The 57,671-nt window shown below is 42.9% G+C and carries 57 protein-coding genes, 1 pseudogene and 1 riboswitch (1 of these 59 only partly in view); of the genes and pseudogenes, 38 read left to right on the top strand and 20 right to left on the bottom strand.

Going from position 1 to position 57,671, the window contains the following annotated elements; genetic code table 11:
* Positions 1 to 293: 293 nt before the first annotated feature.
* The 3 genes from BLV00_RS05570 to BLV00_RS05560 all read left to right on the top strand — a co-directional run bounded on the left by BLV00_RS05570 (position 294) and on the right by BLV00_RS05560 (position 4,461).
* A complete protein-coding gene (locus BLV00_RS05570) occupies positions 294 to 1,547 on the top strand; it encodes an L-lactate MFS transporter (protein ID WP_093043256.1) in 1,254 nt (417 codons plus the stop codon).
* Positions 1,548 to 1,609: 62 nt separating this feature from the next.
* Positions 1,610 to 1,966, top strand: a complete 357-nt coding sequence (locus BLV00_RS05565; RefSeq protein WP_028784759.1) for a Na-translocating system protein MpsC family protein — start codon at positions 1,610 to 1,612, stop codon at positions 1,964 to 1,966.
* A 134-nt stretch (positions 1,967 to 2,100) separates the two neighbouring features.
* Positions 2,101 to 4,461 (top strand): FdhF/YdeP family oxidoreductase, encoded by a 2,361-nt coding sequence (locus BLV00_RS05560; RefSeq protein WP_093043254.1) that lies wholly within the window; start codon positions 2,101 to 2,103, stop codon positions 4,459 to 4,461.
* A gap of 276 nt (positions 4,462 to 4,737) precedes the next feature.
* Here the strand turns inward: BLV00_RS05560 and BLV00_RS05555 are convergent, their stop codons facing one another.
* A complete protein-coding gene (locus BLV00_RS05555; RefSeq protein ID WP_093043252.1) occupies positions 4,738 to 5,037 on the bottom strand; it encodes a DUF3243 domain-containing protein in 300 nt (99 codons plus the stop codon).
* A gap of 128 nt (positions 5,038 to 5,165) precedes the next feature.
* Between BLV00_RS05555 and BLV00_RS05550 the strand changes: the two genes are divergently transcribed.
* Complete coding sequence (locus BLV00_RS05550; protein ID WP_342722076.1) at positions 5,166 to 5,654, top strand: GyrI-like domain-containing protein; 489 nt, start codon at positions 5,166 to 5,168, stop codon at positions 5,652 to 5,654.
* A 2-nt stretch (positions 5,655 to 5,656) separates the two neighbouring features.
* Here BLV00_RS05550 and BLV00_RS05545 read toward each other — a convergent pair whose 3' ends face one another.
* Together BLV00_RS05545 and BLV00_RS05540 are read right to left on the bottom strand one after the other, a co-directional pair.
* Positions 5,657 to 6,151: a L,D-transpeptidase family protein gene (locus BLV00_RS05545; RefSeq protein ID WP_093043250.1), complete on the bottom strand. Its 495-nt coding sequence runs from the start codon at positions 6,149 to 6,151 to the stop codon at positions 5,657 to 5,659.
* Between the two features lie 211 nt (positions 6,152 to 6,362).
* Positions 6,363 to 7,556, bottom strand: coding sequence for a cytochrome P450 family protein (locus tag BLV00_RS05540; RefSeq protein ID WP_093043247.1), 1,194 nt, complete (start codon positions 7,554 to 7,556; stop codon positions 6,363 to 6,365).
* A 306-nt stretch (positions 7,557 to 7,862) separates the two neighbouring features.
* Here BLV00_RS05540 and BLV00_RS05535 point away from each other — a divergent pair, with 306 nt between their 5' ends.
* The 8 genes from BLV00_RS05535 to BLV00_RS05500 all read left to right on the top strand — a co-directional run bounded on the left by BLV00_RS05535 (position 7,863) and on the right by BLV00_RS05500 (position 16,001).
* Positions 7,863 to 9,323: a multicopper oxidase family protein gene (locus BLV00_RS05535; protein WP_245728837.1), complete on the top strand. Its 1,461-nt coding sequence runs from the start codon at positions 7,863 to 7,865 to the stop codon at positions 9,321 to 9,323.
* 114 nt (positions 9,324 to 9,437) lie between these two features.
* Entirely contained in the window at positions 9,438 to 9,626 is a 189-nt protein-coding gene (locus BLV00_RS05530) for a hypothetical protein (RefSeq protein WP_093043245.1), read from the top strand.
* Between the two features lie 57 nt (positions 9,627 to 9,683).
* Complete coding sequence (locus BLV00_RS05525; RefSeq protein ID WP_093043243.1) at positions 9,684 to 11,048, top strand: sigma-54 interaction domain-containing protein; 1,365 nt, start codon at positions 9,684 to 9,686, stop codon at positions 11,046 to 11,048.
* Between the two features lie 229 nt (positions 11,049 to 11,277).
* Positions 11,278 to 11,973: a CoA transferase subunit A gene (locus tag BLV00_RS05520; protein WP_093043241.1), complete on the top strand. Its 696-nt coding sequence runs from the start codon at positions 11,278 to 11,280 to the stop codon at positions 11,971 to 11,973.
* A gap of 14 nt (positions 11,974 to 11,987) precedes the next feature.
* A complete protein-coding gene (locus BLV00_RS05515) occupies positions 11,988 to 12,662 on the top strand; it encodes a 3-oxoacid CoA-transferase subunit B (RefSeq protein ID WP_093043239.1) in 675 nt (224 codons plus the stop codon).
* A 26-nt stretch (positions 12,663 to 12,688) separates the two neighbouring features.
* On the top strand, positions 12,689 to 13,465 hold the full coding sequence (locus tag BLV00_RS05510) for a 3-hydroxybutyrate dehydrogenase (protein ID WP_093043237.1): 777 nt from the start codon (positions 12,689 to 12,691) through the stop codon (positions 13,463 to 13,465).
* 16 nt (positions 13,466 to 13,481) lie between these two features.
* Positions 13,482 to 14,660, top strand: a complete 1,179-nt coding sequence (locus BLV00_RS05505) for a thiolase family protein (protein WP_093043235.1) — start codon at positions 13,482 to 13,484, stop codon at positions 14,658 to 14,660.
* 54 nt (positions 14,661 to 14,714) lie between these two features.
* The gene (locus tag BLV00_RS05500) at positions 14,715 to 16,001 is read left to right on the top strand and encodes a GntP family permease (RefSeq protein WP_093043233.1); all 1,287 of its coding nucleotides are present in this window, start codon (positions 14,715 to 14,717) and stop codon (positions 15,999 to 16,001) included.
* 157 nt (positions 16,002 to 16,158) lie between these two features.
* On the opposite strand, the gene BLV00_RS21895 is transcribed toward BLV00_RS05500, so the two are convergent.
* Positions 16,159 to 16,326: a hypothetical protein gene (locus BLV00_RS21895; protein ID WP_176791336.1), complete on the bottom strand. Its 168-nt coding sequence runs from the start codon at positions 16,324 to 16,326 to the stop codon at positions 16,159 to 16,161.
* A complete protein-coding gene (locus BLV00_RS21890; protein WP_176791334.1) occupies positions 16,304 to 16,477 on the bottom strand; it encodes a hypothetical protein in 174 nt (57 codons plus the stop codon). Before BLV00_RS21890 ends, BLV00_RS21895 begins: the two co-directional genes overlap by 23 nt.
* Before the next feature lie 49 nt (positions 16,478 to 16,526).
* On the opposite strand from BLV00_RS21890, the pseudogene BLV00_RS05495 reads away from it, so the two are divergent.
* The 19 genes and pseudogenes from BLV00_RS05495 to BLV00_RS05405 form a co-directional block, all read left to right on the top strand.
* Positions 16,527 to 17,030: pseudogene (locus tag BLV00_RS05495) on the top strand (thiolase family protein); the annotation flags it as partial.
* A 29-nt stretch (positions 17,031 to 17,059) separates the two neighbouring features.
* On the top strand, positions 17,060 to 18,322 hold the full coding sequence (locus BLV00_RS05490) for a peptidase (protein ID WP_093043424.1): 1,263 nt from the start codon (positions 17,060 to 17,062) through the stop codon (positions 18,320 to 18,322).
* Between the two features lie 210 nt (positions 18,323 to 18,532).
* Positions 18,533 to 19,204, top strand: a complete 672-nt coding sequence (locus tag BLV00_RS05485) for a GntR family transcriptional regulator (RefSeq protein WP_093043231.1) — start codon at positions 18,533 to 18,535, stop codon at positions 19,202 to 19,204.
* Positions 19,205 to 19,221: 17 nt separating this feature from the next.
* The gene (gene gabT, locus BLV00_RS05480; RefSeq protein ID WP_093043229.1) at positions 19,222 to 20,580 is read left to right on the top strand and encodes a 4-aminobutyrate--2-oxoglutarate transaminase; all 1,359 of its coding nucleotides are present in this window, start codon (positions 19,222 to 19,224) and stop codon (positions 20,578 to 20,580) included.
* Between the two features lie 18 nt (positions 20,581 to 20,598).
* Positions 20,599 to 21,990 (top strand): APC family permease, encoded by a 1,392-nt coding sequence (locus tag BLV00_RS05475; protein ID WP_093043227.1) that lies wholly within the window; start codon positions 20,599 to 20,601, stop codon positions 21,988 to 21,990.
* Positions 21,991 to 22,004: 14 nt separating this feature from the next.
* Complete coding sequence (locus BLV00_RS05470) at positions 22,005 to 23,420, top strand: NAD-dependent succinate-semialdehyde dehydrogenase (protein ID WP_093043225.1); 1,416 nt, start codon at positions 22,005 to 22,007, stop codon at positions 23,418 to 23,420.
* 120 nt (positions 23,421 to 23,540) lie between these two features.
* A complete protein-coding gene (locus tag BLV00_RS05465) occupies positions 23,541 to 24,014 on the top strand; it encodes an Hsp20/alpha crystallin family protein (RefSeq protein ID WP_143030682.1) in 474 nt (157 codons plus the stop codon).
* 346 nt (positions 24,015 to 24,360) lie between these two features.
* Entirely contained in the window at positions 24,361 to 25,809 is a 1,449-nt protein-coding gene (gene nhaC, locus BLV00_RS05460; RefSeq protein WP_245728834.1) for a Na+/H+ antiporter NhaC, read from the top strand.
* A gap of 41 nt (positions 25,810 to 25,850) precedes the next feature.
* Positions 25,851 to 26,102 carry a biotin/lipoyl attachment domain-containing protein gene (locus BLV00_RS05455; protein WP_093043221.1) on the top strand — a complete coding sequence of 84 codons (252 nt, stop codon included), beginning with the start codon at positions 25,851 to 25,853 and terminating at the stop codon, positions 26,100 to 26,102.
* A gap of 142 nt (positions 26,103 to 26,244) precedes the next feature.
* Positions 26,245 to 28,374, top strand: a complete 2,130-nt coding sequence (locus BLV00_RS05450) for a sigma 54-interacting transcriptional regulator (RefSeq protein WP_093043219.1) — start codon at positions 26,245 to 26,247, stop codon at positions 28,372 to 28,374.
* A gap of 192 nt (positions 28,375 to 28,566) precedes the next feature.
* Positions 28,567 to 29,952, top strand: coding sequence for an aminotransferase family protein (locus BLV00_RS05445; protein ID WP_093043217.1), 1,386 nt, complete (start codon positions 28,567 to 28,569; stop codon positions 29,950 to 29,952).
* 42 nt (positions 29,953 to 29,994) lie between these two features.
* The gene (locus BLV00_RS05440) at positions 29,995 to 31,086 is read left to right on the top strand and encodes a C45 family autoproteolytic acyltransferase/hydrolase (RefSeq protein WP_093043215.1); all 1,092 of its coding nucleotides are present in this window, start codon (positions 29,995 to 29,997) and stop codon (positions 31,084 to 31,086) included.
* A 3-nt stretch (positions 31,087 to 31,089) separates the two neighbouring features.
* Positions 31,090 to 32,517: an NAD-dependent succinate-semialdehyde dehydrogenase gene (locus BLV00_RS05435; RefSeq protein ID WP_093043213.1), complete on the top strand. Its 1,428-nt coding sequence runs from the start codon at positions 31,090 to 31,092 to the stop codon at positions 32,515 to 32,517.
* 31 nt (positions 32,518 to 32,548) lie between these two features.
* Positions 32,549 to 33,199 carry a GNAT family N-acetyltransferase gene (locus BLV00_RS05430; RefSeq protein WP_093043211.1) on the top strand — a complete coding sequence of 217 codons (651 nt, stop codon included), beginning with the start codon at positions 32,549 to 32,551 and terminating at the stop codon, positions 33,197 to 33,199.
* A gap of 27 nt (positions 33,200 to 33,226) precedes the next feature.
* Entirely contained in the window at positions 33,227 to 34,369 is a 1,143-nt protein-coding gene (ald, locus tag BLV00_RS05425) for an alanine dehydrogenase (RefSeq protein ID WP_093043209.1), read from the top strand.
* A 167-nt stretch (positions 34,370 to 34,536) separates the two neighbouring features.
* Positions 34,537 to 34,965: an NUDIX hydrolase gene (locus BLV00_RS05420; RefSeq protein ID WP_093043207.1), complete on the top strand. Its 429-nt coding sequence runs from the start codon at positions 34,537 to 34,539 to the stop codon at positions 34,963 to 34,965.
* A 94-nt stretch (positions 34,966 to 35,059) separates the two neighbouring features.
* Positions 35,060 to 35,461, top strand: coding sequence for a hypothetical protein (locus tag BLV00_RS05415; protein WP_093043204.1), 402 nt, complete (start codon positions 35,060 to 35,062; stop codon positions 35,459 to 35,461).
* A 24-nt stretch (positions 35,462 to 35,485) separates the two neighbouring features.
* A complete protein-coding gene (locus tag BLV00_RS05410) occupies positions 35,486 to 35,809 on the top strand; it encodes a nucleoside triphosphate pyrophosphohydrolase (RefSeq protein ID WP_093043202.1) in 324 nt (107 codons plus the stop codon).
* A 54-nt stretch (positions 35,810 to 35,863) separates the two neighbouring features.
* The gene (locus BLV00_RS05405; RefSeq protein ID WP_093043200.1) at positions 35,864 to 36,796 is read left to right on the top strand and encodes an Nmad3 family putative nucleotide modification protein; all 933 of its coding nucleotides are present in this window, start codon (positions 35,864 to 35,866) and stop codon (positions 36,794 to 36,796) included.
* 42 nt (positions 36,797 to 36,838) lie between these two features.
* Here the strand turns inward: BLV00_RS05405 and BLV00_RS05400 are convergent, their stop codons facing one another.
* The 9 genes from BLV00_RS05400 to BLV00_RS05360 form a co-directional block, all read right to left on the bottom strand.
* The gene (locus BLV00_RS05400; RefSeq protein WP_093043198.1) at positions 36,839 to 37,624 is read right to left on the bottom strand and encodes a TerC family protein; all 786 of its coding nucleotides are present in this window, start codon (positions 37,622 to 37,624) and stop codon (positions 36,839 to 36,841) included.
* Between the two features lie 29 nt (positions 37,625 to 37,653).
* A complete protein-coding gene (locus tag BLV00_RS05395) occupies positions 37,654 to 38,040 on the bottom strand; it encodes a sporulation protein (RefSeq protein ID WP_093043196.1) in 387 nt (128 codons plus the stop codon).
* A gap of 367 nt (positions 38,041 to 38,407) precedes the next feature.
* Positions 38,408 to 39,316, bottom strand: coding sequence for a homoserine O-acetyltransferase MetA (metA, locus tag BLV00_RS05390; protein WP_093043194.1), 909 nt, complete (start codon positions 39,314 to 39,316; stop codon positions 38,408 to 38,410).
* Positions 39,317 to 39,530: 214 nt separating this feature from the next.
* Complete coding sequence (gene betB, locus BLV00_RS05385) at positions 39,531 to 41,000, bottom strand: betaine-aldehyde dehydrogenase (protein WP_093043192.1); 1,470 nt, start codon at positions 40,998 to 41,000, stop codon at positions 39,531 to 39,533.
* Positions 41,001 to 41,017: 17 nt separating this feature from the next.
* Entirely contained in the window at positions 41,018 to 41,551 is a 534-nt protein-coding gene (locus BLV00_RS05380; protein ID WP_093043190.1) for a chromate transporter, read from the bottom strand.
* 6 nt (positions 41,552 to 41,557) lie between these two features.
* Positions 41,558 to 42,142, bottom strand: a complete 585-nt coding sequence (locus BLV00_RS05375) for a chromate transporter (protein WP_093043188.1) — start codon at positions 42,140 to 42,142, stop codon at positions 41,558 to 41,560.
* Positions 42,139 to 43,140 (bottom strand): NAD(P)/FAD-dependent oxidoreductase, encoded by a 1,002-nt coding sequence (locus tag BLV00_RS05370; protein WP_093043186.1) that lies wholly within the window; start codon positions 43,138 to 43,140, stop codon positions 42,139 to 42,141. Before BLV00_RS05370 ends, BLV00_RS05375 begins: the two co-directional genes overlap by 4 nt.
* Before the next feature lie 21 nt (positions 43,141 to 43,161).
* The gene (locus BLV00_RS05365; RefSeq protein WP_093043184.1) at positions 43,162 to 43,521 is read right to left on the bottom strand and encodes a Rieske (2Fe-2S) protein; all 360 of its coding nucleotides are present in this window, start codon (positions 43,519 to 43,521) and stop codon (positions 43,162 to 43,164) included.
* 2 nt (positions 43,522 to 43,523) lie between these two features.
* Positions 43,524 to 44,594: an amidohydrolase family protein gene (locus tag BLV00_RS05360; protein ID WP_093043182.1), complete on the bottom strand. Its 1,071-nt coding sequence runs from the start codon at positions 44,592 to 44,594 to the stop codon at positions 43,524 to 43,526.
* 257 nt (positions 44,595 to 44,851) lie between these two features.
* Between BLV00_RS05360 and BLV00_RS05355 the strand changes: the two genes are divergently transcribed.
* Positions 44,852 to 46,396 (top strand): BCCT family transporter, encoded by a 1,545-nt coding sequence (locus BLV00_RS05355; RefSeq protein WP_093043180.1) that lies wholly within the window; start codon positions 44,852 to 44,854, stop codon positions 46,394 to 46,396.
* 47 nt (positions 46,397 to 46,443) lie between these two features.
* Here BLV00_RS05355 and BLV00_RS05350 read toward each other — a convergent pair whose 3' ends face one another.
* Together BLV00_RS05350 and BLV00_RS05345 are read right to left on the bottom strand one after the other, a co-directional pair.
* Positions 46,444 to 47,844: a sodium:solute symporter family protein gene (locus BLV00_RS05350; protein WP_093043178.1), complete on the bottom strand. Its 1,401-nt coding sequence runs from the start codon at positions 47,842 to 47,844 to the stop codon at positions 46,444 to 46,446.
* A gap of 129 nt (positions 47,845 to 47,973) precedes the next feature.
* The gene (locus BLV00_RS05345; protein ID WP_093043176.1) at positions 47,974 to 48,831 is read right to left on the bottom strand and encodes an STAS domain-containing protein; all 858 of its coding nucleotides are present in this window, start codon (positions 48,829 to 48,831) and stop codon (positions 47,974 to 47,976) included.
* Positions 48,832 to 49,118: 287 nt separating this feature from the next.
* Here BLV00_RS05345 and BLV00_RS05340 point away from each other — a divergent pair, with 287 nt between their 5' ends.
* Entirely contained in the window at positions 49,119 to 50,795 is a 1,677-nt protein-coding gene (locus tag BLV00_RS05340) for a glycoside hydrolase family 13 protein (protein ID WP_093043174.1), read from the top strand.
* Positions 50,796 to 50,832: 37 nt separating this feature from the next.
* Here BLV00_RS05340 and BLV00_RS05335 read toward each other — a convergent pair whose 3' ends face one another.
* From BLV00_RS05335 to BLV00_RS05325, 3 genes are all read right to left on the bottom strand, one after another.
* Entirely contained in the window at positions 50,833 to 51,120 is a 288-nt protein-coding gene (locus BLV00_RS05335; protein WP_093043172.1) for a hypothetical protein, read from the bottom strand.
* Positions 51,113 to 51,517 carry a hypothetical protein gene (locus tag BLV00_RS05330; protein WP_143030681.1) on the bottom strand — a complete coding sequence of 135 codons (405 nt, stop codon included), beginning with the start codon at positions 51,515 to 51,517 and terminating at the stop codon, positions 51,113 to 51,115. Before BLV00_RS05330 ends, BLV00_RS05335 begins: the two co-directional genes overlap by 8 nt.
* A 72-nt stretch (positions 51,518 to 51,589) precedes the next feature.
* On the bottom strand, positions 51,590 to 51,874 hold the full coding sequence (locus BLV00_RS05325; RefSeq protein ID WP_093043168.1) for a hypothetical protein: 285 nt from the start codon (positions 51,872 to 51,874) through the stop codon (positions 51,590 to 51,592).
* 145 nt (positions 51,875 to 52,019) lie between these two features.
* On the opposite strand from BLV00_RS05325, the gene BLV00_RS05320 reads away from it, so the two are divergent.
* Positions 52,020 to 52,229: a hypothetical protein gene (locus BLV00_RS05320; protein WP_093043166.1), complete on the top strand. Its 210-nt coding sequence runs from the start codon at positions 52,020 to 52,022 to the stop codon at positions 52,227 to 52,229.
* Between the two features lie 63 nt (positions 52,230 to 52,292).
* On the opposite strand, the gene BLV00_RS05315 is transcribed toward BLV00_RS05320, so the two are convergent.
* Positions 52,293 to 52,895: a MerR family transcriptional regulator gene (locus BLV00_RS05315; RefSeq protein ID WP_093043164.1), complete on the bottom strand. Its 603-nt coding sequence runs from the start codon at positions 52,893 to 52,895 to the stop codon at positions 52,293 to 52,295.
* 260 nt (positions 52,896 to 53,155) lie between these two features.
* Here BLV00_RS05315 and BLV00_RS05310 point away from each other — a divergent pair, with 260 nt between their 5' ends.
* The 4 genes from BLV00_RS05310 to BLV00_RS05295 form a co-directional block, all read left to right on the top strand.
* On the top strand, positions 53,156 to 54,637 hold the full coding sequence (locus tag BLV00_RS05310; RefSeq protein WP_176791332.1) for a BCCT family transporter: 1,482 nt from the start codon (positions 53,156 to 53,158) through the stop codon (positions 54,635 to 54,637).
* Between the two features lie 93 nt (positions 54,638 to 54,730).
* A complete protein-coding gene (locus BLV00_RS05305) occupies positions 54,731 to 55,735 on the top strand; it encodes a potassium channel family protein (protein WP_093043160.1) in 1,005 nt (334 codons plus the stop codon).
* An 88-nt stretch (positions 55,736 to 55,823) separates the two neighbouring features.
* Positions 55,824 to 55,926, top strand: a riboswitch (SAM riboswitch).
* Positions 55,927 to 56,025: 99 nt separating this feature from the next.
* Entirely contained in the window at positions 56,026 to 57,360 is a 1,335-nt protein-coding gene (locus BLV00_RS05300; protein ID WP_093043158.1) for a Na+/H+ antiporter NhaC family protein, read from the top strand.
* Between the two features lie 125 nt (positions 57,361 to 57,485).
* On the top strand, positions 57,486 to 57,671 hold the 5' portion of the coding sequence (locus BLV00_RS05295; protein ID WP_093043156.1) for a hypothetical protein. 99 nt of this gene lie beyond the right edge of the window; 186 of the gene's 285 nt are visible here — the first part of the coding sequence; it begins with the start codon at positions 57,486 to 57,488; its stop codon lies off the right edge, out of view.

The following is a 57,671-nucleotide window of genomic DNA, read 5'->3' as shown; positions in this document are numbered from 1 at the left end:
GTAGAACAGACAAAATACAAGCGATAAGAATTGATAAATGTAAAATTCAGAAAAAGAATTGAAATTCTGGCAAAAAACAGCTATGATAATTTATGTTCATAAAATTGTAACATTTAAGATGCGAGATAGCGATCCTGTCGTCGATTTTAAATGCCGCAAACAATGTAAACGATTACTTTGGTGTACAAGTAGTGTACCTGCTTGATCTAAAAACGTCGTCATTTTCTTTTGCATGGGAAAATTATGCAAAAGGGAAGTGAGGCGTTTTTTTATTTAAAAAAGGAGTGAATAGTATGAAAAAGACGAAAAATCGTTGGCTTATTGCGTTATCAGCTGTAGGAATCCACATTTCTATCGGCTCCGTCTATGCCTGGAGCGTATTTACGAATCCGTTGATTGAACAATATGGCTGGAGTTTAAGTGGAGTATCCCTGACCTTCAGTATCGCTATTTTATTCTTAGGTTTGTCCGCTGCCTTTATGGGACATTTCGTAGAAAAATACGGCCCTCGTGTGTCAGGGATGGTGGCAGCAAGTTTCTTTGGAATTGGAATGGTCGGTTCGGGTGTGGCTGCAACGCTGGAATCCCTTTGGCTTTTATATTTTACATATGGTGTATTAGCAGGGATCGGTCTTGGAATCGGCTATATAACTCCTGTATCCACATTGGTAAAATGGTTTCCTGACCGAAGGGGTCTTGCAACAGGTCTTGCGATTATGGGATTTGGGTTTGCAGCGATGATAGCCAGTCCGGTGATGGCAAATTTAATTGAATCCGTCGGCATTCCAGCAACATTCTTTGGTTTGGGTGCTGTGTACTTTGTCATTATGATCTCATCTGCGACTTATTTAGAAAGACCGCCAGAAGACTATATGAAAGACTTTGTTCAGGATAAAAAGAAAACACCTGACCTTTCTCAATTGACTGCGAATGAAGCAGTTAAGACGCATCGTTTCTGGTATCTATGGATAATGCTGTTCATCAATGTCACCTGCGGAATTGCCATCCTGTCTGTAGCTTCTCCGATGGCTCAGGAAATTGCAGGGCTGACAGCTGCAGCTGCAGCAACGATGGTTGGCTTGATGGGCTTTTTCAATGGAGCCGGCCGGATTGCCTGGGCGACGATTTCTGATTATATCGGGCGGCCGAATGTGTATACCACTTTCTTTGTCATTCAGGTCATTACGTTCTTCGCGTTGCCAAGTATCACGCATGCACTCTTGTTTCAGGCGGTTTTATTCTTAATCATTACTTGCTATGGCGGTGGCTTTTCTTCGGTACCAGCATATATCGGAGACTTGTTTGGAACGAAGCAATTGGGTGCGATTCATGGTTATATTCTAACTGCCTGGGCAGCAGCCGGGTTGGTCGGACCGATCTTAGCATCATGGATCAGAGAAGTGACTGAAAGCTATGCATTGACCTTGTCGATTTTTGGGGGCATGTTTATTGTAGCGCTTCTTATATCACTCGTTATCCGCATGGATATCAATCAACTGAAAAAAGTACAGAACTCCGTATCTGCTGAGCAGAAGCTTTCTAGTTGATTTATGACGTCTGTGAGCATACGATTTAAATAAGTATATTTTTAGAAAAGGTTGAAGCAGCGATGAATAAATACGAAGCAGAATTCAGCAATCTGGTTAAAGCTTTTCGTAAACGGCATATGGGAAAAGGGCCGAGTAAAATCAGTACCACTTTTTGCAAGAATTGGGCCATTTGCGAGATGGAAGGCAATCTGTCCCCAGTAGAAAAATTCATTGCCAATGCAGACGATGGCAAGCAAATGGTGCGTGCCGCTCGAACGGAAATGGTCAAAAACATGTACCGTCAGAACCATCCTGTGGAAATGGAAGAATTTCTGCAATGTGACTTCGTCGATCTATTTGTCGACATCGATATTGAAAAAGATTTTGGGATGTCCATCTTCGTATTCAGTGAAGATTTAGAAAAGAAGTTTTTATAACAGTAAGGTTTGGTACTTCGCAGCGACCCTGCAAAAGGCTTAACCACCATTCTCCGTTGTTGTTGACATAACTCCTGGAGGGTGGTGGTTTTTTCTTTGGTTGGATGAATTAAAAAAAGTAAGGAGAAATAAATATGGGACAAACAAAACACCAGGGACCAATGAAGAAATCAAAAATACCAGCACCGCAGCATTGGGTGAGCCCAATTCCGTTCGGCTTGGGAAAAGTGAAGCCGAAGCACATCCGGGATACGATGAAAGTAGCATGGGATAACAAAGATAACTTAGGGTATGCCAAAAACATCATAACAAAAGGTGTGTGTGATGGTTGCGCATTAGGCGTTTCGGGTCTTTATGACCAGACGCTGACAGGCCCGCATATTTGTACGACACGGTTGAACGTACTCCGACTGAATACAATGCCAGCTATTGATGAAGAGATTTTTCACGCTGATATCGATGAATTACGTCAATATTCCAGCACCGAGTTAAGGGAGCTTGGACGGATTCCTTATCCGATGATACGGAGAAAAGGGGAGCGCAAGTTTTCCCGGCTCACCTGGGATGATGCCATGGATATGATTGCAGGTAAAATGAAGCAGCTGGATCCAAAACAATATGCTTTTTACCTGACATCCAGGGGTATCACGAATGAATCCTATTATGTAGCGGGAAAAGTGGCACGTTTTCTAGGAGCGAATCATATCGACAATGCATCCCGGATCTGTCATTCGCCTAGTAAGACAGCTTTGAAGCGTTCTGTTGGCGTGGGTGCTTCGACGGCGAACTACCAGGATTGGATCGGGACAGATGTCCTGTTGTTCTGGGGGAGTGTCGCTTCAAATAGTTCACCGGTTTCAACTAAATACATGCTGGAAGCGAAGAAAAAGGGGACGAAAATCATTGTCATCAACCCTTACCGTGAACCTTCAATGGAGAAGTATTGGATTCCATCCAACCCGGAGTCCGCTTTATTCGGTACAAAAGTGGCTGATGACTTCTATCAAATCAATATTGGTGGAGACATTGCATTCATGCATGGAATCATGAAGCACTGGTTCGATAAGGAAGAAGTGCAGCATGGGGCTGCCATCAATCACTCCTTTGTAGAAGAACATGTAAAGGGCTATGAAGAATTGAAGCAGCAAGTGACATCCCAATCATGGGAAGAAATCACTGCCTCATCCGGTGTGACGAAAGAACGGATCATTGAACTTTCCGAGCTGTTAGCGAACAGTAAGAATGCTGTTTTCGCCTGGGCGCTTGGACTGACGATGCACTCCTTCGCTACAGATAATATTTCCCAAGTAGCTAATCTGGCGCTGCTCCGTGGGTTTTTAGGTCGAGAACACAATGGATTGATGCCGTTCCGCGGCCACTCCAGTGTCCAGGGAAGTGGCGAAATGGGAGCTGATCCATTTGTCTTGCCTGGTGGTGATTTCAAGGGAAACAATATCGAACGAATCGAAAAACTATGGGGATTTGAGCTTGCGAAGTGGCAGGGTGATGTAGTAGGGGTGACGCTCGAGAATATTTTGCTGCCGGAAGATCATGAACGAAAAGTGAAGCTTTACTACTTATCCGGCGGTAACTTCTTAGAGACAATGCCTGATCCTGAGTTTGTTGAGAAGGCATTATCGGAGCTTGATATCCGTGTCCATCAGGATATAATCCTGAATACATCGACACTCGTTGATGCCAAGGAAGCAGTCATCGTGTTGCCGGCAAAAACCCGCTATGAACAGGAAGGTGGCGGAACTTCTACTTCCACGGAGCGGATGGTTTACTTTTCACCAGAAATTGAAGGGAATAAAAATAAAATAGAAGAAGCACGTACAGAATGGAAAATCTACATTGACCTTGCCAAGCGTGTGAAACCGGAAACCGCTCACTTAGTCGATTTCAAAGATGGGCAGGCAGTTCGCGAAGAAATTGCTAAGGCGAACCCAAGTTATGATGGTGTCCAGCACTTGAAGAAACAGGGGGATGTCTTTCAGTGGGGTGGTGCCTGGTTATGCGAAGGCGGTGTGTGTCCGACACCGGATGGAAAAGGCAATTTGATACCGGTAGAGATACCAGACTTGAACAAAAAGCCAGGTGATTTTTACCTCACGACACGCCGCGGCAAGCAGTTCAATTCCATGGTATACAAAGAGACCGATCCTATTAACGGAGCGGAACGGTATGATGTTTTGTTGAATGCTGAAGATGCTGAGGAGAATAGAATTCAGGATGGAGAAGCTGTCGTGCTGTACAACCAGTATGGGATTTTCCAGGGACAGGCTAAGCTTGCCAGCATTGCAAAAGGAAACCTTGGTGTGCATTTTCCAGAAGGCAACTTCTTACTTCCAAAAGGCCGTTATGAACAATTCGCTAAAATTCCTGATTATAATATTGGTGTGAAGGTTGAAAAAGCGGAGAAGTTCAACGCAAGGAAAGACACACAGTATTTAGAGAAACGAATTGATGATCTGGAAGATACACCAGGTGCATAAATGCTAAACCTGATTGAGCTTAGAAAGTTCAATCAGGTTTTTTTGTATAAAAGGAAATTCTGCGGTGGGAATGGTATAAGTACATAAAGGGAGAAGTCAAAAAATGAGTAAAAATCAGTGCTGTCATTGAATAAAAAAGCTAAAATTCCCTTAAAAATGATAAAAGAAGTAGAAGTAGAAGTGGAACGGCTCCCTCATATACAATGTGGCGGTATCATGATTGTTATTACATAAAGAAAAGAGAGGGTTCATCCTTGAACCCTCTCTTTTTATATATTAGTTGGTGGAGTCAGCAAGCTTCACTAACACATGTGCCATATGCTTCCGTTCTTCTTCATCAGCGAATTTCCAAAGTTCATTAAGCAATTTTTCCTCGCGGTTTCTTGGATCTTCATTCTTGGCGAGGTAGTCACCTACACGCTTGGCACCTTTAGTAAGTCCTTCTTCACCTAATCCGATTTTTTCACCTTTGTTAACCTGGTCTCCTAAATAATCCTTGAACTGTTGGAAGTTCTGCATGATATCGTCTTTTTTATCTTCGCTCATATTAGCTGCTGCGTCACGTGGATCTTTCATGTTATCAAGCTCCTTTTTGTGTGATGGTAGACAATACCACCTCAGGAATAATATTAAACATTTTGTTAAATGATTGTATAACTAATCTGTAAGAAATTATTTCTATATACCACAGGAGAGGGGAATGTATGATGGGGAAGTTTGATTACAAAATAGTAACATTGCCCGCTTATCGAGGGGTTGGTTTGAAATGGAATGGAGCTTATGCAGAAGTCAGTTCGTTGAACGAGCTGATTACAGAAATGAAGGATAGGGTGGGAGAGCTTGAGGGTGCGGTGAATACTGACCTGCAGCTTGGATTGTACTACCATTTAAGGCCAGATGGCATCACCCATTATTCTGTCTATGAAGTTAAAGGAACCCAGCAAGTTCCGGAAGGGATGGTGGAAATAAATATACCTGAACTCACCTATTTAATGACCCATCATGAACAGGGGCGGGACATTGGAGAAACGTATACGAATATCTATGAATGGTTTAAAGAAAATGATTACAAACCTTATATAGATGAGCGCAAATACTTTGACGACCTGCCAATTAAACATGAGCGCTACCCAGCTGGCCGGAACCTGATTGATCCTCACTTTGACATTTTGATACCTATAGAAAAGATATGATTTTAAGGATGAATAAAAACTCCTGTGCCAATTGGTACAATCCGTGCCAGTTCCTCAACATCTTTGTTGTACATACGAATGCAGCCGCGCGAAACTGCCTTGCCGATGGAACTCGGGTCGTTCGTTCCATGGATACCATAATGCTGTTTGGACAGACTCATCCACATAGTCCCAAACGGCCCGCCAGGATTCGGTGCTTTATTAATAATGATAAAATTCCCAGTCGGTGTATGATGAAGAATTCTTCCAACCGCAATTGGATATTGTTTTTGCAGAACACCATTTTTCATTAATCGGAGCTTGCGGTTATTAAGAGAAACATCGATTTTGTAAGGAATAGTGGCTGGAGAAGGGTAGCCTGGTATGACAATTGGTTGGCCAGGATAAATGAGATTCGGGTTGATGGCTGGATTTGCGCGGATTATCGCAACCAGGGGCGTGCGGTAATCACGGGAAATCTGCGTAAGCGTTTCGCCAGCTTTGACAGTATGGATCAATGGATACACCTCCATATATATTCCTTTTATCTTTATGTAAACACTCGTGGTTGGTGATTAACCAGGGGATGAAAGAGAGGATTTTTTTCTTGGTTATTGAGTTTAATATTAAAAAATTACTACAACTTCCAATGTTATATTGATGACAGGTCAATGGCTGCTATCTATTAAAACGAGAGGCTGTCCCTGAAATGGGACAGCCTCATTATTGTTAATCTTCTATATTTATTTCTAATTTTTCTAATCCCCTCAGCAAAAACACAGGGCGCCATTCGGGTTCCTGGAATGGATTAGAGAGGCGGATATCTGGAAACGCAGTAAGCAGTTTTTCCAGAGCGATTCTTCCCTCTAATCTTGCCAGGGGAGCTCCCAGACAGAAGTGGATACCGAAGCCAAACGCTACATGAGGATTATGTTTTCTTTTTATATCAAACTGGTCTGCATTTTCAAATATAGCTTCATCTCGATTAGCGGAACTCAAGGAAGCCAACACGAGATCCCCACGTTTTAACGTTTTGCCGTGGAATTCGGTATCTTCTTCCGCCCAGCGGGCTGTTGAGAAATCGACAGGACTATAAAAGCGGAGGCCTTCTTCAATAGCGGATTCAACTAGAGACAGGTCTGTTTTTAATTTTTCGAGCTGAGCTGGATGCTCAAAAAGCGCATACATTGTATTTGTAATCAGATTGACAGTTGTTTCATGACCGGCAATGATTAGGAGCACAATCATTGAATAAAGCTCATCCTTATTCAGTTTTTCTCCTTCTTCTTCTGCCTGCAACAGTTTAGAAATCAGATCATCTTTGGGATAAGTTTTTCGCTCTTCGAAAAGGTGGGTCAGATAGGTAATGAATGCTTCTACATCCTCAACAAAGTCAGTAGCCAAGTTATCGGCTGCTGCCAAAATAGTGTTTGACCATTTTCGGAATTTGTTGCGGTCTTCTGCAGGAACTCCTAGTAATTCACTGATAACAATAATTGGGAGTGGAAATGCGTAATCATTCAGGAGGTCGATGGGGCTTCCCTTTTTCTTCATGTCAGTTAGTAAATCATCTGCTATTTCTCTGATTCTGGGTTCTAATCCCTTAATTGTCCTGGGATTGAAATAAGGCTGAACCAGCTTACGGAGTCTGGTGTGGTTGGGGGGATCGACGTCCAGCATCATATGGCGAAAAATGGCATCGATTTCACCAAGATGATCTTCGGCATGATCCCCGGAGAAAAATTTACTCTGGTCTTTAATGAAGCTGGGCGATTTCAATAGTTCCTTGACATGCTCATATTTAGTCACGATCCATGAGTTTTCTGACATAGCAAAAACAGGATCATCCTTTCGCAGTTCTTTATAAAAAGGGTAGGCCTCTACTTTGAAATTAGACTGGAATACCGTCTCTGTATTAACCATTGAATAATTCCTCCTAACTGAATGGCTTTCTTGTAAAATTATAATAGATTTATAAGAGGTGAACAAACAATTTATGGAAATGAATATAGAGTAGATATAGGTTTTAACCTCTCCCGTCGACAAAGATCCTTTTTTTACACAGGTATGACACATAAAATCCATAGAAAATGCAAATTTACCAGGAAAAATATAGTTGTATTGTTTTTTATGGTATAAAGATATCATCATGATTTTGTTGACTGCCCATAAAAGCTGAAATGGATAAGAGGGAAATCAACATAGCTGGGAAATGAGAGGTTGGGAAAGTTGAAGAAAAGTCTAATTACTATAGTAGTGATAATCATAGCGGTCTTGTATGTTTATACAGATAATAGAAATGATTCTGTTAATCACCAAACCAGAGCGGAAAACAGCGGAGGTGAGGGCCAGGCAGAAGAAAATGCTGTAAAGGTTGAGGCTGCACAACTGCCTATTCCACCTTTGTTAGAAGATAAGAACCCTGACCCTGATAAGGCAGAATTCCATTTAACCGCACAACAATCGACAAAGGAATTTTTAAAAGGAAAAGAGACGGAAACCCTAGGTTATAACGGAGACTACCTAGGACCTGTCATCAAAGCAAGAAAAGGTGAAGAAGTGTCTGTAAAGGTTAAGAATAAGTTAGATGAAGCGACGACTGTCCATTGGCATGGCCTTGAGGTTAATGGCAAGCAGGATGGAGGCCCGCATAGCGGCATCCAGTCAGGAGAAAGCTGGAATCCCAAGTTCACGATTGATCAGCCGGCCGCAACCTTGTGGTATCATCCTCACTTACTCCATAAAACCGGGGAGCAGGTCTATATGGGACTGGCTGGACTATTTTACATTGAGGACGAGATATCAGAGAGTTTAGATATCCCGAAAGAATATGGAGTCAATGATATTCCGCTTGTCATTCAGGATAAACAATTATTTGAAAATGGAACATATGAATATGACCTGACCATGCATGATATTATGATGGGTCTTCAGGGGAATGTAGTTTTGGTTAACGGCGCAATCCAGCCTTATTTAGAAGTTCCTAAGGGGAAGGTACGGCTTCGCTTACTGAATGGATCGAACGCAAAAACTTATGATTTTCAGTTGAGTGATGGGGAGTCCTTCCAGCAAATTGCAAGTGACGGCGGCTTTTTGGAAAAACCAGTAGAAATGTCCGGTCTGACAATGAGCGCTGCGGAAAGAGCAGAGATCATTGTAGATTTTTCAGACTACGAAACAGGGGATATAGTTGAATTGTCCCACCAGGACTATGATTTGATGAAGTTTGTAGTTACTGATCAAGAATCAAAAGAATATACGATTCCTGAAAAATTGACAGATATCCCAGAGATTGATACAGATACCGCTGTCAGGACACGAGAGTTTGTGATGTCAGGAATGGGGCGCAGCGTATCGATAAACGGTAAACAAATGGATATGGATCGGGTTGATGAAGAAGTAAAACTGGGAGACACCGAAATCTGGGAAGTGTCTAATGACGGCTCCGGTATGATGGGTGGGATGCCTCATCCATTTCATGTGCATGGCGTACAGTTCAGAATAATTGACCGTGGCGGAGATCCACCTCCACCTAATGAACGAGGGTGGAAGGATACAGTAAATGTCTATCCCGGAGAAATGGTGAGGCTCATAGCAACCTTTGATCACAGCGGGCTGTTTATGTACCACTGTCATATATTAGAACATGAAGATTCCGGTATGATGGGGCAGTACGAAGTAGATGAATAATATTTTTAAAGCTGTGGATCGACTGGTCCATGGCTTTTTTTGTGTAGATGGATCTCTTCTTGTACGGTAAAATTCATAAGATATAGTAAGAATAATTGGAAAGGGGGAAGGGGCATGAGTAATGGCTGGAATACATTCTATATGTTTTTATTAGGAATCGTGGCTTTTTTTACACGAGAAATTGTAACGTTCATTATGCTGGGTTTTGTGCTGGTCACATTGAACAACATACATACTACAATGAAAAACATCTATAAAGTGACTGCGGATAGAGAAGCTCGCAAATATTGGGAGATTGATTGAAATCGCTCTCATGATAAAATAGATAAAAAAGATTTCAATCATCAGGAGCGTGGGCGAATGCTGGAGATATTAGAGAATTACCGGGACGGGATTCTGGAGACAATTTTTGGAAATGTCAATCATAGTATTGTCGTTGTCGATCGAAATGGTTTCGTTTCTTATATGAATGACAGCTATTGTGATTTTCTTGGTATAGATAAAGAGAGTGTCCGTGGGAAGCATGTGACTGACGTGATTGAAAACAGCCGAATGCACATCGTAGCAGAAACAGGAAAAGAGGAATTAGCCGATTTGCAGTATATCCGCGGCAACTACATGATTGCCCATCGGATTCCGCTGCGGGCGGATGGTGAAGTAGTCGGCGCGCTCGGCATGGTGTTGTTCCGGGATACGGAGGAATGGCTGAAGCTGAACAGCCATATCAAAGATTTGTTCTTGGAACTGGAATCCTACCGAAACCAAATGAAACAACTGAATGGTGTTTCCTACTCGCTTCATGACATCATTAGCAATTCTTCAGAAATGCATATTTTAAAGGATAAAATTAAGAAAGTGGCCCCAGGAGATGTGTCGGTACTGCTCAGGGGGGAGAGCGGGACAGGGAAAGAACTGTTTGCCCATAGCATCCATCACTTGAGTGAACGTAATACGAAGCCGTTCGTCAAGGTCAATTGTGCGGCAATTCCAGCAGACCTTCTCGAGTCTGAGCTGTTCGGCTACCAGGAGGGTGCGTTTACTGGGGCCAAAAGAGGCGGTAAGCCAGGGAAATTCCAATTGGCAGACGGCGGGACACTTTTTCTTGATGAAATTGGGGATATGCCGCTACAGGCACAGGTGAAAATTCTCCGCGTCCTGCAGGAAGGGGAAGTTGAAGCGATCGGATCGGTTACACCACAGAAAGTGGATGTAAGGATTATTGCCGCGACCAACCAGCCGCTCGAAGAGTTAATAGCTCAGCAGAAGTTTCGGGAAGATTTATTTTACCGGATAAACGTTGTCCAAATTGACATTCCACCGCTTCGGAAACGTCCGGGGGATCTCCGGTTGCTCGCAAAATATTTGCTGGAAAAGGTAACCGAGCGGATCGGTAAACGGGTTGTCGATTTTGAGCCCGCCGTGTATGACTGTTTCCTGGAATATCACTGGCCAGGTAACGTCCGGGAGCTGGAAAACGTTATTGAGGCTGCTGTCCACTTGACGAGCAACGAAATCATTGAACTTGATGATCTGCCGGATCACATTAAGCCAGACGCACTGTTAGTGGATGAAGATCGAAGCTTGAAGGCGATCATGGAAGCCGCAGAGCGCCAGGCGATTGAGCGGACATTGAAAAAAGTCCATGGAGACAAAGGAAAAGCTGCAACAATGCTTGGCATCGGGAAATCAAGTCTGTATGACAAAGTCAAAAAGTATGATTTATAAACCATTCCGAAAACCCGGAAAACCATTCCGATATTTTGGAATGGTTTATTTTTTGCCGTTTAAGTAAGGGTTTTCATTATTGTGATGGTAACATTCTAATTATTTTTCCGAGAATTCGTAATCCGATTGTTAGCGCTTTCAAGTGAATCTCCCTCATTATTGAATTTTCATCCAGAATAAAAGTTGGCACGCTTCTTGCATTATTTAAAGGTGAAGGGAGTGTAACATGATGAAAACTATTTATACATCATTTGAAGAAGCGGTAAAAGATATTAAAGATTACTCGACAATTATGGTTGGAGGGTTCGGCCTGGTAGGAATTCCGGAGAATCTGATTCTTGCCTTAGTGGAATCAAAGGTGAAGCATTTGACGGTGATTTCCAATAACTGTGGCGTAGACGACTGGGGGCTTGGTTTGCTCCTTGAAAACAAACAGATTGATAAAATGATCGGCTCCTATGTCGGTGAAAATAAAGAATTTGAACGTCAGGTGCTGGCTGGAGAATTAGAAGTGGAATTGACTCCACAAGGAACATTGGCAGAACGTATCCGTGCGGGTGGAGCAGGGATCCCGGCATTCTATACACCAGCAGGAGTAGGGACACCGATTGCGGAAGGGAAAGAAGTACGTAATTTTGACGGAAAAGATTATTTGATGGTGACAGGTTTGAAAGCTGATTTCAGCCTTGTAAGGGCGGCAAAAGGCGATCGACTAGGTAACCTCGTTTATAATAAGACGGCCCGTAATTTCAATCCTGAAATAGCAGCAGCCGGTACAACAACGATTGCAGAAGTGGAAGAGTTAGTGGATGCTGGAACACTGGATCCGGACCACATTCATACACCGGGCATTTACGTGCAAGGGTTGATCGAAGGCAAGCAGGAAAAGCGCATCGAACGTCTGACTTTAAGAAGAGAAGCATAATAGGAGGGAACAGCATGGCAGTTAATTTGGATAAAGCACTAGTAAGAGAGAAAATCGCGAAACGAGCAGAGCGTGAAATTGAAAACGGTTTCTATGTCAACTTAGGGATCGGAATGCCGACGATGGTAGCGAACTACATCCAGGAAGATAAAGAAATCGTTCTTCAGTCTGAAAACGGCCTGGTTGGAATCGGACGCTCTCCGTATGAGAACGAAGTGGACCCAGACTTGATCAATGCTGGAAAAGAAACAGTGACAGCAGCGGTCGGAGCATCTTATTGCAGCAGTGCTGAATCATTTGCGATGATTCGTGGAGAACACTTGGATCTTGCCATCCTTGGTGGTATGGAAGTCTCTGAAACTGGTAATCTGGCAAACTGGATGATTCCGGGAAAGATGATTAAAGGTATGGGCGGTGCGATGGATATTGTCCACGGTGCTAAGAAGATCGTCATTATCATGGATCATGTAAATAAACATGGAGAGCCGAAAATTCTAAAAGAATGCAGTCTCCCTTTAACTGGTGAAGGTGTGGTCGATCGCATTATCACCGATCGCGCTGTCATTGATGTTACAGACAACGGGCTAGTACTGGTTGAAGTAGCAGAAGGTTGGACAGTACAAGAAGTAGTAGAAGCGACTGGCGCGCATCTTCAGGTCAGCGAAAACCTATTATCAGCAACGTTCTGATTTTTTAATCAAGGGGGATAAATAGAATGGTAGATAACAAAGTAGTATTCATAACAGGTGCAGCAAGTGGGATCGGCCACGAAATCGGAGTAGAGTTCGTGAAAAATGGCGCGAAAGTCGCGTTCAGTGACATCAATGAAGAAAAATTGCAGGAAGCGACGAAGAAGCTCACGGATGAAGGATATGACTGCATCGGTGTGAAGTGCGATGTCACTAAAGAGGAAGAATTGCAGCAGGCAATCGACCAGACAGTGGAAGAATACGGCCGACTCGATGTCTTGATCAATAATGCCGGACTTCAACATGTAGCATCGATCGAAGACTTCCCGACAGAAAAATTCGAATTCATCACAAAAGTTATGCTGGTGGCCCCATTCATGGCAACTAAGCATGCATTTCCAATTATGAAAAAGCAAGGATTTGGGCGAATCATTAATATGGCATCGATCAACGGACTTGTCGGTTTTGCCGGAAAATCTGCGTATAACAGTTCCAAGCATGGTGTCATCGGCCTGACAAAAGTTACCGCATTAGAAGGTGCAGAGCATGGTATCACCGTAAATGCGGTATGCCCTGGCTATGTCGATACACCGCTGGTCCGCAACCAGTTGGAGGACCTGGCGAAAAATCGTAACGTGTCATTGGAAAAAGTATTGGAGGAAGTGATCTATCCGTTAGTGCCACAAAAACGCTTGCTTCAAGTGCAGGAAATTGCAGATTATACATTATTCCTCACCAGTGACCAGGCAAAAGGAGTCACCGGGCAGGCAGTTGTCATCGATGGCGGCTATACCGCTCAATAAAAGGAGGAAGGTTAACATGGAAAGCGTTTATATTTTAGAAGGTGCACGGACAGCATTTGGAAGCTTCGGCGGGTCACTAAAAGACGTTGATCCGACCGACCTTGGTGTGACTGTCAGCAAAGAAGCAATCAAGCGAAGCGGCATCACTCCGGAAGATGTTGATTTGACTGTGATGGGGAATGTCATTCATTCCGCAAACAACGCACCATACATGGTCAGACATATCGCGTTGAAATCCGGGGTGCCGATGGAAAGCCCGGCGCTTACGGTCAACAGACTATGTGGATCCGGACTGCAATCGGTAGTATCTGCAGCCCAGTCTATTAAGCTGGGAGAAGGGAAAGTCGCCCTGACTGGTGGAGTGGAGAACATGAGCCAGTCCCCATATGCCATGCGTGGCAGCCGTTTCGGTACCAAGCTTGGCACGCCGAAAGTCGATGACATGCTCTGGGCAGCATTGACTGATGAATACATTGGTAAAGGTATGGGTGTTACAGCAGAGAATCTATCAGAAAAATACGAGATCAGTAGAGAAGATCAGGACGCGTACGCGGCAGAAAGCCACAAGCGTGCAGCAGAAGCGCGTAACAGTGGAAAATTCGAAGAAGAAATCGTTCCGGTAGAAGTGAAATCACGCAAAGGTACCACTGTTGTAGATACCGATGAACATATCCGTGAAGATACAACTCCTGAAGGGCTGGCAAAGCTGAAGCCTGCTTTCAAAAAGGACGGTACTGTAACCGGTGGAAACGCAAGCGGCATTAATGATGGAGCTGGAGCAGTTGTATTAGCGGGCGAAAGCTTTGTGAAAGAAAAGAACCTCCAGCCAGTAGCGAAAATCGTATCGTGGGGAGTAGCCGGCGTTGATCCAGCCTACATGGGAATCGGACCGGTACCAGCCATCAAAAAAGCACTGGCACAAACGGACTTGTCTTTAGATGATATTGCTTTGATTGAAGTCAATGAAGCATTTGCTGCCCAGTACCTGGCAGTAGAAAAGGAACTTGGCTTAGACCGAAGCAAAGTGAATGTCAACGGAGGAGCTATTTCGCTTGGCCATCCAATTGGAGCAAGCGGCACACGCGTCTTATATACAGTCATCAAAGAATTAAAACGCAGAAATGAAAAGTACGGGATCGCGTCCTTATGCATCGGGGGAGGACAAGGAATCGCAATGCTCGTAGAAATCGTGTAATTAAACAGATAAAAGAGGTTTGGGAGAAATTATTCAACTAGTGGAGGAATCAACATGTTTGGAATATTATTAGGTCTCATTGTGTTGATGGCATTGGCCTATCTCGGCTGGTCCATCATCTGGGTAGCCCCGATCGCTGCGGGAGTCGTAGCGGTCACAGGCGGCCTTGATTTGTTAGAAGCCTATAAAGATACGTATATGGGCGGGTTCGTAGATTTTGCTAAAGCATGGTTCCCTGTCTTCATGCTTGGGGCTATTTTTGGGAAACTGATGGAAGACACCGGCATGGCCCGGTCTGTCGCGGTCGCATTGACAAAACTGATTGGAACAAAGCGTGCCATCCTAGGAGTGCTGGCATCCGCAGCAGTATTGACTTACGGAGGCGTCAGCTTGTTCGTTGTTGTTTTCGCTGTCTATCCACTTGCTCTATCGCTGTTCCGTGAGGCGAATATCTCCAGGAAACTGATCCCGGCAACTGTCGCGTTAGGGGCCTTTACCTTTACGATGACCGCCATCCCGGGAACACCGCAGATTCAGAATCTGATCCCGATGCAATATTTCCAGACAGACGCTATGGCTGCACCTGCTATGGGTATCATTGCAGCGATTATCATGGCAGTCGGGGGATATTTTTACTTAAGATGGCAGGAGAAGAAACTGACCAAAAGAGGGGAAGTCTTCACCGAGCCAAATGATAAAAATATGATGAAAGTTGAAGAAGAGGACGATCCTAATTTCATCCTGTCTATATTACCACTTTTGACTGTACTTATAACTTTGAATGTTTTCGGATGGGATGTCGTCGCGGCCTTGATTGCAGGTATTTTATTAATCATGGTATTGAATCCGACAAAATTCAAGCGATTCATTACTTCCATGAACAAAGGGGCAAACGGCTCTGTTATTGCCATCATCAACACTAGTGCTGCCGTTGGTTTCGGTACCGTAGTACGTGAAGTCCCAGGGTTTGAACGTCTGACCGAATTGTTGATGGGAGTCAAAGGACATCCGCTCATTTCTGAAGCAATCGCCGTCAACATCCTTGCCGGTGCTACCGGTTCCGCATCTGGGGGGATGGGAATCGCACTGGAAGCACTCGGCTCGAAGTATTATGAAATCGCACAGAACACCGGTATCAGCCCGGAAGCCTTCCACCGAATTGCTTCCTTGTCATCCGGGGGTCTTGATGCCCTGCCGCATAACGGTGCGGTATTGACGTTGTTCGCGATTACGGGCATGACCCATAAAGACAGCTATAAAGATATCTTTGTAGTAGCCGTCCTGATTCCGGTCATCTCTGTTGCAGTTGTCATCTTGCTGGCAGCTATCGGAATCTTATAAATATAGAAACAAGCCAGGTCAACGCTATCATGCAGCGGCCTGGTTTTTTACGTCATAATTCAGCATATATTTTACGTGAAGATATTCCGTTGGTTTGATGATATAGGAAAACCCGGAGACTGACCCCAATGGACAGTTTCCGGGTTTATTCATTATCTTAGCTTAATTCAGCACTCATGTTAGTAGGGATCAAACCAGCATCTTCATAAATCTTGTCCAGCTTCTCCTGGAACTGGTCAAAATGATTTTGAGCCTCTGACAAGTCTGCCTTCTTAGGTGAACTTTCCAAAGTGCTTTGCACTTCACCATAATGAATCAAGCGCACTTGTATATTGCTCCTTGAGATCGTCAGGAAGTTCACCGTTAATTTCGAAACCTTCCAAGGCAGTTACAGCCTCGCCAGCTGCGATTTTAGCTTCGTCTGCAGCTGCTTGTAAGTCTTCGTCAGCAGGCGGCTCTTCTTCATTTGCCTTCATGTCCTGGTCAATTTTTGAATGGTGTGGGCGAAGCTTATTAGCAAGACTGAAGCTGAAACCCGTTTTTCAAAAAGACGGCACGATAACTGCCGGAAATGCATGTCCGATGAATGATGGAGCAGCTGCGGTGTTGATGATGTCAGAATCTAAAGCGAAGGAACACGGGCTGAGTCCTTTGGTCAAGGTAAAAGCTTATGCTAGTGCAGGGGTGGATCCCCACGTCATGGGAATCGGACCTGTGCCCGCTACAAAGAAAGCACTGGATAAAGCCGGGTTGACGTTATCGGATATTGGCCGAATCGAACTGAATGAAGCATTTGCCGCCCAGTCCCTGTCCGTCGTCAAGGATTTAGAGCTTGATCCAGCCATTGTCAATGTGAATGGAGGAGCTATTGCATTAGGGCATCCCGTTGGCGCTACAGGAGCTAAGCTGACGGTTACTTTAGTGAATGAAATGCTTCGCTCAAATGTGAAATATGGATTAGTCACTGCCTGTATGGCAGGTGGAATGGGAATCAGCATCATCTATGAAAATATGAATGTCGAGAGGTGAGAGAGCAATTGGCACAACTAAAGGAAAATATCAAAAGTGAAGTCCATCAATGGCTCACCGACCATCAAGAGGAAGGGATAAATCTGCTTCAAAGCCTTGTCCAGGCAGATAGTACACAAGGGAATGAAGCAGAGGCGCAACAGATTGTAATAGATACGCTGAATGAGCTGGGTTTAGACGTGGATAGATGGGACCCTGATGGTGAATCGTTAAGTAAGCATCCTTATTTCGCGTCCTCAAGGGATAATTTTAATGGCAGTCCAAATGTCGTAGGGGTACAGAAAGGCACAGGAGATGGCCGGTCCATCATTTTTAACGGCCATATTGATGTAGTACCCGCAGGGGATCGCGAGCAGTGGGATTTTGACCCTTATAGTGGGAAAGTAGTCGACGGAAAAATGTACGGGCGTGGAGTAACGGATATGAAGGGTGGCAATGTAGCCATGCTTCTTGCCATAAAAGCCCTTCAGAATATTGGGATTCAATTAAAAGGAGACGTCATCTTTCAAAGTGTAGTCGAAGAAGAAAGTGGTGGTTCTGGTACGCTCGCCGCTGTCCTTAAAGGATACAAAGCCGATGCAGCTATTATTCCGGAGCCTACAAATATGAAGGTCTTCCCTAAACAGCAAGGTTCTATGTGGTTCCGTGTTCATGTGAAAGGACGTTCAGCTCATGGCGGTACTCGTTATCAAGGGGTCAGTGCAATTGAAAAGAGCCTGGCTGTAGTGGACCATATCAGACAGTTGGAAAAGAAGCGAAATGACCGTATCTCTGATCCTTTATATCAAAACATTCCAATCCCTATCCCTATTAATGTTGGCAAGATTGAAGGAGGAGACTGGCCTTCTTCCGTAGCTGACTTAGTGAAAATTGAAGGGCGGATGGGAATTTCTCCAGAGGAAACGATGGAAAATGCCAAGGCTGAGATGGAAGAATGGCTGGAAAAATTGAAAGAAGTTAATCCCTGGTTTGAAGAATCCCCTGTAAGGCTTGAATGGTTTGGGGCCCGCTGGCTGCCTGGATCTATTGATCTTGAGCATAAGCTAATGAATACGCTCGTCTCCACGTATCGTGATGTTTTAGATGAAGAACCGATCGTTGAAGCTTCCCCCTGGGGAACAGACGGCGGGTTATTAACGGAAGTTGGAAGCACCCCTTCCTTGGTTTTTGGACCAGGAGTAACCGGGATGGCTCACTTCCCGAACGAATATATTGAGCTGGATAAAGTGTTTGAAGTAGCAGAAATAATGGCATTAACTTTGGTAGATTGGTGTGGAATAGAAGAATCATAATTGGATGAAGTTTAATAGGAATGATGGCAGGCTTTTCATACTTTTGACAGTATGAAGAGCCTTTACTTTTATAATATGCTTAACATTCACAATCCATAGAATTATTATTTTTTTCTGAAAAATAACTAGAAAAATGATATTTGTTACGTTAGAATGATATATAACTTAGAAAGATTGTATACAATCTGAGGATACAATGGTGGGTTAATTATGAAAAACAAGAAGAATAACGAAGAGCTGGCTTATGAAAAAGTGAAGCGGGCGATCATGCTGAAGAAACTGAATCCTGGTCAACGTGTGACAGAGGATTGGGTAAGTAAAGAGCTGGAGATGAGTCGTACTCCGATTCGTGCAGCATTTAAACGTTTGGAAAATGAAGGGCTGATTGAATTAGTGCCGAACAAGGGTGCTGTCGTGTATAACCCTTCCAACAAAGAACTGGAGGATGTCTTCCATCTACGTGTAGTGTTGGAACAGTATGCTGCTCAATTAGCAGTCCCCCATCTGTCAGTCCAGCACATCGCTGCTATGGAACAGCTAGTGAAAGAAGAGTTGGACGCCTATGAAAAGAAAGATTTTGAGGCATTTATGCAGGTGAATGCTTGTATTCACACCTATCCGGCTAAAATTTCAGGCAACAAGTTTTTATTACAGCAAATAGAGACACTCAACCAATGGTCGGATGGCTACTTGATTTTAAAAGATGAATTCTACTCGACCCCTATGGATGAGGTAAAGTCTGCATCTGAACATAAAAAAATCATTGAAGCATTCAGAAAAAGGGATGTCAACAAAGCGAGAAGTGCCATAGAAACTCATTTATTGTCCACCTTAGGAGATTTGTCAAAAGACTTATCATATCGAACATCAATTTTTAATTAAGTAAAGGGGAGATTGTAATGTCAAATCATGCTTCAGTTAAAACAAATTTACCAGGACCGCTTGCCAGTGATCTGCTGGAGCGTCGTCACCAGATTGTTCCAAACGCTGTCAGTTATGGGATTCCGACTTTCGCAGCAAAGGCAGAGGGAGCCAAGGTGACAGATGTCGATGGCAATACATTCATCGATTTTGCTGGAGCAATCGGAACGATTAATGTCGGTCATTGCCATCCGAAAGTGACAGAAGCGCTTCACGATCAAGTGGATAAATTCATTCACACCGGCTTCAATGTCATGATGTACGAGCCTTACATTGCATTAGCGGAAAAGCTGGCAGAATTATCACCAGGCAGCCATGCCAAAAAAGTGCTTCTTCAAAACAGTGGAGCAGAAGCGGTTGAAAATGCGGTGAAAGTAGCCAGGAAGTATACGGGAAGGCAAGGAGTTGTGACTTTTGCAAACGCTTTCCACGGGCGGACGTTGATGACGATGTCCATGACGAGCAAGGTAAAACCTTACAAATATGAATTCGGTCCATTTGCACCGGAAGTATATAAAGCACCATTCCCATATGCTTACCGTCGCCCAAAAGAGATGAGCGAAGAAGCCTATGTTGACTTTATGATCGAGCAATTCAACGATTTCCTCATTAAAGAAGTTGCGCCGGAGACGATTGCTGCTGTTGTCATGGAGCCGGTCCAAGGGGAAGGCGGGTTCATCGTACCTGACAAGAGGTTTGTCCAGGCAGTGAGGGAACTTTGCAATCAGCATGGCATTTTGTTTGTAGCAGATGAAATTCAGACGGGCTTTGGCCGGACGGGCAAATATTTTGCCATGGACCATTATGACATCGTCCCTGATCTTATTACCGTTTCTAAATCATTAGGAGCAGGTACCCCAATCAGTGGTGTCATTGGAAGACAGGAAATCATGGATGCTGCCAATGCCGGTGAATTAGGCGGAACCTATAGTGGTAACCCATTAGGCTGCCGTGCTGCGCTTGCCGCTATTGACATCATCGAGGAAGAAGGACTGAACCAACGCGCCGATGAGATTGGCAACAAAGTGAAAGACACATTCATTAAATTATCTGAAGAAGTCGATTGTATCGGTGATATTCGAGGTTTAGGTGCTATGGTTGCTGTTGAAATCGTCAGCGATAAAGAAAATAAAACGCCTGATAAAGCACTTGCCGGACAAATGATTTCCCACGCTCAACAACAAGGCCTGCTGGTATTAGGAGCCGGGGTTTATAACAATGTTATCCGCTTCTTAATGCCATTGGTTATCACAGACGAAGAATTGGAAGAAGGCCTGGAGATTATCCAAAGTTCTGTAAAAGCTGTTTGGAAAGACAACTCGCAGGTTTCTGTATAACAACAAAGGAGTGTTTTGATGAAAGAAGAGAAACAATTGAAAAAAGTATTGTCCAAATTCGATTTACTATTCCTGGCCCTGGGAGCCATGCTTGGCTGGGGATGGGTCGTCCTGTCTGGGACATGGATTACATCCGCCGGATCCATGGGGGCAGTGATCGCGTTTGCTATCGGCGGGCTGCTGGTTGTATTTGTCGGTCTGAACTATGCAGAATTAGCCTCTGCCATGCCGAAAGTAGGCGGGGAGCATGAATATGTCCACAGAGCGCTTGGCAAAAACATGTCCTTCGTGGCTTCCTGGGCGATAACGTTAGGATATATTTCGGTAGCAACATTTGAAGCTGTTGCTCTGCCGACGGTTGTTGACTATTTGCTTCCGAACTATCAGATGGGTTATTTATGGACCATTGCAGGGTGGGACGTCCACTTAAACTGGGTATTGATCGGTTCCGTAGGAGCATTGATCATTACGGTAATCAATTACATTGGGGTAAAGCAGGCCGCTGCTATGCAGACGTTCTTCACCCTAATGATTGTCGGAGTCGGCCTGTTGTTGATTTTTGGCTCTGGTCTTCACGGGGAACCGGCTAACTTGTCTCCATTCTTTGTGGGTGGAATGGGCGGAATGGTGACGGTATTGGTGATGGTTCCGTTCTTATTTGTCGGCTTTGATGTCATCCCTCAGGTGGCGGAAGAAGCTAAACTTCCCCAAAGACAAATTGGTAAGCTCCTGGTCATTTCTGTTGTGGGTGCAGTCGTCTTTTACCTGGCAATTGCTATTGGCGTTGCACTTGGGCTGGACCAGACACAGCTTGCCGGTTCTGAACTGGCTACTGCAGATGCCATCGCTTCATTGTTTGGTTCACAATTCTTTGCTCAGCTATTGATTATCGGTGGTGTGGCAGGGATCATTACTAGCTGGAACTCTTTCATCATCGGCGGCAGCCGGGTACTTTACGCTATGGCGGAATCAGGGATGCTTCCCGCTTGGTTCGGTAAACTACACCCGAAATACAACACCCCATCCAATGGGATTCTCTTCATCGGTGTCCTTTCTATGCTGGCACCTCTGCTGGGCAGGTCCGCGTTAGTATGGTTTGTTGATGCTGGTGGTTTGGGAATTGTAGTAGCTTACTTCTTTGTCGCTTTATCTTTTATCGTTCTGAGAAAGAAAGCACCTGAAATGAAGCGTCCATTCCAGGCTGGAAAATCACCGATTTATGGCTATCTGGCACTGGTTTTGAGCTTTGGGTTCATTACTTTATATTTTCCAGGGATGCCAGCGGCGCTCGTCTGGCCGTATGAATGGTTCCTTTTTGCAGCTTGGACCATTTTAGGAGTTTATTTCTTTATAAATATGAAAAATGGCAAATATGAAGAAAGTGTGGAACAAGAAAAAGAAGCATTATAACGAGGAGGAATACAATGGATAATTTTATAAATGGGAAACCTTACACTACAGATGCCACTTTCGATGTTACGAATCCAATCAATCAGGAGCGACTCGATTCTGTACCAAATGCAGGAGAAAAAGAAGCGAAGCTTGCCATCGATGCGGCATATGAACAGTTCCATCAATGGAAAGAAACGACCGCGAATGAACGAGCCGCTTTCCTGTGGCGCTGGTACGAATTGATTGAACAACATAAGGAAGAATTGGCAGAAACCATGACGAAAGAACAAGGAAAACCATTAAAAGAAGCTTTAGGAGAAATTAATTACGCTAATGACTTTGTAGCCTGGTACGCTGAAGAAGCGAAACGGATTTATGGCGAAACCATCCCGGCTTCGAAACGCAATAAACGTATCCTTGTCCAAAAACAGCCGGTCGGCGTCATGGCAGCGATCACCCCGTGGAACTTCCCGGCTGCGATGATCACAAGGAAAGTCGCGCCAGCTATTGCTGCAGGGTGTACCGTATTGATCAAACCTGCCAGTCAAACACCTTTGACAGCACTTCGACTGGTAGAACTTGCTATTGAAGCAGGAGCACCGGCAGGACTAATCAATATTATAACGGGTAGTGCAAGGACAATCAGTGAAGTATGGTTATCTGATTCACGTGTTCACAAACTGTCTTTTACCGGTTCTACGGAAGTAGGAAAAGTATTGATGAAACAATCTGCCGACACGATGAAACGGATTTCTCTTGAACTTGGTGGACAGGCACCTTTTGTTGTTCTGAAAGATGCGGACCTTGATAAAGCAGTAGCCGGTGCGATTGCCTCTAAATTCCGCAATGCTGGACAGACATGTATCTGTTCAAACCGATTCTATGTGCATGAAGACATTCTGGAACCATTCACCCAGAAATTGAAGGAAGCCGTCGAGAAATTAAAGGTGGGTGATGGTCTGGATGAACAGACGGATATCGGGCCATTGATCGACCAGGATGCCTATGAAAAGGTGACCCAACATATTGATGATGCTGTCAAAAATGGTGCCGAAGTTGTGGTCGGTGGGAAAGGGTTTGAGTCAGACAGCGGCTACTTCATTGAACCTACGGTATTGACAAATGCTGAAGATACAATGCTGTGTATGAGTGAAGAAACCTTTGGGCCAGTTGTGCCCGTATCTACTTTCACGGATGAAGACGAAGCGATCAAACGGGCCAACGATACACCATTTGGCCTTGCTGCTTACCTTTTCACCGAAAATCTAAGTAAAGCTTTGACATTATCTGAAAAACTGGACTATGGCATTGTTGGTTTGAACGACGGGGCCCCTTCAGCTGCACAGGCGCCATTTGGCGGCTTCAAAGAAAGCGGACTAGGAAGAGAAGGCGGACACTTCGGTATTGAAGAATACTTAGAAACAAAATATATTTCGATTGGCCTGTAAGGAACCTTGTAAAAGGACTAAGTCGATGCTCTTAAAAGCGTCGGCTTGGTTCTTTTTGTTTAATAACGCCCAATTTTGCTAGGTGCCCATTACACTTCTGCCCATTTCACATAGATTGAAGTGAGTAAACGAAAGGGGTGGACACCATTGGCTTCCAAGAAGAAAAGCAACCTGCCTAATATCTTTGATGACTCATTTTATGAATTCCTAAGATCCGTTGAGAATTTTTTTGATAAATCCATGCAACAGCTGAAACCGTTTTTAAATCATGAAACAATTCCGATCGATATCCACGAAACATCCTCTGAAGTGGTGGTAGAAGCACAGCTGTCTGGTTACAACAAAGACCAAATAAAAGTTGAAATCTCCGGAAACCAAATATGGATCTCTGCGGAGAAAAAAGAAATCACAGAAACGATTGATGAAAACAGTAACCATTATTATAAAGAACAGTCACTGCAAAAAGCGGAACGATCGTTGACGTTGCCGTTCATCGTTTCTGAAGAAGAAACGAAAACGACTTATCACGATGGTATACTGAAAATTATTACTCCTAAAAAGAAGCAACTTGAATCACGAATGGACTATTTCTGATTTAAGCAGAAAGTGCAAGTTAACTTTTTTATTTTTTGTATAATATACAACTCTCTTAAGAGTAAGAGACCGGTGAACGAATATGTTCAGCGGTTTCTTTAATGGACTTCAGTCTGCGTATGTATATTATTTCCTTTGTTAATATCGATTTTATCAGATAATATAATAAAAAAATTATGAATTTTTAAATAAACTTATGCAAAAGTGGGTAGAAAAGCCTTTTAATTTATCTGAAAATAGCGAATAAATCGAATAAATAGAATTGGCATGTATCTTGCATATTAGTTAAGTGATCGGTCCTGATTACCTTCAGGATACGAAAAACTAATAGAGAGAGGGATTTATAGTGAATGGAAAGTTTAATAAGAAGGCGGTAAAAACACCATCACTTAAAGTAGCGATGATACCGATTGCCTTTATGATTGTATCGTTGTATGTGGGTATTGCGGAGTTTGGTCTCGATCCCCACGTTCCATTATTGTTAAGTGCAGTCGTAGCTACCATCGTTGCTTTGTGGCTTGGCCATACCTGGAATGATATCGAAACCTCATTTCTTAATACCATCCGGTTATCGATGCAAGCGGTCATCATTTTACTAATCATCGGGGCAATTATTGGTACCTGGATAGCTGCAGGTATTGTACCGACGATGATTTATTATGGATTGTCGTTGTTATCGCCTACATACTTCCTTGTATCTGCTTGTGCAATTTCTGCAGTAGTTGCGTTAGCCTCGGGAAATGCGTGGACGGCAGCAGGGACAATCGGTATCGCTATTATGGGAATCGGTCAAGGACTTGGTGTAGATTTGGCGATGGTTGCCGGTGCAGTCATCTCTGGGGTGTACTTTGGAGACAAAGTTTCCCCATTATCTGAGACGACAAACATGGCACCTGGTATTACTGGAGCAGAGCTGTTCGAACATATCAAGCACATGATGTACACGACGATACCGGCTCTTGTTATTGCGTTAATTTTATACACCATACTTGGACTGCAATTTTCTGAAACACAATCAAGTATTGCAGAAGTCCAAGCTCTACAAAATCAATTGAATGATATTTTTGTAATTTCTCCATGGCTTTTATTAGCTCCAGTAGCCGTCATAGTCATGATGGTCTTCAAAATGCCTGCAATACCAGGCCTTACAATTGGCGCACTGATCGGTGTTGTTTTCGCCATTGGCTTTCAGGGTGTGGCTCCAGGTGAAGCGTTGAGTGTTATGTATTATGGTTTTTCCAAAGAAGTTGGTATTGAAGTAGTAGACAACCTTCTTAATAACGGTGGAATGGAGAGCATGATGTATACGGTGGCGTTGATATTGATTGCCATGTCATTTGGCGGTATTTTGGAGAAAGCTGGAATACTGGAAGCGATTGTTTTGGCACTATTATCCTATGCCAAGAAAACGGGAAGCTTAATAGCTACAACGGTGGCGACTTGTGTTGCTGCAAACATCATTGCATGTGACCAGTATCTTGCGATCATATTACCAGGGCGTATGTATTCTAAAGCATATAAAGATCGAAATCTCCATCCGAAAAATCTATCCAGGACAATCGAAGATGCCGGAACGATGACATCTCCTTTGGTTCCTTGGAACACCTGTGGGGCTTTCATGTTTGCCACACTTGGTGTATCCGCACTAAGCTATGCTCCTTTTGCGTTTTTATCCCTCATTAGCCCAATCATTGCAGTCATTTATGGCTATCTGAATATCAAGATCGAATATTTACCTGAAAAAGAAAGTAATATGAACATCGAATTTCAAAGCAAGAGAAGTGCACAAGCTTAATCAATTTAGATAGCGCTTTCAATAGGGAGGAATCCAAGGTTATGCATGGTTATGAATTGGTCGTCAGCCCCTGTGAAGGGGTTGTAGAAGAGATTTCTATAGGAGAGAGAAGCAGGGTATATGAATGGGAATCCTTATTCAAGATTCGTACTGAAAATGGCGAACTGGAAAATGTGGCGATCGGTGTTAGTGGATTAGTTCATTCATTAGAGGTAAGTGAAGGAGAAGAGGTGATTGCCGGGATGGTGATGGCTCAACTCCAGGAAGATGTGGTCATAAGTGGAAGTGACTGAATAGAAAAAGCTTGGGGAAGTACAGTGTATCTACTGTGGCTTCCCTTTTCCGCTGTACGCCCCGTGGTAATTTTCCGAATTTTATTTTAAATTGGTATAATAGATACAGAAACAGTCAGAATCACGGGAAGGAGATAAACAAATGAACCATTCAATCACTGACAAATTAATACCTCTCACTTATCTTTCCCTCGACCCTCTGGATCGTGATTGGAAGACACGTTTATCAGAAACCGATGAGCCGTTCGTATTTTTGACGAAAAATGAAGAGGTAGTCGCATATGTATACCTCGATGATTTAGATAAAAAGCAGCTGACAGGACCAGCGTTCACGACAAAAGATCTCGAAGTGCATGCTGTTCCGATATCCAATGTCGGGGAATGGAAAATGGAACAGCCTGTCTCACTGCCGTTCATATTCCAGGTTCTTGGGGAGCATATAACATTAATCAAAAACGAAACTGATGAATGGATTGGATATGTCCGTAGAGAAGATGCCCTCGTAGAACTATTCCGTCAGGATAACCCGAATCTCAACCTATTGAAAGTCATGCTGTCCTCGATTCCAATGGGTGTGTTCGTCATCAATGAAGATACTAAAATTGTCAACTGTAATGAATCGGGATTGAAGATGATCAAATCTTCTTACGAGGAAGTAATCAATAACAAGGCTGGTGTGATATTCAATCAGGAGCATATTAATAAGGTTCTTGACTCTGGGGAAACAATGTTAAACCAAATCCATATCACTGATGATATGGGGGTGCTGGTCGATTACAGTCCGATTTTGAAAGACGGTAAGCAGGTAGAGGGGATGATCATCATCGTCCAGGATCTTCCGATGGTGGAAGAGATGGCGATGGAAATTGAATATGTCAAAAACCTGAATACGGATTTGAATGCTATTCTAGCTACGATGTACGATGAAATCCTTGTCGTTAATCAGAATGGTGAGTTACTTCGTTACAGTGAGAATTTTTTAGCTGATTTCTGGGGCGTCGAAGATATGAATGAATTGCTTGGGAAAAGCCTGTTAGAATTTGAAGAAAGAGGTATTTTCAGTCCATCAGTAACGAGACTGGTGTTAGAAAAGAAGAAAAAAGTATCTGTCGTTCAGCAGACTCCTGATGGAAAAAATGTATTGGCTGTCGGCAATCCGGTACTTAATGACGATGGGGAAGTCCACCGGATTATTATAGCTTCCCGGGATATTACGGAAACGACCAAGTTGAAAACAGAACTTCGAGAAACAAAGCGGCTTACTAAAAACTATAAGGAAGAGTTGGATAAGCTGAAAAATAGGGATGCCTATGCCAACAAAATTATTTATTGTAGTAATAAAATGGAAAAAGTGATGAACAGGACAAGGAAATTGGCAGATTTCAATTCCACGGTACTGATCCTGGGAGAATCAGGAGTGGGAAAAGAACTGATCGCCAAGTCAATCCACCGTGAAGGGAATCGTGCAGACCAACCATATCTGGCCCTCAACTGTGGAGCAATAACGGAAGATCTATTAGAAAGTGAACTATTCGGCTATACCAAAGGTGCGTTTACTGGAGCAGATTCAAAAGGAAAAATAGGTTATTTTGAGCAAGCAAATCAAGGTGTTCTTTTTCTTGATGAAATAAGCGAAATCCCACCGCGTCTGCAGGTGAAACTGCTAAGGGTCCTGCAGGAAAAAGAAGTCACTCCAGTCGGTAGTACGCAGTCTATTCCTGTTGATGTCCAAATAATAGCTGCGACAAACCGTAACTTAGAAAAGATGGTAGCGGATGGTACCTTTCGTGAGGATTTGTTTTATCGTATCAATGTTATTCCAATCCAGGTTCCCCCACTCAGGGAGAGGCCGGAAGATGTCCCATTATTAGCGTTTCACTTTATTCAGCAGCTAAATGAAAAATACAATAAAAAATATCATCTTTCGCCGGAGGCTCTTAATTTATTAGAAGTATATGATTGGCCGGGAAATGTCCGGGAGTTGCAAAATCTTATGGAAAGGCTGGTCGTGACAGCTGATGATGATGTCATTACAGCCGACTTTGTCAACCAATCATTGAAGTTCGGGGAAACAAAACAGGCGAAACCAGTTGTCACTGGAATTCTGCCTCTACAAGAAGCACGAGATCATCTGGAAGAACAATTGATTATGCTGGCGATGAAGAAATACAAAACAACCACGAAAGCTGCTGCAGCTTTGGGTATCAGTCAATCGGCAGTCAGTCGTAAATATCAAAAAATCATGAAAAACAAAGAGACGATTGAATTATAAGTGAGATGCCAAGCCCCATCCCTTTTCATAAGAGACGGGGCGTTTTTTATGCACCAAAAGATAGGGTATGCATAGATGCATAAATATCAGAATTTTCATAATTGATAATCCCCTGCTCTACTTGTTTTTTGACTTGGCATGGATTTTGCATTGTATAAAGTGAAACCGAAAACCAATTAGGAGGGATTTGCAATGACAGATCAATTATCTGTATCACCAACAGCTCTCGTAGATTTAGAAGAATTAGATAAAAAACATTATCTCCATCCAACCACCATCCCTAAAATCCATGCAGAGCAGGGACCGAAACTTTCATTTACAGAAGGGAACGGTATTTATGTCAAAGATACGAAAGGGGACGAATATATCGATGGACTTTCCATGCTCTGGAATGTAAATCTTGGACACGGCAACCAGGAGCTCGCGAATACAGCCAAAGAGCAGATGACTAAATTGGCTTTCAGTTCTTCCTTTGCCGGGTATTCAAATGAGCCGGCTGTACGACTTGCTGAGAAAATGACATCGATGGCGCCAGGAGACTTAAATGCAGTTTTCTACACTTCAGGAGGATCGGAATCAAATGATACCGCTTTTAAGTTGTCGCGGTTCTACTGGTCAATGAAAGGTAAGCCGGAAAAGAAGAAAATCATCAGTTTGAAGCAGGGTTATCATGGAGTGACAATTGCGGCGCAGACAGCTACTGCTATTCCGTTATTCCACCAGTTCTCAAGCTCAGGAATTTCAGATGTCTTCCATGCTAAGCCGCACCTTACGGACTGTGAGCTAGGGGGTAGAAGCCATCCAGACTATGAAGGATCCATTCGGGATATCGTTGAAAAAGAAGGCGCAGACACCATTGCGGCAGTAATCGTGGAACCAGTTCAAGGTTCGGGCGGGGTGCATATGCCGCCAGATGGTTATCTGGAAGCAGTAAGAAAACTGTGTGATGAGTTTGGTATTTTATTCATTGCCGATGAAGTGATTTGCGGCTTCGGCCGTACTGGAAAAATGTTCGGTGTCGACAATTGGGATGTCGTTCCAGACTTGATGTGTGTAGCAAAAGGGATATCAAGCGGATATAGTCAGCTCGGAGGTGTCTTGATCAAACAAGAAATCAGGGACACGCTAGTTCAATACGATCAAGTACTGGCTCACGGTTTCACTTATAGCGGCCATCCGACAGCATGTGCGGTTGCTCTGAAAAATATAGAAATCCTGGAAAGAGATGAAGTTGTTGCTAACGTAAAGAGTATGGAGCATGAATTGAACGCTGGATTCGAATATTTGAAAGACAAACATCCTACTGTGACAAAGACACGTGCGCTTGGTTTATTGGCGGGATTTGAACTGTATAAGGACCGTGATGAGGAAATACCATTTGATTCATCAATCCTTCCATCGACCGAAGTCGTAGAAGAATGCTTCAATCGCAAGTTGATTCTTAGACCGCTCGCTTCCCAGGTAGGCAGGAACATTGTAGCTATTGCTCCTCCATTGATCATTAACAAACGGCAAGTAGAGGATATGGTTGCAATTATAGATGATTCTATATCTGATTTTGAAAAGAAACACCTTTAATATAACTAGTTAAATATGAAGTTGGGAAAGGAGCAAGCATCTATGATTAAGAGGTTGGAACTTAAAGGTACTCCAAGAGAACTAGGAAGGCAGCATGGAAAAAAAGGGAAACAAGAAGTCCTGAAAAGCCTGGAAACCTATGAAAAGCTGTTCCAGGGGTATAAACAAATCAGCTGGGAGGAAGCGAAGGATATTGCACATGAACACCTTTATGCGATTGAGAAATATGATCCTGATTTGATAGAAGAAATGGCAGGAATCGCAGAAGGAGCCGGAGTTGCTTTCGAGGATATTCTCGCTTTGAACAGCCGTAGCGAAATTGCACTTGCAAACTATAAAGGGGCTGTATTTTCAGATGGCTGCACTGCGATGTCAGTAGCACCACCCCTTACCCAGGACACGATTATCGGTCAAAACTGGGATTGGAAAGGAACACAAAAAGATAGCCTGCTCCTGTTAGATATCCAACAGGAATCGAAACCTGATATCACCATGGTCACAGAGGGAGGTATCATTGGAAAAATCGGCTTCAACTCTTCCGGGCTCGGCCTCTGTTTCAATGCACTGTTGACTGACAAAAAGTCAGATGAATTACCAATCCATATTGGGTTACGTGCTGTACTAGATTCTTATTCGTTACATGAGGCTATTTCAAAAATCAAAGATGGGAAAATTGCGGCAGCTGCCAGTTATCTGATTGGTATCGACGAAGGCGGCCAGAAAGGGATGGCTGTCAATATCGAAGTATCCCCGTTTGGAATCGATATGGTAGGTGGAGATAATGGGAAGCTTGTACATACCAACCATTTATGCTCCGAGCGGATAACTAAGAATCTGACCGATATGAATGAATTCGTATTCGATGACTCAATGATTCGCAAAAAAAGGGCTGAGCAGTTGATCGATACTGAAATTGCCAACAAACAAAACATCGATGAAGCATCATTCAAGCGGTGGTTATCGGATGAGTTCAACGCCCCTAATTCTATCAACCACTATGAAAATGAGCGTGCCCCTGAGCATAGAAGAATGGAAACAGTATTCTCTATCATTATGAATCTATCGCAACGCAAAATGTGGTTGAGTGTCGGACACCCGACGGAAGAAAAATTTGAAGAAATTCAAGGAGGATGACACATGCTTTATATCAATGGGGAATGGAAAGAAGCATATTCAGGAAACAAATTGGATGTATACAACCCTGCAACTGGGGAGTTGATCGACTCTGTAGCGTCTGGTGGGAAAGAGGAGGCGAAAGAAGCGATTCAGGCAGCAAAAGAAGCGTTTAAAACATGGAAAAAAGCAACTGGTCAGGAAAAGGGAAAGTATCTCGCTAAAGTAGCAGCCATCATGAAAGAAAGAGTCGATCAATTAGCAGAAACGATTACACTAGAAATGGGCAAGCCTCTTCCCGATGCCAAACGTGAAGTATTAGGGGGGATCAGCTATGTGGAATGGTATGCAGAAGAAGCAAAGCGTGTGTATGGAGAAACCATTCCAGCATCCCATCCCAATAAACACCTTATGGTATTGAGACAACCAGTCGGAGTGACAGCAGCTATCACGCCATGGAATTTCCCTGTCTCCATGATCACCCGCAAGATCGCTCCTGCGATTGCTGCTGGCTGTACAGTTGTATTAAAGCCAGCGCCAGATACGCCTATATCAGCCATCAAAGTGTTCGAGTGTTTCCATGAAGCTGGTCTGCCAAAAGGTGTAGCCAATCTGGTAGTCGGTAACGCGGAAGAAATCGGAAGTGAAATGACAGAGAGCTCTGATGTACGAAAGTTGACTTTTACCGGATCGACACCTGTAGGAAAATTACTCCTCAGGAATTCAGCCAATACGGTCAAAAAGGTATCAATGGAGCTCGGAGGACATGCGCCGTTAATCGTTTTTGAAGATGCTGATATCGGGATGGCAATAAAAGGTGTGTTGGGGACAAAATTCAAAAATTCCGGTCAGACCTGCATCAGCACTAACCGTGTCTATGTTCACGAAAGCATCGCGGAAGAGTTTGGGCAAAAGCTTGCTGAAGCGACATCCAACCTAAAGATTGGAAACGGGATTGAAGCTGGAATCGATGTAGGACCACTTATTAATTCCCAGGCATTAGAAAAAGTCGAAAGCCATGTCAGCGATGCGGTCGAACGAAATGGAAAAGTACTCTGTGGCGGTAATCGCTACGATACTGATGGAAACGGGACTTTTTACGAACCGACAGTCATCAATTATGCCACTGAGCAAATGAAAATCTCTACCGAAGAGACATTCGGTCCGGTAGCTCCTATTTTCACTTTCAAAGATGAAGAGGAAATCATCGAACGGGCCAACCATGTCAGCTACGGTCTTGCAGCTTATTGCTTCACCAATGATCTGGGAAGAGGCTACCGGATGATGGAGGAGTTGGAATATGGCATCGTCGGTATCAATGACCCAGCTCCGATTGTAGCCCAAGCGCCATTTGGCGGAGTCAAGGAAAGTGGAATCGGAAAAGAAGGCGGAAGGTCAGGATTAACGGAATATCTGGAAGAGAAGTTCGTCTCTGTAGGTACAGCGAAGTAATAAGAATTGTGGAAGGGAGAAGGGTTAGTGTATGACGAACGTTGATTTCCCTGGATTAGAAAAAGGAATTGTCATACGAAAAATTACACCAGATGACATTGAAGAAGTGGCAGCTTTATCGGATAACAGCTTCGGTCCGGATATTTCTTTTAAGCGTGATCACTTCGCAAGCCAGGCGGAAATTTTTCCGGAAGGACAGCTTTGTGTCGAATACGAAGGAAAAATCGTAGGATCTTGTTCCAGTTTGATCGTCAACTTTGATGACTATAAGGATAAGCATGACTATGAAGCTATTTCAGATAAGGGATATATCCGAAATCATAATCCAGAAGGGGTCAATCTCTATGGAGTGGAAGTCAGTGTCCATCCTGATTATAGGAAATTGAAATTAGGTCGGCGCTTATATGACGCCAGAAAAAAAGTATGCAAAAATTTAGGTTTGAAAAGCATCATCATTGGAGGAAGAATTCCTTATTATTACAAACATGCGGATGAAATGTCTGCTGAGGAATATGCAGAAAAAGTGGTCAACAAGGAGCTGTATGATCCGGTACTTACCTTCCAGGCAAACAATGGTTTTGTATTAAGAGGGGTTATTCCGAACTACCTCCCCGATGACGATGCTTCACTTGGTTATGCAACATCAATGGAATGGTTCAACGAAGATTACCGCCGGGAATAATTTAGTAACAAGTTAGGAGGGAATAATATGCGTATTGGTATTCCAACCGAAATCAAAAATAATGAAAACCGTGTAGCGCTGGCTCCTTCCGGTGTCCTGCACCTGGTTACTGACGGACATGAAGTTTATGTGGAAGCAGGAGCGGGCTTTGGTTCCGGTTTTCCGGATGAAGCATATGTGCAGGCGGGAGCCAACATCGTCCCTACAGCAGAGGAAGCATGGATGACGGATATGGTGATGAAAGTAAAAGAGCCACAGCAAGAGGAATATAACTACTTCCGCGAAGAATTACTCCTTTTCACTTACCTGCATTTGGCTGCTGAACCAGAATTGACGAAAGCGCTGGTAGATAAGAAAGTGACGGCTATCGCATATGAAACGGTTCAGAAAGAAAATGGTTCCCTTCCTCTTTTGACTCCGATGAGTGAAGTTGCAGGTAGAATGGCTGCTCAAGTCGGAGCCCAGTTCCTTGAAAAACCGAAGGGTGGGCAGGGGGTCCTGTTGAGTGGTATACCTGGTGTCAAGCGCAGTAAGGTGGCTATTATTGGTGGAGGAGTAGTCGGTACGAATGTAGCGAAACTCGCGGTAGGACTAGGAGCGGATGTTACGATTCTTGACCTGGACCCTGAGCGGCTGCGTGAACTGGATGATATATTTGGTAAGGATATCAACACATTGATGTCGAATCCGTTGAATATTGCTGAATCGGTAGCCGAAGCTGACCTGGTCATCGGTACCGTGTTAATCCCGGGAGCTAAAGCGCCGAAATTAGTTACAGTAGATATGGTGAAAACTATGAAAAAAGGAGTCGTAATCGTAGACGTGGCTATTGATCAAGGCGGTATTTTCGAAACTGGTGACCGCATTACGACTCATGACAATCCCACCTATGAAAAGCATGGTATCCTCCATTATGCAGTTGCCAATATGCCTGGAGCCGTACCGAAAACTTCGACAATCGGCTTGACGAATGTCACTGTTCCTTATGCGCTCGAAATTGCTAAGAAAGGATTTGTCAAAGCGAGTCATGAAAATCCTGCAGTTGCAAAGGGGATTAACATACTTGACGGTATAGTTACATACGAAGCGGTGGCTGATGCTCATAGACTGGAGTATCGTGCTTTAGAAGACCTTCTAGCAGAGAAGGAAATGATGGCAGTTTCGAAATAAAACGGAAAGTATAGGCTTTTCAGGCTGTTTCAGCTTGGAAAGCCTTTTTAAACTCTAATCGAAAAGATGGGTAAGTCTTATTAGCTAAGTATTAGTAAGCCATTAGGAAGCTTCTAGAGGAAGGTGTAAAATAAAGACATAACAATTCAAACAAGCAGGTAATTATAATGAAGAAGCTATCTGCAGGGCTTATTTTGACAGACGGAGAAAAGTTCCTCGGCTGTCATTCAACCGGAAATTGGTTCTATGATTTGCCTAAAGGAGAGGTAGGACGAGACGAAACCCCAAAAGAGACATGTATTCGGGAAGCGAAAGAAGAGACCAATCTGGTTGTTCCGGAAGATCAATTGGTCGATCTAGGAGTGTTCGATTATAACCCCAAGAAGAATCTTCATCTATTCTTATGGAAGGTGGAAGAACTCCCAGGTACTGATGAGATGAGCTGTTCCTCCTATTTCATCCATCGTTATACCAAAAAGGAAACACCAGAAGTAGACGGCTATAAATATATTCGGTTTGGGGAACAAGCGAGCTTTATGACGAAGAATATGGTTAAGGTAACAGAGAAAGTTGAAAAAAGTATAATTAAACGATAATGTTCAAAAAAACGAAAAAATTATTTTCGTGAAATGGCCTTTGATAGGAGATAATGGAGGTGAAGAATACTTATCGTGAAAGTGGGGGATAGCCGTGAATTTTTTTGCCATCTTCAGTATTGTTTGGGGTGTATTAATGATCGGAATTCGTTCACTCATTCATCTCATACCGAAATCATGGAATGAATTTGAATTGAATCAAGTTTACAAAGAAAAAAAGCCAAGGTGGGTATGGGCCCTAGCTGCCATCTCTTTGGGAATAGTTTTTTTTACGTGGTACAAGGAGCTGACTACCGCTGTCCCATATTCGTTATTACTGACCATACTTGTGACACTTACGCTGGTAAAAGTAAGTCAGCTAGTTTTCAATTACAAACAATTCAGAGGCTTCGTCAAAAAAGCCTTGGTGGAAGATCGCCAGCTCATTAGAAAAATAAATGCGGGGACAACGATAGTAGGAATCATCTTGATTATATTGGGAATATATGTTTACTAGAATATAAAATTAAAGGAGATAATAATGCCTTTATATAATAAATTAGTCAGAGATAAAATACCGCTTATCATTGAAAGTAACGGTAAACAGTATAATGCTAGGACGCTGAATGAAAAGGACTATCGGCAAGCCTTAAAGTCTAAATTAGTAGAGGAAACAGAAGAATATCTACAAGCCGAAAAGGATAGTGAGGCAATTGAGGAATTGGCTGATATTCTTGAGGTAATAAAAAATATAGCGGCTATGCATAAAAGTGATATAGGGGAAGTTGAAAATGTAAGAGAGAAAAAAGAAAAGGAATGTGGATCTTTCCAGGATAGAATACTATTAATAGAGGTTGAAGATTAATTCAATTTAAATGAAGAAATAGAGCCATAAAGGGTAAACCAAAGGAGGGCTGAAATGGATAAGTTAATTCTTAGTAGAAAAGGTTTTGACTCTTCTTCTGGATATGGATACTCACCTTATGATCCTAAGACTGGCAACTATATCGTTTTACCTATACCGGAAGATAAAGAAAAAAGTAGAGGATTTAAATATAATGAGCTTTTACTTGAAGATAATTATCTTGAAGGAATGGATGCAAAAAACTTAAGAGAACTTATCGAAGACCCATTAATGGGATATAGCCGTAAAACCCTTAAAATCATTAATGATGCTATTGCCCATTACGATCCTGTATTAGGAAAGAGTCCATGGTTGACTAACGGACCAGCTTTTGGGGCGTTTGGTCAATCTGAATCTGCGGCTGGACATCTTAGGAATCATCAAGTGAAAGAAGGAAGTATTTTTTTATTCTTCAGTAGATTTAAACCGATGAAGAACCGTGTACACCCTCTGGATCCAAGAGGTGCCTGGACGGAAGGGGCCTATTATATATATGGATGGTTAAAGGTTGGGAAAGTCATTGATAAAAGCAACAAGGATGAGTTACCGGCCTTGGTTAGAGAAGAGCATCCTCATGGTTCTGATGAAGATTTTTTGAGACGGGAAAATAATACGCTTTACTTAGCTGCTGATAAATTGTTCGATAATATGGATATTCCAGGATGTGGCTACTTTCCCAAATTAACAAATGAATTGTTGCTCTCATCTGAGCTACATAAAAATAAGCCAAGTATATGGAAAGTTCCATCCTTCTTTAATGAGGATGACTATCGTCCGACTTACTTGAATGTTGATAAGAAGCTAGAGGAACGTTGGCTTTTATGCCCAGACAATGAAGAGTTTTGTTTTGTACAATCTACTGGGCGTGGCCAGGAGTATGTTTCTAATCTAAAGGATAAATCTTCACAGTGGTTACGCTCGCTATTTTTAAATGGGGATACATTTTAGTATAGAAGAAAGCTGCTGAAGTTCCAGCAGCTTTTTTTATTATTAATTTTGTACAACAGGCTTTCTATCTACAACTTGCTGTGGCTTCTCTTTTGATAAAAACCAGCCACCAACACCTATAGAAAGAAGAACAGACCAGAAGACTATTTTCCAGCCGGCACTTTTCGCAAAGCCTTCAGCCAGGATGGCGAGCTCCGGGTGCGCCAGGGTATAGACGGCGAGCTTGACACCGACCCAGGCGACAATCAGATAGGCAGCAGTTTCGAGGCCTGGTCTGCGGTCGAGCAAACCGACAAAGTAGCTGGCTGCAAATCGCATGATCACAAGGCCGATGATGCCTCCGACAAGGATAACAGCGAAGTGACCGCCATCCATCCCTCCGATTTCAGGCAAGCTGGTCATTGGCAATGTAACGGCTAAGGCGACTGCGGCAAGAATAGAATCTACAGCAAATGCGATGTCTGCTAATTCTACTTTGATAACGGTTGCCCAGAATCCTGAGCCCTTTTTTGTTTCCTTTACTGCTTTCTGCTTCGGTTTTAGGACATGCTTTTTCAACAGGTGATAGACAGCGATGCCAAACAAGTAGAGGGCCCCGATCGCCTGAACCTGCCAAATGTGCACGAGGTAAGAAATGATGAACAAAGATCCGAAGCGGAATACAAATGCCCCTGCTAATCCGTAAAATAATGCTTTCTTTCTTTTTTCTTCCGGAAGGTGTTTGACCATTGTAGCGATAACGAGCGCGTTATCTGCTGCCAATATCCCTTCTAGACCAATGAGAATCAGTAATACCCATCCATATTCCATCAATAAAGAAATGTCCAATTCATTTTCTCCTTCAAAATAGTTATTTTTTAATTCGTAACGACGATTTCATCATGATCAAAGCTTTTGACATCGTCTTTAAAGACAATCTTTGTCTGTAAGCGGTAGGTTATGCCTTCTGTAGTAGGAGGCAGTTCTTCCGGTAACTGATAGTGGAACGGAATTTCCGTTTTATCGTTTGCTTCGATTGTTTTTGACATTAAAACCGTGGTTACTGGCTCGATGAATTCTGGTTTTTTGCCAGCCTGTTCTTTCACTAAATCGCATTCCAGTCGGTTTACCCTTTGTCTTACCCAGCCGCCATATAAGTGAAAGGAACCGGAGATATTGCTGCCGGGGGTGAGCTCTTTTGTATTTAAGACCAAATCCACTTTAGGTGAACCGACCTTCAGCTTACTTAACACTTTCGTAATCATTTGCAAGTTACCTCCTTGAGTTAAGGTTGATATAAGTGGCGTTTTACTTTCGTTACCCGTGTTTCTGAGATGATAGACATAAATGATTAGATGCTGTTCTCCTCCTTATAGGCATAAAAAAACCTTTACCAGCAATGTGGTAAAGGTTTTGTGAAGTTCATTGATATACCTTTACCATTTTGGCAAAGGTCTCGCAAACAACGTAATGTTGCCAGTTAAGCCGGTGATCATGGATCACGTATTGGCGACATAACTGTCAGCTACTCCCCTTTGGAGTTTTATTCGGTTTTTAGGAAACTCAAATCTGTATATTTATAATAATATATTTCTGCTGCGCCGTCCACCTATTTTTTGAAAATTTTATCTTTTATTTCCAGGTGAATGGCGTCTCCTGATATACATAGTAATTCAGCCAGTTATAGAACATCAAATAAGCATGGGAACGCCAACGGTTCAATGGCTTCTGCTCCGGGTCATTGTCGGGGAAATAATCAACTGGTACATGAGGCTCGAGTCCTCTATTTGTATCCCTGTGGTATTCGTCTGCCAGTGTTTCGGCGTCATACTCGATGTGGCCGGTGATCATCACGTGTTTCTGATCCTTAGAAAGAATGGTACACGGACCGGCTTCCTCGGAAGAAGATAAAAGGATCAGGTCATCGTGTGCCAGGATTTCTTCCTCGGAAACACTGGTATAACGGGAATGAGGAACCACAAATTCATCATCACTCCCTCGGGCAAGCTTAATATTGTCCTGCAGCAAGCGGTGCTTGAAGACGCCTGTCAATTTCTTTGGCAAATCATATTTACCAATGTCGTAATGGTGATAAAGCGCCGCTTGGGCACCCCAGCAAATATGCATGACGGAAGTGACGTGGTCTTTCGTCCATTCCATAATCTCCGTAAGTTCTTCCCAGTACACCACCTCTTCGAATGGCAGTTGCTCAATCGGCGCACCGGTCACAATCATGCCGTCAAAACGCTGGTGTTTGATATCTTTGAAGCTTTTATAAAACTGCTGAAGGTGAGACTTGCTCACATTTTTTGATTCATACGTAGCAGTATGTAAAAACTCGACATTTACCTGAAGTGGAGAGTTACTGAGCAATCTTAGCAGTTGGGTTTCTGTCCGCTCTTTTTCTGGCATCAGATTCAGGATTAGTATATTCAAAGGACGGATATCCTGGGTTTTCGCCCGTTCTTCGTCCATCGTAAAAATATTTTCTTCTGAAAGAATTTCTCCTGCTGGCAAGTCTTTCGGGATATTAATAGGCAAACCAAGTTCCTCCTTCGAAAAAAGAATAATATATTCATTATAGCGACGTAACCCGCTTCGGGCAATGGAGATGCAAGATAAATATCATTCTATTCGGAAGTTTTTGAAAGTATACGAGATCAATAGTAAAGCTATATAAAATAAGCTTGCAGAAAAACCAAGAGGTTTCTCTACAAGCTGAGGATGCGTCCATTCTTTTTTCTGATAAAACCAATTAGAACCAATGAAGAGGCTTTGGATTGGTATTTTCAAAAACATGTTTCACTTCGGTATATTCTTCTAGTCCCAGCTTTCCGAGTTCTCTGCCGATTCCGGATGATTTATACCCTCCCCATGGGGCCTGGGCGAAATAAGGGTGGAAGTCATTGATCCAGACGGTTCCCATTCGCAGTTCACTTGATACTCTTTCTGCTTTTCGAATTTCCTTTGTCCATATAGCCCCGGCCAGTCCATACTTGGAGTCGTTGGCCAATTGGATTGCCTGCTTTTCTGTTTCAAAGCGTTCAATTGTCAAGATGGGACCGAACGTTTCTTCCTGCACAATGCGCATGGAAGTATTACAGTTGGTAAAGATGGTTGGTTCAAAAAAGAAACCTTGCTGTAGACCTTCACCTTCAGGGCGTTTCCCGCCGATTGCCAGCTCCGCTCCTTCATTGATACCGATCCTGACATAGTTTTCTACTTTTTCGCGATGTTCCGCAGAAATTAACGGTCCGGATTGGGTTGTATCTTCAAACCCACTGCCTAACTTGATTTGTTTCGTACGTTCAACCAGGGCAGTGACAAAGTCATCGTGAATATTTTTTTGTACTAATAATCGGGCACCGGCAGAACATACTTGTCCCGCGTGGAAAAATATTGCATTCATAGCCTGGTCGACTGCCGTTTCGAAATCAGCATCATCAAAAACTATATTAGGGTTTTTACCTCCAAGCTCCAGGGCGATTTTCTTAAAGTTGGCGGAGGCGGCTGTCATGACTTTGCGACCTGTTTCAATTCCACCGGTAAAGGAGATGAGATCAACCAAATGACTTTCAGCCAACACTTGTCCTGTCTTAGCTCCGTTGCCCAAAACCAGATTGACGACTCCAGCTGGAACACCGGCTTCTTCCATTAATTTTGTCACCTTTATGGTTGTTAAGGGAGTAATCTCACTAGGTTTGATGATCAGTGTATTGCCTGCCGCTAATGCTGGAGCTATCTTCCAGGCTGCCTGTAATAAAGGATAATTCCATGGTGTGATCTGGCCACAAACACCGACAGGTTCACGGACGACTTTACTTCTTGAATCCGGAATAGGTGACTCGATGACTTCCCCGCCGTCTTTATCCGCGAGACCGCCATAGTAACGAAAGACTTCAGCGATATCTTCTATGTCAGCCATGCTTTCTGTAAACGTTTTGCCGGTATCGAGGGTTTCAAGCTCTGCCAATTCTTGTTTGTCGCGTTCTATCAGCTCTGCAATTTTCAATACCATTTTTCCCCTTTCTACAGCGGGAGTATGGCGCCATTCTCCCTTGTCGAAGGCTTTTCTGGCAGCTTCGATGGCGGATTGCGTATCCTTTTCGTTTCCCTCTGCTACTTCAGCGATTACTTCCTGGTTGAATGGATTGATGATCGTTCTTGTTTGACCACTTTCGGCAGATAGCCAATGGCCATTAATGTACATCTGTTTTTCGTTCATATAGAAACCTCCTACTTTTAAAAACTATTAATCAGCACACCTAATGTTCCAGAGAGCATAATAACCCAAACCGGCGATACGTTTTTTACCAAGAGTCCAATCGAGAGAATCAAAATGAAATAAGGCGAATATTCCCTTGGATAAGTGAACAGGCCGGTTTGCAGTCCCAAACGGATTCCTGCAAATAATATGAGAGCCACAATCACCGGATGGATTCCATTCAAGCTTTGAGAAAGGAGCTTTGGCTGGGAACGGAGCGTCAACAGTTTGATCAATATCATTACCATTAGAAAAGAAGGTAGCAAATTACTGATAACAGCTATGGATGCTCCTATTATTCCAGCTGTCTGATAACCGATGAACAAAGCTGAGTTGGTCGCAATAGGCCCCGGTGATGATCCTGCAATCGCGATAATATCTGCGAACCGTTCTTGTGATATCCATTGATGTTTCAGGATTGCTTGTTCCATCAGTGGAATCATCGCGTAGCCTCCGCCAAAACCAAATAACCCTATTTTGAAAAATTCAATGAACAGGTTCAACATCAGCATGTATCATCACCTTCTATTCCAGATGCTTTGATAAATAACGCCAGCCAGTCCCCCGCCGATTATCATGAGAAAAGGGGAGACGGCAAGAATGATAAGCAATCCAGCTGATAATAAAAAAATGACCAGAGTAAAACGATCATAAATGGCTCTTTTTCCAATCTTATAAGCGGTGAACATAATGAGTCCTACAATAGCAGGCCGGATACCCTGAAAAGCACCTTGTACCAATGGCAGTTCCTGATAAGTCATATACATATAGGTCAGTATGCTAATAATGAAGGCCGCCGGGAATATTATTCCTAGAACTGCCGAGATGGCCCCCGTCAGTCCTTGCAGTGTATAACCAATGTAAATGGCCGTATTGATTGCGACGGAACCTGGTGATGATTGAGCCACTGTAACAATATTAGGGATATCATCATGCTTCATCCATTTTCTTTTATGAACGACTTCACTTTCTATATAAGCCAATATCGCTACTCCCCCGCCGAAGGTGAGCGGGCTGATTTTCATAAACACTAAAAATATTGATATGACATTTAGCTGATGGCTTTCCCCTGCTTCATTGTTTTTATAGATGGAAAAGCTCATGCTCCGCTTAACACGCTGGTGCTATGAGGGGGCTGGATTCTTGTATCAGGATCGATGAAATGCTTGGCCTGGCTGATAGCAGTAGGAGCTTCACCAAATCCGGATGCAATGAGCTTTACTTTCCCTGCATGTGTGGTGATATCACCAGCTGCGTAAATTCCGGAGATGTTTGTCTCCATCTTCTGGTTAACGATAATGGAATTCTTATCAAGCTCTAACCCCCATTCCTTTATCGCTCCAAGACTGGAAATAAAGCCATGATTGACGATCAAAGAATCGATGGCCAGATTCTCCGTTAGGTCGCCTTTATTCTCCTTTAGGGTTATAGTTTCGATACATTCTTCGGTTCCGATCAAATTTTCTATGATCATCGGTGTCTTGATCTGGACGGTAGATGCTTTAAGTTGGTTGACACTGTGTTCATGGGCTCTGAACTTATCGCGTCGATGGACAAGTGTCACCTTATCTGCAATTCCCTCAAGCATCAGTGACCAATCGACAGCAGAGTCCCCGCCGCCGGCAACACAGACCCTTTGTCCTTGGAAGGCATGCAGATCGGTTATTGAGTAGAAGAGGTTTTTCCCTTCGTATTTCCCGGCAGTTTCGTGCTTAAGCCTACGCGGCTGGAAGGCTCCTGCTCCACTTGTAATAATAACGGTTTTTGCATAGTGGATCGCTTTTGTTGTCGTCACTTTGAAAAGTTTTTCATCTAATTTTTCTACGTCCAGCACACTTTCTTCCAGGCAAATTTCAGGGTCGAATTGCTGTGCCTGTTCTTCCAGTTGGCTGACGAGATCCTTGGCACGTACTTTAGGAAAGCCGGCGACGTCATAAATGTATTTTTCCGGGTACAGAGCGGACAACTGACCGCCAAGCTGTGGCAGACTGTCTATCAATTTCACAGACATCTGCCTCATGCCGCCATAGAAGGCGGCAAATAACCCTGTCGGACCTCCACCAATAATGATGGTATCGACTACTTGATCGTTATGGTTCATTTTCATCACCTTCTTGCTCCGTTATTTATAAACAATGACATTTTCATTTTCTACCCGTACTTTAAAGCTCGGGATTTTCTTGCTGGGATTAGCTAGCATTCTTCCTTCATTTTTGATAGAAAATTCTCTTCCATGCCATGGGCAGCGGATCACTTCTCCTTCATGGCAGTAATCATACGAGCCAGGTTTACTTTTATCGGTAGTAGCTCCGCAAATCATTCCTTTATCAAGCGGGGCTCCCTGGTGGATACATTGGTTCATAAAGGCGTAAAAATTCCCGTCAGGTGTCCTGCATACCAATACTTCCTGTCTTCCAAAACTGGTTTCTTTCATTTCACCAGGTTGTATATCCGAAGTTTTACAAACTACTTGCTCTTTCATCGTTAGCCCTCCTTCTTGTTTGGCAGTTTCGGATAAAATGCTCTAGCATTTTCTGCGAATATTTTCTGCTTCAATTCAGTATCCAGGTTCGGTAAGGCACGATAAGGAGAGTCATAATCCCAGTGTGGATAGTCTGTAGAGAAGCATAGCATTTCGTCTGTCCCCATTTGTTCAAGCAGTGACATGAATTCTTTCTTAGTCAATTCTTCCGCAGGTTGGGTAGTGAATCGGACTTGCTCTTTCATAATCTGGCTTGGTTTCCTCTTCAGCCATGGTACTTCATGGCGTAAGTCCCTGTATTGCTGGTCCATTTTCCACATTAAATGAGGGATGAAGGTGAAGCCACCTTCAATCATCATCAGCCCAAGATTCGGGAACTTATCGAAAACCCCATTGAACATCATGCTGGTGATTTGTTTCATATGGGCCGTAGGGATCAGCGTGTGCCATTCGATGAAATATCTTGGCCACTTCCCATAGTAGACTGGTGGTTCATTATGGTGCATGCCAATCATTAAATTGTGTTTTTCAGCAGCTTCAAAAATCGGGTGGTAGAAGGGGTCGCCCCACATAATGTCATCGATTGGCAGCAGGACCTGTACCATCTTCGGATGGGGACCGATTCTATCAATCTCTTTAATAGCAGCATCGCGATCTTGTGCTGCGATATGAACGGACCCATATAATCGCTCATCTTTCTCCAGCCAGTTCTCAATCTGCCAATCATTATAGGCAGACGCCAAAGCAACAGCCATTTCATGCCAGCCGTGCATGGAGGAAGGGGACGGGTCTAATGCACTGGTTAAAATCCCGACTTCATGACCGATATCATCCAGGAGTTGTTTTTGCATAAATTTCAGGTCGGAGCCTGCAGGCCGTCCATCCGGAATTTTAGCGTCTGCACGATCCACTCCAGCTACCGAAGGCTGGGTGTAGGGCATGTGTTTTTCTTGAATCCAATGACAATTAGTAATGTAGTGTTTATAAGGTTCATCCAGGTATTCGAGGATATCCTTATATTGCACACGTTCATGAATATCTGTATCAACGATGGGTATTTGGTATTTAGGCAAAGTGTATTCCTCCCTTTTCTTGGTTTGCACATGTGTTACATCGTATCAGCAGCCTGAAAAGTCTCCAAACCTACTAAAGCGTGATGAGTGGCAGTTAGATATTTCAGTGAAGCTCAGTGAAGCTCAGTAACGTTCAGTGACAGTTTTTTAATTTTTTGATAAATTTGCAATTAAACAGAAATCTATGTAATATATGAAACTGTTGCTGTCGCCCACTTATGAACAATTTGTCTATTAATACACAGAGAGGTGATTATATGAAAAATGCAACATCAGTTTTTTGGTATGGTCTTGCTGTATGTGGATTATTTGTGTTGTGGGGAGTAGTCGCACCCGAGCACTTGAAGACTGTTACTTCCGATATAACCGGGGCTATATCCACACGATTTGGATGGTATTATTTACTTATCATTGTAGTAATGCTGGTTTTTTGCGTTTATTTGATTTTTTCCCGGTTCAACCATATTAAGCTTGGGAAAGAGGATGACCAGCCGGACTTCAATCTCCCGACCTGGTTTGCTATGCTGTTCAGTGCCGGAATGGGGATGGGGCTTGTATTCTGGACGACCGCGGAACCGATTTCCCATGCGTTCAATAAAAGTCCGGTCGCGCCTGAAGGGTCTCCTGAGGCCATTAAACAGGCGCTTCAATATTCATTTTTTCATTGGGGCATTCATGCATGGGCAGTATATGCCATTGTAGCGCTTGTATTGGCATATTTTAAATTCCATAAAGGTTACCCCGGGTTAATCAGTGCTACACTGGTTCCATTGTTCGGGGAGAAACAGATGCAGGGGATTGCAGGTAAATTGATCGACATTTTAGCTGTAGTAGCAACTGTGGTAGGTGTAGCAGCGACGCTCGGGTTTGGGTCTGCTCAAATTAATGAGGGACTAGCTTTTCTATTCGATACTCCAAGTAATTTCTCTTCTCAACTAATCATTCTTGTAATATCTACGGCTCTATTTATTTTTTCAGCCTGGTCAGGCCTCAGTAAGGGTATTAAATACTTAAGTAACATAAATATGATACTGGGCTTTGCTCTCATGGTCCTTTTATTAATCGTGGGACCGACCATATATATTCTGAATATGTTCACCAATTCTCTAGGGGGATATATAACTAATTTCTTTGAAATGAGCTTTCGGATAGCTCCTTTGAATGAGGGGAATCGCTCCTGGATTGATGGCTGGACGATCTTCTACTGGGCATGGTGGATCTCCTGGTCACCATTTGTAGGAATCTTCATTGCCAGAATTTCTAAAGGCCGGACAATAAAAGAATTCATGTTGGGTGTATTATTTGTCCCGGCAATTGTATGCTTCATTTTCTTTGCTGTATTCGGGGTATCTGCTCTCGATATACAGCAGCAGGGAATCGATGTCATTTCTGATTATCCGATGGAGACAGCGACATTTGCTACGCTCCAGCATTATCCTATTGGGGAATTCATGTCCCTCCTGACTATCATCGTCATCGCGATATTTTTTATTACTTCGGCGGACTCTGCTACATTTGTACTGGGAATGTTAAGTACTTCAGGTTCATTGAATCCTTCTGGTTCCGTGAAAATTCTTTGGGGATTATGCTTATCGGCAATGGCAGCCATTATCGTTTATTTTGGAGGTACCCAAGGACTTCAAAATGTACTTATCATAGCGGCACTACCTTTTTCCGTTGTGATATTAATGATGGGATACTCCTTCTTCCGAGCTGCTAATAAAGAAGTTGTATCTAAACGAAGTAAAAAGAGGAAACAGACGAAAGGAACGACAAGTCCCCCTCGTACCGAATCTCTATAAACAGTAATAAAACCAGACCTTCTCTATTAGGTCTGGTTTTTCCTTTATTATAATTTAGTTGTTTTTTTTGAATTCGGAGTGATTAGCGTTACCACAATCAATACGACGACTGCAACCGGCAGTGCTACGATGACACTATTTAATTCAAACGGTTTGGCTAGTGGTATTTCCCAAATAAGAGTGGTCAGTACTCCAGCAACCATCGACGATACACCACCAGCAACATTAACCCGTTTCCAAAAGAATACTGCCAATAATGCTGGGGTAAATCCAGCTCCGTATACTGTGTAAGCATACATTTGTACCTCGAGGACCGTAGGGAAAAAACTAATTAAAATATAGGCAAAGACACCGAGAATAACGATAAAGAGTTTAGTCATCTTTAATAACTCACGATCCGAAGCGTCTTTTTTAATATACTTGCCGACAATGTCATACGTCACGTTAGTAGCGGCAGATAATAAATAAGAGTTGCCGGTAGTTACGATGAAGGCGGTAGCAGCTGCAAGCAGAATTCCTCCGACTGCTGTAGGCATAACAACGGTAGTTGCCATCAATGCCATACCAGGGTCGATGTCAGGAAACATCGAACGTGATGCAAAGGCTATGAAGGAAATAGATGGAGAAATGAGAATCATACCGATTAACCAGCCGATTTGTGCTTTCTTCGATGATTTATCCCCACTTGAAGAGGCCAGCCTTTGATACATATTTTGATCGCCTAATAATAAGAAGAGGGAAGGTAATAAGAACCCTAGTAGCTGCGCATTACTGAGGGTACTCGTAGCAGTCAAGTGCTCGGCAGGAACATTGGAAGTTATTGTATCCCAGCCTCCTGCAATTACGATGATGGTTGGAAGTGTAATGAATAAAGCCGCAATAGCGAGAAAGGCACTTAATGCGTCGGTCGGGGCAACCGAACGTAACCCTCCAATTGTAGCAAGAAATATAATCATTACTGCCCCGATAATGGTTCCTGTCTCAACAGATATTCCTGTGGTTAAGTTCAATATAAAGCCTAGTCCGGTCATCTGATAAGATACAATTCCTACAAATGCCAGAATAATGATAATGCTGGCAATCATTCGTGCAGTTTGTCCGTACTTTTCTTCTAAAATTCCAGAAACAGTATACTTACCGAACGCTCGTATTTTTGGAGCAATTAAATATAAAATAGCAATACCCACAAGCGTTGGAATCATCATAAGCAGTGCTGGAATAATTCCATAACTGAATGCCATGGATGTTTCGCCGCCTGAGATACTTCCGCTTCCTGTCCAGGTAGCGAGCAAGGTTCCGGTTAAAACAACGGTTCCTAGTCCTTTTCCAGCTAAGATGAAGTCTTCGCTGTTGGAGATTTTACGTGAAAAGTAAATCCCCATCAGGATCATAATTACCCCATATGCTCCTACAAACCAGAGCAGGGCAGGGGTGTTTGTGATTTCCAAAATAATCTCTCCTTTTTAAGTCTTGTTGCCCTTGGATATTATTACACTTTACATAAAAAAATTCAAAAATGGCTGGGGGGATGTCTTTAAGAGCGAAAAAAAGAAGTCCTTAAATCAGGACTTCTACAGTTATTTTAAGTGAGTATTTACTTCTATTCTTTTTATCCCACAGTCTTCCAGTGCCTGGTGAAGGCTTGCGAATGTTTTGATCCCTTTGAAGTTGATTCCTAACGAGGTGATGGTTTGAGCTATTTGGGGACGTATACCGCTTATCCGCGTTTCGATGCCCAATAGATTCAATGAATTGATGATGGTGAATAGTTCATTGCTCACCATAGTGTCTAACACTGGAACGCCAGAGATATCAAAAATCACTTCCTCGAGACCAAGGCGATTGGCCTCTGTCAGGGCTACTTCATTGATTAAAGCTGCCCGATGGGTATCGATAGCTCCGACAAGTGGAATCACGGCAAGGCCTTCAGCAATAGGAACTATAGGAACCGACAGTTCTTCCAGTGCGCTATGAGCAGTATCAGCGATCAATTGTTGGTGCTCCTCATGCACTCTGCCGTATACACGGGTTACGATATCGACGAGCCTGTCAATTTTTTTAGAGATCTCTATCACTGTTCTTGGGCTGATATGCTGCTGGTCTAATTCTTCCTGAAAAAAATCCCAGATGGTAGGTTGAAAAAAAGAAATGACCCGGAGTGCCTGCGTCAGTGATACATCATATTCGATGGTTCGCTTAGCGGCTACTTCAGCCCAATCACGCACCTGTTGCTGCACTTCATTTTCATTTTTATATAGAACTTCACCAAAAGATTTAAATAAATCTGCCCTAATCTTGTAATATTCAGCTTCTGGCATACCTGTATCCGCGAAATTATCCGGATAAACTTTCATGACTTCTTCATTGAAGGTCTCTGTCAGCTCATAGCGATTGTCCACTATCTTTTCTCCTGTATATTGGAACTCCTTTTGCATCGCAGATTCTCCTCTATATTCGACCTTTTTATCGAAATAAAACCTTAACTTCAATCTTTTATTATCATACCAAAAAACTGGATATAAACAAGCAATGCAGATATAGCATAAGAATTGGATTGTAATCGATTTCAATTACTACTTGACAATAGATAGCAGCAATTATACGATAAATACAGAGAATCAGTAAAGGTCGCTTTTCGGCCTTGTTATTTTTTTGTCTATTTGTGCAATCGATTGCACATAATCTATATATTAAAACGACAACAGGTTAGGAGCAGGCTATTATGAGCAGGAAATGGTGGAAAGAAGCAGTAGCATATCAAATTTATCCTCGCAGTTTCATGGACTCTAACGGGGATGGAATCGGCGACATTCAGGGTGTCATTTCCAAACTGGATTATCTGAAGAATCTCGGCATAGATGTGATTTGGATTTGCCCTATTTACAGCTCTCCGAATGACGATAATGGTTATGATATCAGTGATTATAAAGGCATCATGGAGGAATTCGGAACGATGGCTGATTTTGAACAGCTGTTGAAGGAAGTGCATAAGCGCGGCATGCGACTGATCATGGATCTCGTCATCAACCATACATCCGATGAACATCCGTGGTTTATCGAATCCCGCTCTTCCAAAGATAACCCATACCGTGATTATTATATCTGGCATCCCGGGAAAGACGGCAGGGAGCCGAACAATTGGGAATCGATTTTTGGCGGGTCAGCATGGGAGTTTGAGCCGAAGACAAAAGAGTATTACATGCATGTGTTTTCCCGGAAGCAGCCCGATTTGAATTGGGAGAACCCGGAAGTACGTGAAAATCTTTATGAAATGGTCAATTGGTGGCTCGACAAAGGGATCGACGGATTCCGTATCGATGCGATTTCCCATATTAAAAAAATCCCTGGCTTCCCTGATTTGCCTAATCCGGAAAACAAGAAGTATGTTCCTTCCTTCGAAGGGCATATGAACCGTGAAGGCATTCAGGTTTTCCTGGAGGAACTGAAAGAAAAGACGTTCGACAATTACGACATCATGACCGTTGGAGAAGCAAACGGTGTCAAAGTCGAGCAGGCTGAGGAATGGGTCGGCGAGGAAAATGGCAAGTTCAATATGATTTTTCAATTTGAGCATTTGGACCTCTGGGGCAAAAGCACCAATGGCAAACTCGATATCCACGCTCTAAAAGAAACATTGACCAAGTGGCAAAAGGGGCTCGAAGGCAGAGGTTGGAACGCTTTATTCCTGGAAAACCATGACCAGCCGAGGTCAGTTTCTACCTGGGGAAACGACAAGGAGTATTTAAATAAGTCGGCAAAAAGTCTGGCGACGCTGTATTTTTTAATGCAAGGGACGCCATTCATTTATCAGGGGCAGGAAATCGGCATGACCAATGCAAAGTTTGATTCTATTGATGACTACGATGACGTCGCCATTAAGAATATGTATTACAACGATTTGGAAGAGGGGAATTCTCACGAAGAGATCATGGAGGTCATCTGGAAAAATGGCCGAGACAACTCCCGGACGCCGATGCAATGGAATGATACCGAGAATGCGGGTTTTACAACCGGAACACCATGGCTGAAGTTGAACCCAAACTATACAGAAATCAATGTACAAAAAGCGATGAATGATCCAGACTCCGTATATCATTACTATAAGCAGCTGATTGATTTGAGAAAAGGCAGTGACGTTCTTATATATGGCAGCTATGACCTTGTATTGGAAGGTTACGATAGTATTTATGCCTATTCTCGTACTTTGGACGATGAAAAGGTCCTTGTTTTCACGAATCTTTTTGAAGAAGAGGCTGTTTTGGAACTGCCGGCAGATCAACAGGACAAAGAGGCAGAGCTTTTGATCAGCAACTATGACATTGATCCAGGAGAAGGTTTAACGTCTGCAACATTCAAACCTTATGAGGCTCGCGTTTATAAACTGAATTCATCTAAATAACTACAAGAAATGCACCTATCAACGATAGGTGCATTTCTTAATTGGTTAACGAGATAAAAACTAAAGCAGCTATGGAGGCGAGGAAAATACTGTATAGAAGAAGCCATGATTTCAGTAGAATTGATCCATGCTTTATCACCTTGGTCAACTTGTCTTTTCTAGTTGTCCAGGCTTTGTACTCTTCTTCACTCTTCATGTTATTGATTTTTTTATTCCAAAACCTTTTTCCTTCTTCAGTGAACTGGAACCAATAAATCGACAATGATCCTCCTAATAGTATGGAACCTTGGCTTAGCCATTTTAATATAGGTATGAAATTATCCATCTTTTGACTCCCATATGTTTTGCTTCTTTTTATTTTCTTCTAACTGTTTAATATACGGCTTTTCTTTGGAAAGCTTAATGATAAGAGCAAGGACCAGTAAGGCGAAAAGACTGACAGGGCTACCTCCTCTGGTAGTATCAACCTCAAGCCACTGCTGATAAAAATCCCGGGGGATAAGTTCAAGTAATACAGAAAAAATTTCTCCTGATCCAATAGGTATCAAAGTAAATATAATTCCTTTAAGGATGGGATCGACCCCAAGAAAGACCAGGAGATACAAGAGGATGCCAATAAAAAATAGGGTGAGGCGCTGTCCCCATATTAAAGATACACTGGTCCAAATTAGAGAACCAATCAGTAATAGGATAATGCTAATAAGGGTAATCAAGTAAAGCAAATAGTTGTTCCGAAGTTTATGTACCATATATTTCAATTCATTACACACACCTGTATATGTATTAGTTTTATTTTATTTTCCTGCTTTTTTTCTGTACGCTTTGAAGCTCTCAGAAACTCTGCTGATCGCAATCAATTGGGAAAGAGTAAGTAAAATAAGAAATCCCATGACTACTAACGTTTCAAGGACGGTACCCTTAGCTAAAATACCAATTACTATCCCTAATCCTGCACCTAACAAAATTGAGGGGTACAATTTAGCTTTTAAGATTGCACCTTTGTTTTCATATCGTTTTAAGACAAATAAACCCACTATAAGAAGAATAGCTGTGGAGCTGATAAAAATTACTGTATCCAAAATAAAACCTCCTAATTAAATTCCAGCACCACTATAACAAACTCCTATTATATATAGGCGTGGAAATATCATCCATCTCATGTTCATTTGTTTCGGAGGCATGAAAAATAGAGCTTAGCAAAAGCTAGAGGTTGAGGTGATAAATGTGAAAAAGCAGCCGGAAAAGAAATTTAATATCCCTACGGGGGCAAATGGTACAGGGGAAATAGGCATGCAAAATACGGTAAAGTCCAATCAGCCATTTGACGCCGAGGATAGACTTTCTGGAGACTCAGTGGATGAACATAAGAAAATCGAGTCTTTCAACGAGAGTCAGGCGGAAAAGGAGATCGGCCAGGCTTTCAATAATTCATGATGGCTACAAATAAGAACCCAACCGCAAATTTTAGCGGTTGGGTTCAATTCGTTACTTCAGCCATCAGTGATTCACCTGCTCTCTAACTGTTATTTTTTTACTGTTGAATAAGCGTGACCAAAAGCTTTCTTTCTTTTTTTGTTCCATCATTTCTTTCAGCGTTTTCATTAATAGCTCATCTCTCCTGCTAATGTTGCTGATTACTGCTTCATGAGAGGCCTTACTTGTTTGATGGATATGCTCAAATTGTTCTCTCAGTTCTTCGAATTCTTTCTTACGTTCCTGATTCTGCCTATGAAAGGTATCATTCTGTTCCCGAAGTAAGTTGTTCTGTGCTTTTATCTCTTGAAGGAATGCTTCATATCCATCCTGGATGGTGTTGATAACTGGCTTCGGCAGGAGGTCATTTGAGTCATCCTTGGTTTTCATCGTAAAAGAACTTCTCAATACATCCCGTATTTTTTCTTTCGGTTCTCCTCTTCCTTTCAGCTTCTCAATCGTCATAAAAATTTCGAGCGCTTCGTCTTCGTAACGCCTACTTCTTCCACTTCCCACAGACGGTATGAATTCCGAAAACTGCTCTTTCCAGGATTGTAAGGTCGGGCGCGGCCGATTCATCTTTTTGGCAATGTCAGCCAGGGAGTAAGTCCGTTCGTAATCGATCATTAACACCTCCTTTCGTCAAGTGATCATAGAGCACCAAATATCAAGTTATGTTATATGGTGAATTCGCTATTGTCTTTGAAATTTCCTTTGATGAAAAATAGGAGCTTTTAAGATATATTGTTAAAATTTGGAGCTTTCTTTAGTATTGGTGAATGGTAAATAATTTGTTATTCCGGCACACCCACTAAAATAACTAGAATTCTCCATGGTTCTCCTCACATACATATAACTTAGAAGACTGAAAGGTAAGGGGTGTGTATTTGAAAAAGTCATTGATCGATTGGCCGTTCTTTCTCGTGGCGTTTTTGTCCTTGTTAATACTATGCAGCATTGTTTTTTTCTACCCGAATGTTACACATACCTGGTTGGAACAGATGCATGTACAATTAACGGATATGACAGGGGTCCTGTATTTATGGATCGGTTTTTCTTCTTTGATTTTTTTAATATGGGCAGCTTTTAGCAAGCACGGGCAAATTAGGCTTGGTAAAAAGGATGAGTCGCCGGAGTTCTCTACATTCAGTTGGATTTCCATGATTTTTTGCGCGGGTATTGGGTCGGGAATTATGTATTGGGGAGCGATTGAGTGGGGGTATTATTATCTTGAGCCTCCGCTGGGTCTCATTCCTGGTACACCATTTGCAGTGGAATGGAGTGCGGCTTATGGATTATTCCACTATGGACCGACAGCGTGGGCGATTTATTGTCTGCCTGCACTTCCGATTGCTTATCTTTATCATGTGAAAAAAGTTCCGATTCTTAAAATCAGCGAGGCTTGCCGCCCAGTGCTGAATCATCATACCGATGGTTTCGTGGGAAAGTTGATTGATATGTTCTTTATGATCGGTTTGCTGGGAGCGTCCGGGACAACCCTCGGCATCAGTATACCGATGATGGCTGAAGGGGTAAAACGGCTCACCGGAATACAGCATACTTATCTTCTGGATATCATCCTGCTCCTCGTCTGTACGATTGTGTTTGCGGTCAGTGTTTTTGCTGGAATGGAAAAAGGGGTGAAACGGCTAAGCAATATAAATGTCTATTTAGTTTTCTCTTTGCTCATATTTGTCACCATATTTGGACCGACTTTTTTCATTTTAGAGATTTCGACCAATAGTGTCGGGCTTGTCCTGAATAATTTCTTCCGCTTGAATACGTGGATGGATCCGATTGCGCAGTCAGGTTTTCCGGAAAAATGGACAATCTTCTACTGGGCCTGGTGGATTGTCTATGCTCCTTTTATCGGTTTGTTTATTGCTAAAATATCCAGGGGAAGGACGATCAAGGAAATGATACTGGGGACGATTATTTTTGGCCCCGTCGGCTGCTGGCTATTTTTCTTTGTACTCGGAAACTATGGCCTTTATCTTCAGAATACGACTCAATTAGATGTAGCGTCAATGATCAAGCAGGGTCATTCAAATGAAGCGGTTATTTCTATTATTCACTCGCTGCCCTTCGGCGATTTCACCCTGATTTTATTTTTGATCCTGGCTATAATCTTTGTAGCAACCACCTATGATACCTCATCTTATATGCTGGCTGCTGTAACCCAACGAAAGATTGAGGGCGAACCGATCCGGTTGAATCGCTTGTTTTGGGCTTTTTCGCTTGCACTTCCGCCAATGGCCTTGTTGATCATAGGAGGATTGACATCCTTGCAGGCTGTCACATTGTTAGTTGCCATCCCTTCATGTATTATCATGGTACTTTTATCGCTATCGTTTTTAAAATTGTTATAGTTCTGTTTTTCTTTCCATGGTTCTTTTCGTTATACTATGGAAAAGAAGAGGGATTAAATTTATTATAAACGATAGGTAATCGAGGTGGCAGCTTTGGAGAAACGTAAAATTACTGTTTCACTTATTTTCCTGCATGCAATCGTATTTTTAGGAATCATTGGTTATATGATTACGGAAAATCTAAGTTTCTTTGATTCTCTATGGCTTGCAGTCGTTTCCATTCTGACAATCGGTTATGGGGATATAGCCCCGGTTACGAAAAGCGGGAAAGTAATGACCTTAATTTTGATCCCAATTGCCATTGGCTTGACCACCTACATGCTAGCTCAATTTGCGGGTGCGATTATAAGCGGAAAGATATCCAGTAATATGAGGAGACGGAAGATGAATCAAAAAATGGAGAACCTGAATGACCATCTCATCATTTGTGGTTATGGAAGAGTGGGGCAGCAAGTATTTCACCAATTACATAGAGAAAAACACGCGATGGTCATTATAGAAAGAGATCCTGAGGTAATTAAAAACCTGCCCGAAGAGGTTGTATATGTTGAAGGAAATGCTACGGAAGATGACGTTTTACTACAGGCAGGATTGGAACGTGCGAAGGGGGTTGTTGTAACCCTTCCCAATGATGCCGACAATGTATTTATCACTGTTACTGTCAAAGGGATAAAACCTGATATTCTTACGGTGGTTCGTGCTGAAAGGGAGTTTTCCGAGGAGAAGTTATACCGTGCTGGCGCTGATAAAGTCATCAACACCTCTAACATAGGGGGAAAAAGAATGGCTACAGCAATTACCAAACCGATTAGTGTAGAGTATGTGGAAACCATCCTCCATGATCAAAGCAATGAATATAATATTGAAGAAATTTTGGTTTCTTCCACTTCCCACCTTCGGGATAAGACATTAAAAGAGTCTCGAATCAGGGAAGAGTACGGCATCAATATTGTTGCGATAAAACGGGATGATCAAATAATCAGCAACCCTTCAGCTGCTGAGGAGCTGAATGCCAACGATCTAGTGATTGTATTCGGAAAATCCACTCAGTTGAAGCTATTTGAAAAAGCCGCTATCAGTAATTCCCATAGCTTATAAAACGAGATGGAAAAATCAAGTTCTTGCATCCAGTTTCCGTCTATTGTACTGTGAATTACAGTGCTGATAAAACTAAAACTTCATAGTTATCTTATCAAGAGAAGCAGAGGAACTGGTCCGTTGAAGCTTCAGCAACCTCCCGAATGGGAAGGTGCTAATTCCAGCAAGTCATTGAACTTGGCAGATAAGAAGGAAAGTAAATCAAAGCCTTCTTGCGCCTGCAAGAGGTTTTTTTATTACGAAAAAATCCACCCAGAATGGACATAATGTAAGTAATTGGAGGGAAATGTATGCAAGATAAAAAAATAACAGGAAATCCGCTTTCGCTGATTCCGTTTGGGATATTCATCATACTATTCATAGGTTCAGGGGTTGTCACGGGGGACTTTTACAAGATGCCCGTCCTCGTTGCTGTTTTCGTTGCTGTTTTTGCTGCATTATTTATGAATCGAAAAGAGAGTTTTCAAACGAAAGTGATGCAGCTTGCTGAAGGAGGTGGACACCCGAATATCATCTTGATGGTGATCATTTTCTTATTGGCGGGTGCGTTTGCCTCTGTCGCAGAAGGAATGGGAGCGGTTGAGTCGACGGTCAACCTCGGATTGACGTTCTTGCCGCAGAGTTTGCTTGTCGTGGGGCTGTTCCTCATTGGCTGTTTCATCTCGATTTCCATGGGGACGTCGGTCGGAACCATCGTTGCCCTTGCCCCGATTGGAATCGGGGTTGCAGAGCAGGCAGGCATCCCGGTCGCACTGGTAATGGGAGCGGTTATCAGCGGCGCGATGTTCGGGGACAACTTGTCGATTATTTCTGACACGACAATTGCCGCTGTCCGGACACAAGGTACTAAAATGAAAGACAAGTTTAAAGCGAACTTATTCATCGTCCTTCCAGCGGCTGTCATAACAGCGGTGGTTTTTGGTGTGTTGAGTTCTGACGCTGCCGGCTCTTTAGATGAAAGCCATCCATTTAACCTGATAAAAGTATTGCCGTACCTTTCCGTGCTCGGTTTTGCGATAGCTGGGGTCAATGTCATCTTTGTACTGATCGGCGGTATTGTTTTTGCGGGGATTGTCGGGTTTGCTCTTGGAGAGTTTTCTCTCATGGATTTTGTTACGTTGATCAGTGAAGGTTTCACAGGCATGCAGGAACTGACTATGCTCGTCATCTTGCTTGGTGGATTGGTAGAACTGATTCGCCGGAATGGCGGCATTGATTACCTGCTGGAAAGTATAACGAAGCGGATTGTTAGCAATAAAGGCGGGGAATCAGGAATTGCCGGACTGGTCACAGCGGTCAATCTGGCGACAGCCAACAACACGATTTCAATCATAACCGCCGGTCCGCTGGCAAAGCAGATTTCAGAGCGGTTTGCTATCGACAATCGGAGATCAGCCAGTCTTCTTGATATCTTTTCCAGTGCTGTTCAGGGTCTGATTCCTTATGGCGCACAGATACTGGCAGCTGCTGGAGTAGCGAAGATTTCTCCAGTGGAAATTGTCCCTTACAGCTTTTACCCGATGCTGCTAGCCGTATCAGGGATACTCGCCATTGTTTTCCGATTCCCGAAGTTCACCCGGACACCGGTGGAAAAAAGAAAAAAAGTAGATGCGACTTCTTCATAACAGGCAGGCTCCGTAATAGTGCGGAGCCTGTTTTTTTGTTCCAACTGACTCTCATCATTGAAAACTTTTTCTGGAGTTGTTCGTATATATAGTTAGTAAACGGGGAAAGCGGGAGGAACACTTGGATGACAAGCTTATTATGGATTGGTTTCTTCCTCTTCTTATTGCTCGGAGTTAGCAGATTGATGGGGGAGCGGAAAGGTAATATTACGTTTGATAACTATTATCTTCACTTAAAAGACCAAGTCCGTGTCATTACGGAAGAATTACATGCCCAGGGCAGGGAAGTGGAATGCATCTATTATCGCACG

This window comes from Thalassobacillus cyri (assembly GCF_900107755.1).
GTDB classification, from domain to species: domain Bacteria; phylum Bacillota; class Bacilli; order Bacillales; family Halobacillaceae; genus Thalassobacillus; species Thalassobacillus cyri.
The sequence above is the reverse complement of the archived record's forward strand: the minus strand, read 5'-3'. Positions and strand labels throughout refer to the sequence as shown.

Excerpts from the sequence above, each read along its gene's own strand:
- BLV00_RS05570 (WP_093043256.1), top strand. The coding sequence starts at position 294 with ATGAAAAAGACGAAAAATCGTTGGCTTATTGCGTTATCAGCTGTAGGA.
- BLV00_RS05565 (WP_028784759.1), top strand. The coding sequence starts at position 1,610 with ATGAATAAATACGAAGCAGAATTCAGCAATCTGGTTAAAGCTTTTCGT.
- BLV00_RS05560 (WP_093043254.1), top strand. The coding sequence starts at position 2,101 with ATGGGACAAACAAAACACCAGGGACCAATGAAGAAATCAAAAATACCA.
- BLV00_RS05555 (WP_093043252.1), bottom strand. The coding sequence starts at position 5,037 with ATGAAAGATCCACGTGACGCAGCAGCTAATATGAGCGAAGATAAAAAA.
- BLV00_RS05550 (WP_342722076.1), top strand. The coding sequence starts at position 5,166 with ATGATGGGGAAGTTTGATTACAAAATAGTAACATTGCCCGCTTATCGA.
- BLV00_RS05540 (WP_093043247.1), bottom strand. The coding sequence starts at position 7,556 with ATGGTTAATACAGAGACGGTATTCCAGTCTAATTTCAAAGTAGAGGCC.
- BLV00_RS05530 (WP_093043245.1), top strand. The coding sequence starts at position 9,438 with ATGAGTAATGGCTGGAATACATTCTATATGTTTTTATTAGGAATCGTG.
- BLV00_RS05525 (WP_093043243.1), top strand. The coding sequence starts at position 9,684 with ATGCTGGAGATATTAGAGAATTACCGGGACGGGATTCTGGAGACAATT.
- BLV00_RS05520 (WP_093043241.1), top strand. The coding sequence starts at position 11,278 with ATGAAAACTATTTATACATCATTTGAAGAAGCGGTAAAAGATATTAAA.
- BLV00_RS05515 (WP_093043239.1), top strand. The coding sequence starts at position 11,988 with ATGGCAGTTAATTTGGATAAAGCACTAGTAAGAGAGAAAATCGCGAAA.
- BLV00_RS05510 (WP_093043237.1), top strand. The coding sequence starts at position 12,689 with ATGGTAGATAACAAAGTAGTATTCATAACAGGTGCAGCAAGTGGGATC.
- BLV00_RS05505 (WP_093043235.1), top strand. The coding sequence starts at position 13,482 with ATGGAAAGCGTTTATATTTTAGAAGGTGCACGGACAGCATTTGGAAGC.
- BLV00_RS05500 (WP_093043233.1), top strand. The coding sequence starts at position 14,715 with ATGTTTGGAATATTATTAGGTCTCATTGTGTTGATGGCATTGGCCTAT.
- BLV00_RS21890 (WP_176791334.1), bottom strand. The coding sequence starts at position 16,477 with ATGAAGGCAAATGAAGAAGAGCCGCCTGCTGACGAAGACTTACAAGCA.
- BLV00_RS05485 (WP_093043231.1), top strand. The coding sequence starts at position 18,533 with ATGAAAAACAAGAAGAATAACGAAGAGCTGGCTTATGAAAAAGTGAAG.
- gabT (WP_093043229.1), top strand. The coding sequence starts at position 19,222 with ATGTCAAATCATGCTTCAGTTAAAACAAATTTACCAGGACCGCTTGCC.
- BLV00_RS05475 (WP_093043227.1), top strand. The coding sequence starts at position 20,599 with ATGAAAGAAGAGAAACAATTGAAAAAAGTATTGTCCAAATTCGATTTA.
- BLV00_RS05470 (WP_093043225.1), top strand. The coding sequence starts at position 22,005 with ATGGATAATTTTATAAATGGGAAACCTTACACTACAGATGCCACTTTC.
- BLV00_RS05455 (WP_093043221.1), top strand. The coding sequence starts at position 25,851 with ATGCATGGTTATGAATTGGTCGTCAGCCCCTGTGAAGGGGTTGTAGAA.
- BLV00_RS05450 (WP_093043219.1), top strand. The coding sequence starts at position 26,245 with ATGAACCATTCAATCACTGACAAATTAATACCTCTCACTTATCTTTCC.
- BLV00_RS05445 (WP_093043217.1), top strand. The coding sequence starts at position 28,567 with ATGACAGATCAATTATCTGTATCACCAACAGCTCTCGTAGATTTAGAA.
- BLV00_RS05440 (WP_093043215.1), top strand. The coding sequence starts at position 29,995 with ATGATTAAGAGGTTGGAACTTAAAGGTACTCCAAGAGAACTAGGAAGG.
- BLV00_RS05435 (WP_093043213.1), top strand. The coding sequence starts at position 31,090 with ATGCTTTATATCAATGGGGAATGGAAAGAAGCATATTCAGGAAACAAA.
- BLV00_RS05430 (WP_093043211.1), top strand. The coding sequence starts at position 32,549 with ATGACGAACGTTGATTTCCCTGGATTAGAAAAAGGAATTGTCATACGA.
- ald (WP_093043209.1), top strand. The coding sequence starts at position 33,227 with ATGCGTATTGGTATTCCAACCGAAATCAAAAATAATGAAAACCGTGTA.
- BLV00_RS05420 (WP_093043207.1), top strand. The coding sequence starts at position 34,537 with ATGAAGAAGCTATCTGCAGGGCTTATTTTGACAGACGGAGAAAAGTTC.
- BLV00_RS05410 (WP_093043202.1), top strand. The coding sequence starts at position 35,486 with ATGCCTTTATATAATAAATTAGTCAGAGATAAAATACCGCTTATCATT.
- BLV00_RS05405 (WP_093043200.1), top strand. The coding sequence starts at position 35,864 with ATGGATAAGTTAATTCTTAGTAGAAAAGGTTTTGACTCTTCTTCTGGA.
- BLV00_RS05395 (WP_093043196.1), bottom strand. The coding sequence starts at position 38,040 with ATGATTACGAAAGTGTTAAGTAAGCTGAAGGTCGGTTCACCTAAAGTG.
- betB (WP_093043192.1), bottom strand. The coding sequence starts at position 41,000 with ATGAACGAAAAACAGATGTACATTAATGGCCATTGGCTATCTGCCGAA.
- BLV00_RS05380 (WP_093043190.1), bottom strand. The coding sequence starts at position 41,551 with ATGCTGATGTTGAACCTGTTCATTGAATTTTTCAAAATAGGGTTATTT.
- BLV00_RS05375 (WP_093043188.1), bottom strand. The coding sequence starts at position 42,142 with ATGAGCTTTTCCATCTATAAAAACAATGAAGCAGGGGAAAGCCATCAG.
- BLV00_RS05370 (WP_093043186.1), bottom strand. The coding sequence starts at position 43,140 with ATGAACCATAACGATCAAGTAGTCGATACCATCATTATTGGTGGAGGT.
- BLV00_RS05365 (WP_093043184.1), bottom strand. The coding sequence starts at position 43,521 with ATGAAAGAGCAAGTAGTTTGTAAAACTTCGGATATACAACCTGGTGAA.
- BLV00_RS05355 (WP_093043180.1), top strand. The coding sequence starts at position 44,852 with ATGAAAAATGCAACATCAGTTTTTTGGTATGGTCTTGCTGTATGTGGA.
- BLV00_RS05345 (WP_093043176.1), bottom strand. The coding sequence starts at position 48,831 with ATGCAAAAGGAGTTCCAATATACAGGAGAAAAGATAGTGGACAATCGC.
- BLV00_RS05340 (WP_093043174.1), top strand. The coding sequence starts at position 49,119 with ATGAGCAGGAAATGGTGGAAAGAAGCAGTAGCATATCAAATTTATCCT.
- BLV00_RS05335 (WP_093043172.1), bottom strand. The coding sequence starts at position 51,120 with ATGGATAATTTCATACCTATATTAAAATGGCTAAGCCAAGGTTCCATA.
- BLV00_RS05315 (WP_093043164.1), bottom strand. The coding sequence starts at position 52,895 with ATGATCGATTACGAACGGACTTACTCCCTGGCTGACATTGCCAAAAAG.
- BLV00_RS05300 (WP_093043158.1), top strand. The coding sequence starts at position 56,026 with ATGCAAGATAAAAAAATAACAGGAAATCCGCTTTCGCTGATTCCGTTT.